The following is a 56,137-nucleotide window of genomic DNA, read 5'->3' as shown; positions in this document are numbered from 1 at the left end:
GACGGCCCGCCACTCGCTCGGTAGCCCGCTCCAGGCGTCCTCGGTGACCGCCGCCGTGATCGTTGTGTCCATGGTGAGGACGGTGCAGGAGGCGGCGGTACGGCCGTCGGTGAGCGCGTACAGCCGTGTCCGCCGGCGGCCCCGGGGCCGCTGCTCCCGCAGCGGCCCCCCGGGCTCCGGGGACCCGTCAGGCCCTTCCCGCCGCTCGGGCCCGTCGTCCTCGGCCGACCCTTCAGGCGCGGCCGAGGACGACGGCTCGCGTGGTGCCGCACCCGTCGCCGGGTCCGCCGCCGGGTCCGTCACGTCGTCCGGCATTACGAGGCCGGAGGCTGCGCCTGCGCGCGCTCCGGCGTGCCCAGCCACTCGCCGAGCGCCTGGGCGGTCCGTACGGCCTCGCCGCCCAGTTCGCCCAGGCGGGCCTTGCGGGAGGTCACGACGATGAGGGTGCTGCCCTCCCCGCACCCGACGATGCACAGGTAGCGGTCGTCCATCTCGACGAGCTGGCGGATCACCCGGCCCCCGTCGATCTCTCTGGAGATCGCCTTCATGGTGGAGGCGATCCCGGAGCAGGCGGCGGCTATGCGCTCCGCCTGGTCACGTTCGAGCAGGTAGGCGCTGAGCCCGATCCCGTCGTTGGACAGGAGCACGGCGCCCTGGATGCCGGCGATCCTGCTCAGGTTGTTGTCCAGGACGCTGTAGATCATGTCGTTCTGTGTCGTCGTCATGGCTGATCCTGTCGGAGCTCTTCTTCCACTTTCTGGGTTCCGTGTTCATAGTCCGCCCACGCGTCGGCCACCTCTTCGGGCGTGGCCGGGTCCGGGGCGACGACCGCCGTCTCGGGTGCCCGCGGCCCGCGCAGTCGTTCCGTCATATGGGTCTGCGGGACGCGCTCGGGGAGGGCGGGGCGTGCGTTCCGCTCGGGGAGGGCGGGGCGCGGAGCGCCGCCGCCGTCGCGGGTGGCCGGCGGTTCCGGCCGGCGGCGGCTCGGTAGCCCGGCGGAGGTCGGCAGCGGGGCCGGGTCGGCTGCCTGCGGACCGGTCGCGGATGCCGGTACGGCAGCCGGCACCGGTACGGGCGCGGGAGCCGGCGCGGGCTCCGCGGCCGTGGCGGGTACGAGGTCGGGGGCGCGGCCCGGTGCGGGTTCCGGGCGGGCGGGAGCGGGCACGCCGGGCGCGGAGGCGTCCGCCCGGGCCGGCTCCGCCGCGGGGGCGGCCGCCGGGACCAGGAGCTTCGCCGGCAGCACCACGACCGCCGAGGTGCCCCCGTACACCGAGCGCCGCAGCGTGACCGTGGCCCCGAGCTGGTCGGCGAGGTGCCCGACCACGAACAGGCCGAGCCGGTGCGCGTTCTCGGCGAGGACGGCGTACGGCGGGGCGGTGTGCAGGCGCTGGTTCATCTCCTCGTAGCGGGAGCCCGGCACGCGCGGCCCGCGGTCCTCGACCTCCACCGACACCCCGTCGGCGACCAGTTCGGCGCGGATCACCACCTTGGAGCGGGGCGGGGAGAACCGGGTGGCGTTGTCCAGCAGCTCCGCCAGCAGGTGGCTGATCTGGCTGATGAACTGCGGTTCCACACTGGCCTCGTCCAGCGCCTGCCGCTCGATCCGCCGGAAGTCCTCGACCTCCGCGGCGGCTTCGCGCAGCAGGTCCGCGATGCGCATCGGCTCCGTGTGCGGGTCGGGGATCTCGCCGTCCGACAGGATGAGCAGGTTCTCCACCTGGCGGCGCATCCCCACCGTCAGCTGGTCGGACCGCATCAGCTGGGCGAGCAGGGCCTCGTCGTGGCCGAAGGAGTCCTGGATGTCCTCGGTGAGGGCGAGCTGGCGGCTCACCAGGTTCCCGGTGCGCGAGGCGATGCCCGAGGCGAACGCGCCGAAGCCGTGGCGCTCGGCGGCGAGCTGACGGTGCCCGTCCACGGACACGGCGACGACCCGGGCGAACGCGTCGTTGATCCGCCCGACCTCGTCCCGGTGGCCGGTGACGCGGGGCAGCGCGGACTCGTCCACGGGACGGCCGCTGTCGAGCCGGGCCACGACGTCCGGCAGGATGCGCTCGGCGACCGCCACCGTACGCCGGTGCAGGCCGTCCAGCCGGCGCAGCACCGACCGGGTGGTGAACACGACGACGGTCACGACCAGCAGCAGGCCGGCACCGCTCCCGCCGACCAGCCAGGCGACCTCGGTCTGCAGGGCGTCGGCCTTGGCCGCGCCCAGGGCGATGACGTCCTTCGCACGGTCGGTGTTGAGCGTCGCCATCTGCACCGAGACGTTGCTGTGCGCCGCACTCCAGCCGTTGACCTCGGAGGGCAGCTTGATGCCGGTGTCGGTGTCCTTGTTCTCGTGGATGATCGCGTTCTCGATGCGGACCTTCGTCTGCCAGTCCGGGGAGGACACGATCCGCTCGTAGAACTGCCGGTCCCGCTGGGGCAGGTACGGCTCGACCCAGGTCTCGTACAGGTAGCGCTGGGCGCCGACGGAGCTGGTGAACTGGTCGAAGCTGGTGGAGCTGAGCTCCTTCGAGGGGCCCGCCAGGGCCAGCACCGCGTCCTCGCGCGCCACCATCTCGGAGGCCGAGAGCATGGACACCACCGGCCGGCTCACCTGGGTGAGTTCGCCGTCCTGGGTGTGGCTGAACTCGTGCTGGTACACGCCGATGATCTCGTTGATCGCCGCGGTGTAGGAGGCGAGCAGCCGGTCGGGCGTTCCGGTGCGGACGTCCGCGCGCTCCCGGTACCCGGCCAGGTCGCCGAGACGCCGGGTCACGTCCCCGAGGGAGGCGGTCGATCCGGCGGCCAGCCGGCGGAGATTGGCCGCGGCCCGGTCCGTGGCCATGCGCCGTTGCCGCAGCTCCTCCTCGGAGCCGGGGGTGCCAGCCCACCGGGCGGCGGTCGCCGTGCGCTCGGCCTGCAGGTCGACCAGGAGCGTGTACAGCGGGATGCCGATCTCCTCGCTGGCCGCCACGTCGGCGCGCAGGTGCGCGGACTGCTCCAGCAGCCGCTCGGCGTTCATGACGGTCTGGGTCCCCATGGCCACGGTGGGGGCCACCGCCAGCCAGATCAGCAGGGTCCGCAGCCGCACCGTCCGCCGCCGAGGCTGCCGCTGCCGGGGCGTCACGGGTGCTGCTGGGCCTTCGGGTTCTGTGGAAGACATCGTTCCTCGGGTCGGCCGGACAGGGGCGGAGACGGGGTACAGCCAGTCGGGAGCGCGCTGATCATAACCAGCCACGGGGCGCGAACGGATACGTTGAATCCGTTATCTACACGTGCTATGAGCTGGGCATTCGTTGCCAACCGGAGTCCTGATCGGAACCCAACCGCGATGTGCGGGTGCCCCGGTCAGGACAGCAGGCCCCGCTCCAGCGCCGTGATCACCGCCGCCGTACGGTCCGACACCGACAGCTTCTTGAACGAGCGCAGCAGGTGCGTCTTCACCGTCGCCTCGCTGATGAACAGCCGCCGCCCGATGTCCGCGTTGGTCAGGCCCTGTCGGACCAGTTGCAGCACCTCGCACTCCCGTTCGGACAGCACCGGCGCCTCCGGCACCCGCGCGGCCCGGAACAGCTTCGGGGCCAAGGACGGCGTCAGCACCGTCTCGCCGCGCGCCGCCGCCTTCACCGCGTGCACCAGCTCCTCGCGCGAACTGCCCTTCAGCAGATAGCCCGCCGCACCGGCCTCCACAGCACGCAGGATGTCCGCGTCGTCCTCGTACGTGGTCACGATGACCACCTTGGTCCGCGGCGACTCCCGCAGGATGTGCCCGGTCGCCGTCACCCCGTCCATCCCGCCCATCCGCAGGTCCAACAGGACGATGTCCGGCTGCAACCGGGCCGCCTGCGGCACCGCTTCCTCACCGGACCCGGCCTGCCCGAGGACCCGGATCCCCTCGTCCAGCTCCAGCATCGCGGACAGGCCCTCCCGGACCACCGGGTGGTCGTCGACGAGCAGCACCCCGATCGGCTCGCGCTCACTCACCGGCCGACTCCCGCACCACCGGGGCCAGAGGCACCGTCACCTCGACGACCGTGCCCGTGCCCGGGCTGCTGCTGACCTCTGCCATTCCGCCGATCTCCTCCACCCGGGCCCGCATCCCGCGCAGCCCGTAACCGTTCCGCCCGCCGTCCTGCCGGCCGTCGCGGCCGTCCTGCGGCCCGTCCGCCAGGACGGCGTCCGCCTCGAAGCCCGCGCCGTCGTCGCGGACCACGAGCCGTACCTCGTCCGGCGCGTACGCCACCAGCACCTCCACCCTACGGGCGTGCCGCGCGTGCTTGCGGACGTTGGCGAACGCCTCCTGCGCCGAGCGCAGCAGCACCACGCTGACGGCCGTCGGCAGCGGCTGCTCCGCACCCCGGGCCGTGCACCGCACCGTCAGCTCCGTCTCCTCCATCAGCAGGTCGGCCTGTCGGCGCACGGCCTGCACGAGGGAACTCCCGCGCAGCGCCGGCGGAGTGAGCGCGGAGACGAAGGTGCGCGCCTCCGCCAGGCTGTCCTGGGCCACCCGGCCGGCCAGCCCCAGCCGGGAGCGGGCCCGCTCCGGATTGGCCACCACCTCCGACTCGGCCGCCTGCACCAGGCTGATGATGCTGGTCAGGCTCTGCGCCAGGGTGTCGTGGATCTCCCGGGCCAGCCGCTCCCGCTCGGCCGAGATGCCGGCCTGGTGCGACAGCCGGGCCTCCCGCTCCCGGCTGAGCCGCAGCTCGTCGATGAGCACGGCCCGGTCCGCGCTCTGCTGCACCACCCGCGTGATCCACAGCCCGAGCAGCACCGACAGGGCGATGCCCAGCAGCGAGATGGGCAGCACCGACATGATGTGGGGGTCGAACTGCCCGCCCCGCAGCCACACCACGATCAGCGGCCACAGGTTGGCCAGGACGACCAGCACGATCGCGGACGGCATCGGCAGGCTCATCATCAGCATGGGCACCACCGCGAACAGCGCGAAGGAACCCCCGAGGTCGAGCGTGCTGGAGGAGGCGAACAGCAGGAACAGCCCGGCGCAGAAGACCATGTTCCGCCGGCTCTTGGTCCGTAGGATCATGGGTCGGCGGCCGACACCCGCGTACCAGGGCACGATCAGGGTCAGCGCACCGATCGCGAACGCCCGGTGGACCTGGTCCTCTTCGGACGTGAACAGCAGGGCGACGGTGACGAGGTAGGAGACGGCGAAGTAGCCGTCCCACAGCCCGAACCAGCGGCTCCCCGACTCGGGGCCGTACTGCGCGGTCGCCAGCGGGGACCGTGCGGGCCGTGGGGTCCGGGGGGACCGGGAGTCCTCCTCCTGAGTGTGTATGCGCACGTCACCAGTCCTACCACGCGTGCTGACGCTGTCCGTCGACCGGTTGACAGCCGGTCCCACCGATCGGTCGTCCCGGCGGCCCGCACCCCCCGCCTACCGTGGGAGCAGCGGAGGGAGAACCGCCGCACGGGATGCCGGGGGAGTACGGAAAGGGCGGGGCCGGTCAGGTGGGTCAGTTCACGACGGCAGTCATCATCTGCGGGACGATCCTGGCCGTCATCCTCGTGACCGATTCCGGCAACCGGCGGATCACCGCCGCGCGGATCGCCGGCCCCGCACTGGCGGCGGCCGTCGTCATCGGCGCCTGCCTGCGGTCCTTTCCGACCGAGGGCAACGACCCCTCGCTGCACCTCGCCGCCCTCGGCACGGGGGGCATCTGCGGGCTGGTCGCGGCCTCCCAGCTCACCGCCCACCGGGACCGTGCGGGGGACGTCCGCAGCACCGGGGGCTTCGGCCACGCGGTGGTCTGGGTCGTCCTGACGGGCCTCCAGATCCTCTTCGCCTACGGCTGCGAGCACTGGTACGGGGCACGCATGAGCCGGTTCACCGCCGACTTCCAGCTCAGCGGCAGCGAGGTGCTGGTGAGTGCCCTCGCCGTGATGTCGCTGTCGATGGTGGTGGCCAGGACCGCGGTCGTGGTGTCGCGGCTGCGCGCCGTACGGGCCGCGACCGCGCCGCTCGCGGACGGGGACGGGAGGGCGAACTGAGAGCAGTGCGATACGGGTCGAACGCCGACCCGACCGATGTCCGCCGAGGTTTTGAGATCGTTTCAGGAATTTGGGTGAAGCAGTGCTAGAAAACCATGAATTGAGGCTCCGGCCGCCCCGCAACCGGGTCGAGAGCCGTGCGATCGGCTGGTGGACCCTCCAGTCGTCGCTGTTCGCCCTGCCGCTTCCGCTCGTCTTCGGTGTGCTCTACCTCTGCATCCCGCCGGCGCGGACGGTGTTCGGCTGGCTCTTCCTCAGCACGCTCGTCCCCGGACTCCTGTACATGGCGGTCATGCCCGTCTGGCGCTACCGGGTGCACCGCTGGGAGATGACGGAGGACGCCGTCTACGCCGCCTCCGGTTGGCTGTGGCAGCGGTGGCGCGTGGTCCCGCTGTCCCGCGTGCAGACCGTCGACATGCTCCGCGGCCCGCTCCAGCAGATGTTCGGGCTGTCCGGGATCACCGTCACGAGCGCCTCCTCCGCGGGCGCCGTGAAGATCAACGGGCTGGACCACCAGGACGCCACCGGGCTCGTGGAACACCTGACCCGGTCCGTCCAGGTCGTGCCGGGAGACGCCACGTGACCCGGGACGCCTCGGTGCAGAGCCCGGCCGACACCACCGGGCAGGACGGCTGGGGCCGGCTCAACCCCCGCCTGGTCCTCGTCAACCTGAGCGTGATGGCCGCTCCGGTGGCCATGTTCGCGGCCACCTCCGTCCTCACCGGCGGCGAGCTGAACCTCCAGGCCCTGATCACGCTCGCCTCCTTCTTCATCACCTGCCTCGTCATCGCCGGCATCAGCATCATGCGGCTCATCACCACCCGGTACCGGGTCACCGAGGACCGGGTGGAGCTCCACAAGGGACTGCTCTTCCGCAGCCAGCGCTCGGTGCCCGTCGACCGCATCCGCAGCGTCGACCTGACCGCCAACCCCCTGCACCGGATCTTCGGCCTCACCTCCCTGAAGGTCGGCACCGGCGAGCAGGGCGGCTCCGAGACCGGCGGCCTTTCCCTGGACGGCCTCAGCGTCAGCGACGCGACGGCACTGAGCCGGCGCCTGACCGAACTGCGGCGTGCCCGCCGCGGCCACGCGTCCGCCGGGGCCGACGCCGACGCCGCCCTGGCCGAACTGGACTGGGCGTGGCTGCGGTACGCGCCGCTGACGGTCTGGGGCGTCGGCGGTGTCTTCATCGCGGTCGCGAGCACCTACCGCACGCTGCACGAGATGAAGATCGACCCGCTGGAACTCGGCATCGTCAAGGACCTCACGGACCGCTTCGGCTCGGTGCCCCTCTGGTTCGGCATCCTGGTGACCCTCGTCGTCATCGTCCTGATCGGCATCGTCGGATCGACGGTCACCTTCATCGAAGGGTGGGGCGGCTACCGGCTGGAGCGCGCCGAGGCGGGCATGCTCCGCGTCCGCCGCGGCCTGCTGATCACCCGCTCCGTCAGCATTGAGGAGCAGCGCCTGCGCGGTGCCGAGGTGGCCGAACCGCTGCTGCTGCGCTGGGCCGGCGGCGCCCGCCTGAAGGCCGTCGCCAGCGGCCTGGGCGACGAGGACGAGAACAGCAGCCGCAGCCGGCTCACCCCGGCCGTACCGCTGGCCCTGGCCCAGCGGATCGCGGCCGACGTCCTGGGCGAGGACACCTCCCCGACGGCCGAGGCGCTGCTCGTACCGCACCCCCGGGCCGCCCTGCGGCGCAGGTTCAACCGCGCCCTGATGTACGCGGCCCTGGTCGCCGCGGTCCTCATCGGCCCCGGGCTGTGGCTCACGCCGGTGCTCGTGCACACCGGCTGGATCACCGGCCTGGCCCTGCTGGCGGTCGGCGCGGCCTTCGCCCTCGACGCCTACCGGAGCCTCGGCCACGCCCTCCACGGCCACTACCTGGTCACCCGCGCGGGTACCTTCAACCGCCGCACCGTCGCCCTCCAGCGGGACGGCATCGTCGGCTGGTCCATCACCCGCTCGTTCTTCCAGCGCCGGGCGGGCCTGCTCACCCTCGGCGCGGCCACGGCCGCCGGCAGCGGCGTCTACAAGGTCCGTGACGTGTCGGTCCCGGAGGGCCTCGCCTTCGCCGAGGAGGCGGTCCCCGGCCTGCTCGCCCCCTTCCTCGAACAGCACCGCCGCCACGCCCCCGGCTCCCGCTGAACCGCCGGAGCCGGTACGGAGAACGGCACTGCACCCGACGGGCCCGTCGGGTGCAGTGCCGTTCTCGGGTGAGGCGCGGTCAGGAGGTCCGGTCCGTCAGCGGGCCGGGGAGGCCTCCGTGTTCTGCGGCTGGGACGGGGGGCGGCCCGGGCCGCCGCCAGGGGGGCCCTGGGGGACGAAGTCCTTGGCGCGGATGAGGGCGAAGGCCAGGACACCGCCGACGAGCGCCAGGATGCCGCTGACGAGCAGCAGGTCGTTCAGGGACGTGGCGAAGCCGGCGTGGGCCGCGGTCCGCACCTGCTCGTGGAACTCCGCGGGGGCCGCGGAGATCGCCCGCTCGGGGGCGCCCATGCGGATGGCGTCCGCGACCTGGTCGGTGCGCCCCTGGAGCGCGGGCACGCCCGAGAGGCCGTCCCGCAGGGAGTCGTGCAGCGACGAGGTGAAGATCGAGCCGTACAGGGCGATACCGACGGCGATGCCGACCTGGCGGAAGGTCTGGTTGACACCGGAGGCCATGCCGGCGCGCCACACCTGGACGACGCCGACCGCGGTCGAGGCCAGCGGCGGGTTGACCATGCCGGCGCCGATGCCCGTGACGATGAAGCCGGGGATGAGGTGGGTCCAGCCCGACTCGGCGGTCACGCCCCGCATGAGCAGCAGGCCGATGCCCACCACGACCAGGCCCGGGCCGATCAGCCACTTGGTCGGGACGCGGTTCATCACCCGGCCCGTCACCATGGCCGCGACGAGGGTGCAGCCGGAGCTGACCAGCAGCCGGATGCCGGTGCCCATCGCGCTGAAGCCGAGGCCGTTCTGCAGGTAGAGCACGATGTAGATGAACATCGCGAACAGGGAGGCGTTCATCGCGAACGCCGCGATCGAGCCGCCCAGGAACGTCGGTGTCTTCAGCAGCGACAGGTCGAACATCGGCTCGGAGACCCGCGACTCGATCACCGCGAACGCGACGAGGAACACCGCCGCCAGGCCGAAGCAGATCAGTACGCCCTGGTCGTCCCACGCCGTGTCACTGGCCCTGATCAGCGCGTACACCAGGCTGAACAGACCCACGGTGAGCGGCACGATGCCCAGCCAGTCGACCCGGGAGGCACGCGGCGGCCGGGACTCGTCCACCAGGCGCAGGGTGATGGCGATCGCGGCGATGCCGATGGGCAGGTTCACCAGGAAGATGCCGCGCCAGCTGATCCCGCTGGTGATCACACCGCCGAGCACCGGGCCGAGCGCGGTGGCGACACCCGCGACGGCACCCCAGATGCCGAAGGCCGCGCCGCGCTCCCGGCCCTGGAAGGCGCCGGCGAGCAGGGCGAGCGAGGTCGCGAACAGGATCGCGCCGCCGACCCCCTGCACGGCGCGCGACAGGACGAGCGTCAGCTGGTCCTGGGCGATGCCGCAGAGCAGTGATCCGGCGGTGAAGACCGTCAGGCCGATCAGGAACAGCCGCCGCCTGCCGTACAGGTCGGCGAGGGACCCGGAGGTGAGCAGGAGCGCCGCGAGACTTAACGCGTAGGCGTCCGTCGTCCATTGCAGGCCGCTGAAGCTCGCGTGCAGGGACTGCTGGATGTCCGGGAGTGCGACTGCGACGATCGTGACGTCGAGCAGCAGCATGAACGTGGCGGCGCACACCACGATCAGCGTCCACCATTGGCGTTTCATTGTTCGGAGCCCTCCTCGGCTCGTAACTCGCGTTCATACAAACGTGGTTCAAGGAATCGGCGCATGCTAGCATGCTAGCATGCGTGCAGAAGTCAAGCAGTTCAACGTCTACTTGCCGGTGGATCTGATCCGGCAGATAAAGCACCATGCGATTGAGAACGAGCAATCGCTCTCGGCACTGGTCACCGAGGCGTTGCGCACGTATCTCGCCGACCAAGAGCAGGAACACTCGAAGGGAAAGCAGGCATGACCACCGAAGGTATCGAAGGCGTCTACCTCGAGACCCACAACTGGGGCAAGGCGGCCAAGTTCCTCCAGGCGCTGGGCTACAACGTCGAGTTCTCGACCGAGGAGGGGTCGGGGATGCTCCGCAACGGCAACGGCGCGTACGTCCTGCTCGCCGAGGTCCCCGAGGACCAGAAGCCCGAGGCCCAGGTCGTGCTCCGGGTCGCGGACGCCGGCGAGTTCAGCGCCGACCCGTCCCTCGACGTGGTCCAGCCGTTCGAGGACACCCACTACGGCACCCAGGAGATGAAGGTGCGCGACCCCGACGGTCGCATCTGGAGCCTCCAGGCGCCCAAGAAGTGACGCCGCGGCAGCACTGAACGGCCGCGGCGGCCCCTGTCGCCGCGGCTGCGCGGGCGGTCCTCCCGCGACCCCGGTCGGTCGATCGACGCAGGCTGCCCTCATGCGCCCCATGCTCCGCCTCCCCGGCGCGCAGGCCGACGAGTTGACGGATGATCCGTCAACTCGTCGACTGCCCCGGCCGACCTGACACATGTGCGCCGCGGTTCTTTGGCCGGTTCGCAGCGGCTCTCCATGATTTCGGCTGATTCAGCCCATCGGCCGAACGAACACCCCCGTACCTCCGCCGTTCGGGGTGCGGGTCGACGCGGGTAGGCCACGTCACGGGAGATTGCGCATGTCCGATCAGAAGAACACGGCGGAATTGGTCGTCATCGGCAGCGGGGTGATCGCGGCCTCCGTCGCCTATCACTGCGCCGCGGCGGGTGCCGACGTCGTTCTGCTCGAGCGGGATCAGGCCGGCGCCACCGCGACCCAGACCGCCGGTGCATTCCGTACGTATTTTCCCGGACGGGTGTACGACTCGGAATTGGTCGTGCGGAGTCTGGCCGATTTCCGATCGTTCGGCAGCACCCTCGGGATCGATCTGGAGGTGGCCGAGACCGGAATGCTCGTGGTGGCGACGACACCCGAGCAGGCGGCCGAACTGGAGGCCGAGCTGCCCGCACAGCGCGAGGCGGGCGTCCGGCTGGAGCAGCTGACCGTCGCCCAGGCCGTCGAACGGAACCCATGGCTGGATCCGGCCGGCGTCGAGTTCGCGCTCTGGTGCCCGCAGATGATCCGCCTCAGGGCGGACGAGGTGCTCCGCGGCTATCTGGAGGGCGCCCGCAAGCACGGCGCGCGCGTGGTCCCCGGCGTCACCGTGACCGCGCTGGACGCGTCCACCGGCCGTGTCGCCACCTCGGCCGGCGACTTCGCCGCCGGAGCCGTCGTGATCGCGGACGCACAGGGCAGCGGGGAGGTCGCCGAGCTGGCCGGCCTCAAGCTGCCGGTGTGGGGCCAGTTCGCCGAGCTGTTCCGCACCGACCCGGTCGGCGAGGAGGCCGTCACGACACCGTTCACGTTCCACCCCGGGGCCGGGCTGAAGACGATGGGGATGGGGCCGTCCTTCCTGGTCGGGTTGGAGCGCTTCTCCACCGAGCCGGACATGCGGGACATCTGGCTGCGGGAGGCCGCCGACGAGGTGGGGCGTTGGTACCCGCGCCTGCGGGGCACCACCCTGCACAGTGCGTGGACCGGAACCCTCGACATCACGCCGTCAAGGTCGGGGATCGTCGGCCGGGCCGACGGCGGGCACGACCGCGTCCTCTTCGCCACCGGGTTCACCGGGCACGAGCTCAGCCAGGCGCCCGCCGTGGGAAAGATCGTCCGGGACCTGCACCTCGGCCGGCACCCCGGCGTCGACATCACGCCGTTCTCGCTGGCCGCCAACGAGGCGTGACCGCACGCGCTCCGGCCTGAACCGCCGGCTCGGCCGCAGGGCCGCCCACTGTTCACCGTGGGCGGCCCTGCGGCGTTTCCGAGCCGCTCCGGTGGGGGCGCCGCCCCGGGCGTGACCAGCAGACATGGGGAGTCCTTTACCTCCAGTTTCCCTGAACGAATAATTCCGGCAGCGTTGCGGCGGTGCCGGAATTTGGTATTCCCTGAATGGGGTCATGGCTTGAAGTGACACAGAAGCTCGGATTTGACAGAAAAACCAGGCCTGTCGATCGGGTGAACGGCCGCTATCCCTATATTCGATTCGCGACGGCATCGAGCCCGTTGTCGGTATCCAACTCCCTGGAACCTGTCATGCGCTCTCTCCTGGGCGACAGGGGCCGAATAGCAGGAGATAGGAGTACAATGCGACAAATTGAGATCGCCTGGGAGCCCATCGGCGCCAAGGTTCGTGTCACCCTCGACGAGGGGCGCAACTCCGACCTCGTCGAGCCGCTTTGGGCGTCATTGCCGTACAAGACCCTGCAGGGTCACGCCCTCGTGGCCGGCGACTGCTTCTACCACGTGCCGCCGGCCCACGATCTGCTCCACGCGGTCCCGGATTACAAGGTGAACCGGAAGATCCAGCCCAACGGCACGGTTTTCCTTTCCGCGGTGCAGCACCTGACCATCAAGTACGGCGAGCTCACCGAGCCCATGCCGACCTCGCCCATCGGACAGGTCGTGCCCGAGGACGTCGACCAGCTGCCCAAGATCGGGCAGATGATCTGGGAGTCCGTGTACGGAAACGGCGAGCCGATCATCGCCCACGTCCGGCGCGTGGACGGCCCGGCCGGCCACGGCGTGAAGCGGGTCGACGTCGGCAACGAGAAGCTCCGCGGGCTGATCGAGCGGATCGCCGCGGAGACCGAGCGGGTCCTGGTCGACCCGACCGACGAACTCCTCGACATCCACGAGGGCAAGTCCCGCGGCACCTCCGGGGCCGGCACGAAGAACTCGGTCCTCACGACCCTGGTCGCCGTGAACGGCGAGACCCGTCCGCTGGGATACGTGAACTACACGACCCTCGTACGGGCCGGCCGGAACATCGAGATGCCGCTCTCCTCGCTGATCGAGCTGGCGAAGATCCTGCTCGTGAAGCCGACCGAGTTCCTCGGCTACACCGGAATGAACACCCTTTGGGACATCACCAAGGAAGTGGTCGCCGCATTCGACGTCATCACCACGCGCGAGGACTTCGTCGCCCTCATGGCGCAGATGGCCACGTACGTGAATGCGCTCGGTGCCTGGAACCTGCAGCTGTTCCCGTGGGACATCGAAGGCGACAACTGGACCTACCGTCCGACCATTACGAGGGGTGCGAATGTCTGAGCAGAAGAACACGGCGGAAATGCTGGTCATCGGCGGAGGGGTGATCGGCACGTCCATCGCCTACCACGCCGCAAAGGCGGGCGTTGACGTCGTGCTCGTCGAGAAGAACCAGTTCGGGTCCCGGACCACCTCCCAGACCGCCCGTGCCTTCCGCACCTATTTCCCCCGGAAGCCGCACGACTCCGAGCTGGCGACGCGCAGCCTCGCGGACTTCCGGCAGTTCGCCGCGACCACGGGCGTCGACGTCGGCCTGGAGGACCTGGGCCTGCTGACGATCCTCACAAGCCCGCAGCAGGCGGCCGAGCTGGAGGCCGACCTGGCGGACCACCGCGAGGCCGGCGCCGCGGTGGAGATGCTCACGGCCGAGCAGGCCGTCGAGCTCAACCCGTGGCTGGACAAGGACACCATCGAGGCCGCGGTCTGGAACCCGGCGACTTACCGGATCAAGCCGGAGGCGATCGTCCAGGGGTACGCCGAGGCCGCGCGGCAGCACGGCGCCCGCCTGTACTCCCACGTCTCCGTCACCGGGATCGACAGCGACAGCGGCGTGGTCACCACGACGATGGGCGACTTCACCGCCGGCGCGGTCGTCATCGCGGCCGGTCCCTGGAGCGGCGACGTCGCCAAGCTCGCGGGCCTGGACCTGCCGGTGTGGGGGCAGTTCGCCGAGCTGCTGCACAGCGACCCGCTCCGCACCGACCGCGACATCCACAACCTGCCCTTCACCTTCCACCCCGTGTCCGGGCTGAAGACGATGGGCATGGGCAAGTCGATCCTCGTCGGCCTGGAGCGCATCTCCAAGCAGGACGGCCTGCGGGACATCTGGTACCAGGCCGCCGTCGACGAGCTGCCGAAGTGGTACCCGGAGCTCGACGGCCTCAAGCTGCACAGCGCCTGGACCGGCACCCTGGACGTCACGCCCACCAAGTCGGCCATCATCGGCAAGGGCAGCGGCCAGCACGACCGGATCTTCTTCGCCGGCGGCTTCACCGGCCACGGCCTGGCGCAGGCCCCCCTCGCCGGCCAGATCATCCGGGACCTCTACCTCGGCAAGGCGCCGGGCGTCGACCTCACCCCGTACTCCCTCGCCACCAACCTGGCCCGTCTCGAGGCCTTCTGAGCAGGTCATTTCACGCGGCGGGCGGTGCCTTTGCGGCCCGCCCGCCGCATTCCTGAGAGGTGTAGACGATTGTCGCCGGTACACGCTTTGACTGAACAGTGGCGGGGCCAGGCGCCCACACCGCTGAACCCCGACACCGCCTTCAACGGCTTCATCTGCGCCCACGTGCTCCACGCACTGGAGCGCCTCGGACTGTTCCAGAGACTCCAGGACGACGGCTCCGTGGAGATTGCCGCGTTCTGCCGGGAGAACGACCTCGATCCCGCCGTCGTCCGCTCCCTGGTGAGCGGAGCCGAATCCTTCGGATACGTCGACGTCCGCGGCGACCGCGTCGAAGCGACCCGCAGCGGCGAGGACGTCCGCCAGGCCATCGGCTTCTTCACCTGGGGCGTCGGCGGCTACCACGACATCTTCGCGAACGCCGCCTCCGTCGCCCGGGGGGACCGCCGCTTCGGCGTCGACCTGCACCGCGACGAGGGCATGGTGGCCCTCGGCTCGGCCCAGGCCGACAGCGCCCTCATGCGGCACCTCCTGGACCAGGAGATCGCCCGGCTCGACTTCACCACCCTCGTCGACCTCGGCGCGGGCGTCAGCGAGCGGGTCTCCCGGCTGGTCAAGGGGCGCCCCGGCAGCCGCGGGATCGGCATCGACATCAGCAAGTCCGCCACCGAACTCGGGGCGGAGACCGTCGAGCGGTACGGGCTGCGCGGCACCGTCGAGCCGGTGTGCGCGGACGTGCTGGACATCCTGTTCAACGACCACCGCGTCGAGGGCGCCGACCAGGCCGACGTCGTGATGAGCTTCATGTTCCTGCACGACCTGCTCGTCGACCCGCAGCGCCGCGACCAGGTGATACCCCGCCTGCGCGCCGCGTTCCCCAAGGCCAACACGTTCCTGCTGGGCGACACCACCGTCCGGCCGAGGAACGGCGACGGCACCCTGCCGATCTTCTCCAGCGGCTTCGAGCTGGCGCACGCCCTCATGGGCGTCCCGATCTACACCCGCGAGCAGTACGAGGAGCTCTTCGACAAGGGCGGCATGCGGCTGCGCAACGCGGTGCCCTTCGGCGCGCCGCACACGTACCTCTTCGTCCTGGAGGCAGCGTGACCACCCAGACCACCCAGACCACCCAGACCACCCCGACCACCGCAGAGATCGTGTCCGAGCTGCCGATCCCGCTCGCGGTCGCAGGACACCACCAGCCCGCCCCCTTCTACCTGACCGGCGACATGTTCGGCGGCATGCCGGTGCAGATCGCCGGCGGTGAGCTCAGCACGCTCGTCGACAAGCCCGTCGCCGCGCCGCACACCCACGACGTGGACGAGATCTACCTCCTCGTCTCGCCGCTTCCGGGCCAGGCCCGCATCGAGGTCCACCTCGACGGGGTGCTCCACGAGCTGACCTCCCCGGCGGTCATGCGCATCCCGGCCGGCAGTGTGCACCAGTTCGTCACCAAGGAAGCAGCGGTGGGCAGTTACTGCTTCGGCATCCTGTTGGGATCCGACCTGTGACTGCGCCCGCCCGGCCGGAGCCGAAGGTCTACAACACCAGCGTGCCCGACGCGGACTCGATGGTGCGCCTGCACCTGAGCGAGAGCCCGTACGGCGCGAGCCCCGCCGCGGTCGCCGCCGCGACCGGGGCACTGGAACGCGTCAGCCGCTACCCGTCGCCGCAGCGGGACACCCTCGTCACGGCGCTCGCCGCGCACTGGGGCGTCTCCGAGGACCGGATCGCCGTGGCCAACGGCAGCGACGAACTGGTGCTGGCGACCGCGTTGACCCTCGGTGACCTCGCGCGGCCCGGCCTGGTCACCGCGGGAACCTTCCCCGGCTACCAGGAGGCCCTCGAACGCATCGGCCGCGGAGCCGTCGCCCGTCCCCTGCGCGACGGGGTCATCGACATCGGGGACTTCGCGGACGCACTGCCCGAGCACGGCATCGGGTACGTGTGCAACCCGCACAACCCCTCGGGGACGGCCCTGGCGAAGGAGGACTTCGCCGCCCTGGTCGCCGCGGCGCGGGCGAGCGGCGTGCCGCTGGTCTTCGACGAGGCGTACCAGGAGTTCGGCGACCCGGGCCTGCCCCAGACCCGGGACTTCCTCGACGGGGACGCCCCGGTGCTGGCGCTGCGCACCTTCTCGAAGGCGTACGGGTTGGCGGCCCTGCGGATCGGCTACGCGGTCGGCCCCGCCGACCTCATCGCCGAGGTCCGCCGCACCCTGACCGTCCTTCCGTTCAGCGTCAACCGCGTCGCCCAGGCGGCCGCCCTGGCCGCGCTGGCGGACCAGCCGTTCCTGGACGGCATCCGCCGGGGCGCCGCGCAACGCCGGGAGTGGTTCTACGCGGAACTGGAGCGGCGCGGCTACCAGTACGTGCCGTCGGAGACCAACTTCGTCGCCGTCCGGGTCGACGCCTCCCGGGAGGCGCAGGACGCACTGGCGAAGGACCACGGGATCCTCGTCCGGGACACCGGCATGTTCGGCTACCCCGGCCACCTGCGGGTCTCGCTCGGCACCGAGGACGAACTGCGCACCTTCCTCGCGGCACTCGACCGGATCACCGCCGCGTAGCGCCCGACACCCGACACCCGACCCCACACCCGATTCCCTTACCCGAACAACCCAAGAGGTCAAGAATGGTCAAACCGATTCCGGACGGCTACGCGGAGCTGACGGCCTACCTGTCCGTGGACGGCGCGAGCGAGGCGATCGCCTTCTACGCCGAGGCCTTCGGGGCGCAGGAGCTGGCCCGCTCCACCGCACCCAACGGCAAGATCATGCACGCGCAGATCAGGATCGGCAGCACGATCGTCATGCTGTCCGACGAGCTGAAGGAGGCCGGTCTGCTCGGCCCCCACGCCATCGGCGGCTCCCCGGTCACCCTGTACCTGTTCGTCGAGGACGTCGACGCCACCTTCGCCCGGGCGGTGAAGGCCGGGGCGACGCCGCAGCGAGAGGTCCAGGACCACTTCTTCGGCGACCGGACCGGGCAGGTGCTCGACCCGTTCGGGCACCGGTGGACGATCGCCACCCACATCGAGGACGTGCCGCACGAGGAGTTCGAGCGGCGCGCCGCCGAGCACATGCGCAAGGCGGTCGGCGGCTGACACGGCCGGCCGGCCCTGCTGACGGCCCGGGCCCGGGCGCGGCGCGACACCGCCGCGCCCGGGCCCTCCGTGGCAGCGGACCCGCCCGGCCCGCCCGCGCCTCCAGTCGGCCGAACCCCTGCCGTTCGGGGCGGCCCGGGCATAGCCTCGTGGCATGACCGCGACCAAGGACACGACGTACGGCACGACGTACCGCCTCCGCACCGCCCGACCCGAGGACGCGGAGGCCATCGTGGCCCTCGACGGGTCGTTCACCACCTCCACCGTCTTCGAAGTGGCCGTCACCGACGGCGGGTTCGCGCTCCGCGAGGTGCCGGTGGACCCGCCGCTGGTCAAGGTCTTCCCCGACGCGTTCGATGACGACGACACGGACGGCGACGGCGACGGCGACGGCGACGACAGCGGAGCGGAGGGCGACAGCCGCACCTTCGTCGCGGTCGGTGAGGACGGGGCCGTCGCCGGCTTCGCCGCCGTCTCCTACGCGGCCTGGAACCGGCGGCTGACCATCGAGGACATCGAGGTCGCCCCGGCCCACCGCGGCCAGGGCATCGGCCGCGCGCTCATCGGGCACGCCGCCGACTTCGGCCGCGAGCGGGGCGCCGGGCACATCTGGCTGGAGGTGACCAGCGTCAACGCCCCGGCCATCCACGCCTACCGGCGGATGGGCTTCGCCTTCTGCGGCCTGGACACCAGCCTTTACCAGGGCACCGCGTCCGAGGGCGAGCAGGCGCTCTACATGAGCATGCCCTGCCCCTGACCCCCTTCCGCCGCCCGTCCCGCGGCACGCCTCCGGCGCCGCGTGTTCACGCGGGCGGCCCGGACACCGCCCGGAACCCGGCCGGGACCGCGGCGCCCGGGCCGGCGGACCGGTCGGGCACGTCGGGCGCGTCACCCCGGTCGCTCCGCTCGGACCTGGCCGGGTGCGGGGTGCGGGCGAGCGCGGCCTCCACCTCGTCCAGGGCCCGCCGGGCCTCCGCCAGCCGGGCCCGGAGCTCGGCGGACGTGGGGCCAGCGGGCTCGGGGCGGCTCTGCCGTCTGAGTTCGAGCCGGGCCTGCCGCTCCTGCTCCCGGGCTTCCTCCAGGGAGCCCAGCACCACCCCGATCAACACGTTGACCAGGACGAACGACGCCAGCAGCACGTACGAGGCGTAGTAGAGCAGCGTCAGTCGCGACAGCTCCAGCCCGGCCCGCACCGCGTCTGCGAAGCCGTCCATCGTGGTCAGCAGGAACAGGGTCAGGCAGGCCCGGCCCACCGACCCGAAGTGCACCGGGTCGGTGCCGGCGAAGCACATCCAGCCGACCATCGCGTACAGGTACACCACGAGCGCGCCCACGCACAGGAAGCTGAGCGTGCCCGGCACGGCCCGCCCCACCGCGATCAGCAGGACCCGCAGCTGCGGCAGGAACCGGGCGGTGCGCAGCACCCGGCTGAGCCGCAGCAGCCGCAGCACGCTCGTGTTCTCCCGGATCAGCGGCAGGAACGCGGCCAGGAGCACGGCCAGGTCGAAGAGGTTCCACGGGTCCCGGAGGAAAGCTTTCGGCCGGTCGGCGCAGGCGACGGCGCGCACCGCCAGCTCCACCGCGAACAGGCTCAGGAACAGGTTCTCGGCGCCCGCGAGCAGCTCCCGGTGCGTGTCGGCGAACCCGTGGTACGTCTCCGCGCCCAGCAGCACCGCGTTGCACAGGATCAGCGCGAGCACACCGGCCCCGAAGGCGGGGGAGTCGACGACGGCCCGGCAGCGCACGGCCAGACGGATGCGGGGCGGAGCGGAAGGGGCGATGACGGTCAAGGCCGGTCCTCGAACGATCGGGCAGCGAGGGGCTGCGGTGACGCGGAGCCGGCGGTGATCGTGACACCCCGCGCGGCCCCGCCCGCCTCGAGATCACCCGCATGAGTGGCGTATCCGCGCTTTCTCACGCCATCGGGTGACCGGCCGGTCGGCAGGTGCCGGAACGGGCGCCCCCGAGGGTTCGCTGCGTGCGGTCGCGCATCACCCGGCACAGGTGATCCGAAAGGTGTCCCGCCGACACCGGACGTACGATCATGCCGAAAGGGTTCCGCACGCGCGGCCGCCCCGTCCTTCCTGGTGATAGGCATGGGTGAGACAGCAGCCCCCCGCTCCACCCCCCGCACGGCGGCCCGGGAGCCCCGCGGCAGCCGGGCCTTCGGCGTTCCGGTCCTGCCCACCCGCTTCGCGGTCCCCTCCGTCCCGCACACCTTCGTCCGCAGGCCCCGCCTCACGCAGCGCCTCGCCGACGGCGTCGACCGCCCCCTGGTCCTGGTGAACGGCCCGGCCGGCGCCGGCAAGACCCTGCTGGTCGCCGACTGGCTCGCCCGGGACCCCCTCCCGTGGCCGGTCGCCTGGCTGACCACCGAGACCGACGACAACGCCCCGGGCATGTTCTGGGCGTACGTCCTGGAGGCGCTGCGCCACCACGGACTGCCCTTGCCCGACGACGTCGGCACCCCGGCCCGCGCCGAGGAGGTCGACCACGCACTGCTCGTCCGGTTCGCCGCCCACCTGAGCGGTCTGAGGGACCCGGTCCTGCTCGTCCTGGACGAGTTCGACCGCGTGTCCGCACCCGTGATCGCCGAGCAGCTCGCGTTCGTCCTCCAACACTCCCGCCCCGCCCTGCACCTGGTCCTCATCAGCCGTACGGAGCCCCTGCTGCCCCTCCACCGGTACCGGGCCGGCGACGAGATGGTCGACATCCGCAGCGCCGACCTGGCCTTCAACCAGGACGAAACGGCCGCCCTCCTGGACCGCCACGGCCTGGACGGGGGCCCCGAGGCGGCCCGGCTGCTGACCGAGCGGACCGAGGGCTGGGCCGCCGGCGTAAGGCTGTGCGCCCTCGCCATGCACGAGACCGACGACCCGGCCCGCTTCCTGAAGGAGTTCGAGGCGGGCCGCAGCACCGTCGCCGACTACCTGCTGGGCGAGGTCCTGGCCACGCAGCCCTTCGAGACCCAGGACCTGCTGCTGCGCACCAGCATCCTGGAGCAGACCCACCCCGACCTGGCCAACGCCCTGACCGGCCGCGAGGACGGCGCGACCATCCTGGCCTCGCTGGAACGGGCCAACGCCTTCGTCACGGCCGTCGGCCACTCCTGGTACCGCCACCATCCGCTGTTCGCCGAGATCCTCCGCGTCCACCTGCGGTCCGGGCAACCGGGTCTGGAGCGGGAACTGCACCGGACGGCGGCCCGCTGGCTCAGCGGGGCCGGGCAGCTCGTGAGCGCCCTGCCGCACGCCGCCGCAGCCGGCGACTGGGAGTACGCCGCCGCGCGGTTCGTCGGCGACCTCGCCGTCGGCGGCCTCTTCACCGGCCTCGACGCCGACCGGCTGGGCGAGGTCTTCGCCGCGATGGCCCCCGGCACCCCGGGCCCCGCCCCCGAACTGGTGCGGGCCGCCCTGGCCTTCGCCCGGTACGACGTCACCCGCGGCCTGGACCGGCTGCGCGCGGCCGAGGAGCCGCCGGCGCGCGACCCGCACGACCCGGAGAACGTGCCGGAGCTGCCCCCGGTGCGGCTGACCCGTGCGTTCCTGCGCGTGGTGGCGGGCAGGCTGGCCGGCTCGGCGGCCATGGCCGAGGCCGGAGCAGCCGACGCCGCGGCCGCGGCCCGACAGGTGCCGCCCGAGCACCTCGCCCGCCATCCGGAGCTGGACGCCCTGCTGCTGACCGGCCTCGGCGCCGCGCGGCTGTGGGCCGGGCACTTCGACGCCGCGGCGGAGGCACTTCGGACCGCCGCCGACTCCTGCGAGGGACCCGGGACGGCTTCGCCGCGGCACGAGGCCCTGGCCCGGCTCGCCCTGATCGACCTCCTGCAGGGGCGGCTCGGCCGGGCCGAGGCCCGGGCCCGGGAGGCGGGCGCTGAGGCCACCCGGAACGGCCTGCTGCCGGCCCACTGCAGTGGGGCGGCCGATCTCGTCCCGGCCGCCGTCGCCCTGGAACGGGACGACCTGGCGGCCGCGGGCGCCGCCCTGGACCGGGCCGCGGAGTCCGCCGGCGCCCACGACGACCCCGTCGTCGCCGCCGGCCTCGCCGTCCTGCGCGCCCGCCTGCTGCTGGCCGGGGGAGACCCGACGGGATCCCTCGCGCAGTCGGCAGCTGCCGTCGCCCACCCCCCGGCGGGAGAACCCTCCCCCTGGGCGGACGCCCACCTCGCCCTGGCTGCATCGGCCGCGCACCTGGCCCTAGGGGACCCGAAGGCCGCGCTGGCAGCCCTCGGGGCCCGGGCCGGGCTCCCTGCGGTGCCGACCGCCGACACCGCCGGGGCCACGGACGCCGACCCCGCCGACGCCGCCGCGCGACCCGAGGCCCCCTGGGCCGCGGAGTTCGCCGTCGCCGCCGCCCGTGCCTGGATCGCGGGCGGCGAGAGCGCCCGCGCCGTCGAGGCCCTGGACCCCCTCACCACCGGCGGCGCCGCCTGCCCCGCCGTGACCGTGCGGGCCCTGTTGGCGCGTGCCGAAGCGGCGGACGGCTCGGGCGACCCGGCGGCGGTGCGCCGCCTCGTCGTCCGCGCCCTCGCTCTGGCCCGCCCCGAGCGGCTGCGCCGCCCGTTCCTCGACGCCGGACCGTGGCTGCGCCGGGCCCTGCACGGCCGCCCGGTGCCCGGCCACGACTGGCTCACGCCCGGCCCCGCCGGAACCCGGGCCGGTGGCGGATCCCGAGCCGGCGCAGGATCGGGAGCGGGAGCCAGGCCCGGAGCCGCCCGGCCCGCGGATTCCGGCGGGGCGGGGGCGGTCCTCGTCGTCGAACCGCTCAGCGAACGCGAGCACGACGTCCTCGCCTGCGCGGCGCAGCTGCTGTCGACCGAGGAGATCGCCGCCGAGCTGAGCCTCTCCGTCAACACGGTCAAGACACACCTGAAGAGCATCTACCGCAAGCTCTGCGCCAACCGCCGCGGCGAGGCCGTCCGCCGGGCCCGGGAACTGGAGCTGCTCTGACCCGTTCGCGTCCTACGGCCCCCGGGGCAGGGCGCCGGCAGCACTCACCTCCACCGGGTGATGCCCGCGGGCGGCGAGGCGCCCAGCATGGAGGGAACGGGCCTTCCCGGCCGGGAGAAGAGTGTGCTCATGCGATACGAGATCCGCATCGACGGGCAGATGTCGGAGACGCTCAGCGGGGCTTTCCCCGAGCTGAAGAACTTCGTCATCACCGACGAGACGGTCCTGTTCGGCCCCGTCGTCGACGAGGCCCACCTGTACGGCCTGCTCGCCCGCTTCCAGGCCCTCGGCCTGCACGTGGTGGAGATGCGCCGGCTCCCGGAGTGACCGGGAGCCCGCCCTGCGCCGCCGCGCCACCCGGAGCGGGCGGGGCGGCGGCGTCGGCTCACCCGCCCTGCGGAGGCGGCGGCCCAGCCGGGCGCTCCGCACCGCCGCCCGCACCCGCACCCGCACCCGCACCCGCACCCGCGCCCGCCCCCGCGGTCACGCGGCCGCTCGCGGCGAGCAGCGCGATCAGGGCGAGCAGCACGAGCAGGATGAGCACCAGCAGCAGGATGGTCAGCACCGTCGGGTGGTTCCACAGGGCGAAGACCAGGACCACCACGAGCATGGCGCCCAGCGTGAGCCAGCGGCGGTTGGCCTCGACCCAGGTCCCGGCGCGGCCGGTGTGGATCCGGTGGTGGTCCGCCCAGACGGCGGCGGAGTCCGCGGTGCGGTCGGAGGCGCCGCGTACCGCCTTCGGCAGCCGGCCGGGGCCGATCAGGTAGGCGCCGAGGGCGACGACGATGCCCAGGGCGATCGCGGTGCGCAGGCTGATCCGCAGGAACCGCACCAATGCGTCGAAGATCGCCGCGGCCGCGGCCGGGGACTGCACCTGCGGGGGCAGGTGGTCGAGGTAGTAGCGCCGGCCGATGACCAGGCCGATGGCCACCACCAGGCAGGCGAACGCGGCGCCCAGCGCCGTCCGGGCGAGGGCGCGGCGCCGGTGCCGGGCCAGCAGCACCCCGCCAGCGCCCAGCAGCACGGTGATGACGGGCAGCCAGTTCCCGACGACGTCCAGCAGATGGGCGGCGTTGCGGATCTTCCCGAGCTCGTCGGAGTGGAAGAGCACCATCTGCTTGTCCACTTCCGGGATCTTGCTCGCCGGGGACAGCCCGGCCTTCACGAGGGCGTCCTTGATCTGGTCCACCAGCGTGCCGATGTTCAGGGTGACGGTGCCGTCGGTGACGCCGACCGCGCCCCGGCCCTGGCCGGTGAGCGCATGGACGACGGCCGTGTGCGCCACCCGGTTCGCGCCCGTCCAGACCCCGTCGAACTGTTCGCTCTCCACGACGCGGGTGGCGACCTTGGTGACGGCTCCGTCGATGGCGGAGTCCAGTTGGGGGGCCAGCCCGCGCACGGCGTTGGCGGCCCGGGGCGGCAGGCCCTGCGACTCCAGCCAGTCGGCCACGTCGTCGGTGACCACCCGGGCGTCGACGCGGGCGTCGACGGCCTCGGTGGCCCGGTGGACCGCGGCGGCCTGGACAGCCTCGTTCCGGGCGAGGGGGGCCATCGTGGCCACGTACCGGTCGGTGTCGAGCACGATGTCGTGCACCCACACCGTGAGCACCGAGACGGGCACCAGGATGCAGGTCAGGACCAGGATGACCGCCGAGACCGTGCTCTGTACGATGCGGCCCGCCGGCGATCCGCGTGCCGCGCCGTTCGCCTCGCGCGCCGGGCTCCCGGAGCGCGGCGGTTCCGGAGCGGACGGTTCGTTCGGAGAGGACATGGCAACTCCAGGGGATGGGTGCTCTGCCTCCATTGGCGCCCGTACGGGGGCGCGCGGCACCCCTGGTGGGTCCGTCCGGGGGAGGGCGCCGGCAGCCATGCCCGCTGCGTTGGGCCGCCCGCCCTCGGACCGGAACCCTGCCCGGACGGGTCAGTCGAGCCGGGTCACCCGCTGGCTGCTGAGCTCGTACCGGGCGCCGACCACGGCCAGGCGGCCCGCCGCGATCCGGGCCGCGAGGTCCGGTTCGGCGGCCAGACTCGCCCGCACCCGGCGAACGTTCGCCGTGACGGCCGCCTCCACCCGGGCGGGGCGGGGCAGGCCGGGGTCCACCGCGGGGCGGATCTGGTCGGCGAGGTAGCGGACGTGGGCCGGCAGCGGGTCGCCGGTCCCGTCCGCGTCCACCGCGGCCGCGACCGCCCCGCAGCCCTGGTGGCCCAGGACCACGACCAGCGGAACGCCCAGCTCCAGCACGCCGTACGCGACGCTGCCCAGGACCGCCTCGTCCAGCACCTGGCCTGCCGAACGCACCGTCAGCAGATCGCCCAGCCCCTGGTCGAACACCAGCTCCGGCGGCACCCGGGAGTCGACGCAGCCCAGCACCACGGCGAACGGGTGCTGCCCGGCCATCAGGACCCGCCGTACGGCCCGGCTCTCGTCCGGGTGGCGCTCGTGGAGCGTGCGCCAGCGCCGGTTGCCCGCCGCGAGCTCCCGCCAGGCCGGTTCGGGCCCTGCGGGCCGGGGCCCGCCCACCCCGGGCTCCGGGCGGCTCCCCGATGCCGCTGACGCGACGCAGAGCAGCCCGGTGCCCAGCAGGGCGGCGCCGCCCAGCCCGGCCCGCACCAGCCCGCGCCGGGCGAGCGGGGACGCCGGCCCGCCGTCGTTGTCGACACTCATGTGCGCTGAAGCTAGACGCCCCGGAGCGGCGGTCCGGGCAGCCACCGCGGAGGCGGCACCCCCTTGGGCGAGACAATCACCGCCCGTGCCGGCCGCCCGTGCCACCGGTCGCCCGCCGTCCCCCGCCCGCGCCCGGGCGGGCCCGCGGCGGTCAGTTCCCGCCGGGCTGCTCGGCGGCGCTGCCGACGCCCCCGTAGAGCCGGAACAGCCGCAGCCGCGCCGGGTCCTGCGCGTCCCCGGCCGCGAGCGCGTCCCAGCACCGGGCGGCGAGAGCCCGGGCCCGGGTGCCCGGCCAGGGCTGGGGGAGCAGCTCGGGCGGCAGCAGCGGGTCGGGTTCCATCGCGTCGGTGAAGGCCGCGGCCAGTTCGATGGCGAACGTCAGCCGCTCGATCCCGGTGGGCCGGTCCGGGCCCGACAGCAGGGCCAGCCGGGCCGCGGCGAGCGCGGCCAGCGCCTCGTGCCGCTCCGCGACCGCCGGGAGCGGCCAGAGCAGCGCCGCCAGCCGGGCCGGGTCGTCCTCCTCTCCGACCCGCAGGTCGCGGCTGGTGAGCCGGGTGAGGGAGGAGAGGACGCCGAGCCCGCGGGCGTGGGCCTCCACGATCTCCCCGATCGCGTTGGCGCTGACGTACAACCCGCCCTGGAGCGGGGCCGCGCCCAGGTGGAGCAGGGTGTCGCGCAGTGCGTCGCGGGCCTGCCGGGAGGACTCGGGGATGGCGAAGGCGAACAGGTGCCAGGTTCCGTCCCAGGGGGCGAGCCCGCGGTCCTGCCGGAAGGCGTGCCGGACGTACTCCACGTCGGGTGCGACGGATCCGGTCGCGTCGGCGGTGGCGTGCAGCCGGGCCTTGCGGCCCCGGCCCTCCTGGGTGAACCGGCCCTCGCCGACCAGCCGTTTGACGCACAGCCGGACCTGCTGGTCCGTCATGCCGAGGGCCTCGGCGACGGCGTACAGCTCGCCGGCGTCGACGGTGCCGTCCTCGCGGACGAGGGCGTGCACGAGGGTCCGGGTCCCGATCCCGGGCGCGGCCGGCCCCGCCGTGCTCCGCGCCGACGGCCTGCTCGTCATCGCTGCTGCTCCAAGGGGTTTCCGGGGCCCGCGCCGCCGGGGTGTCCCGGGACCGTCCGGTGCATCGTAGTCACTGCGCCGAAGCCCATCAGCGCCCGGAGGTACGGGGTCCGCTCCGTGCGCACCGCGGCGAAGCCGTGCCGCGCGTACAGGGCGCGGGCGCGCGGGTTGACGTCGACGACGTCCAGACGGATCCGGGAGCAGCCGTGTCCGGCCGCGACCGCCGCGATCTCCGTGAGCAGCAGGCTGCCGATGCCGGCGCCCCGGTGGGCCGGGTCGACGGCGATGCCGTCCATGACGAGCTCACCCCGTTCCGCGGTGCGTTCGAGCAGGGCCAGCGCGGCGAGCCGCGGCAGGCCGCGGAAGAGCCCGTACGCGCGGAGCACGTCCCGCACCCCGCCGCCGGTCAGGGCGCGCCCGCCCAGCTGGTAGCCGGCCACCCCGACGACCCGGTCCCCGCCCGGGGCGAGGGCGACGGCGGCGCGGTCGTGGTTCAGGTGCCGGGCGATGAACGCCCGGCCGCGCTCCGGCGGGTCGAGGGCGGCTCCGAGTTTGCGGCCGAAGGCCTCCCAGTACAGCTCGGCGACCCGCTCCTCGGCTCCGCGGGGTACGCCGCGCCGGATGACGACTGCCGTGTCCATGGTTCCTCCTTGCTCGCATTCCTCGTACGAAGATAGTACGGTCGATTTAGAAACGATCGTTTGGAAGACGATAGTTCCTTTGGGGGTTGGATGACATCCGCACGCACGACGCGCCGCCGCCGGGCGGTACGGGCCGTGCTCGCCACGCTGGCCGCACTGACGGTGCTGGCCGCCGGCCTGGGCGGCCTCGTGGTCTGGCAGAACACCTACGACCTGAGCGAAGAGGCGGTGACCGTACGTCACGGGGGCCGGACGCTGCAGGGCGTGCTGGCCCGGCCGAAGACGGGGAGGGGGCCGTTCCCGCTGGTGGTGTTCGTCCACGGCGACGGGCCCGTCGACGCCACCCACGACGGCTTCTACCGGCCGCTGTGGGAGTCCTTCGCCCGCGCCGGCCACGCCTCGCTGTCCTGGAACAAGCCGGGCGTGGGCGGCGCCCCCGGAGACTGGCTCGACCAGACCATGGACGACCGGGCCGCAGAGGCCGCCGACGCCATCGCCTGGGCCCGGCAGCGGCCGGACGTCGACGGGCGCCGGATCGGCCTGTGGGGCGCCAGCCAGGCCGGCTGGGTCCTCCCCAAGATCGCCGCCAAGGACCCGGGGGTGGCCTTCGCCATCGCCGTCTCACCCGCCGTCAACTGGCTCCGGCAGGGCCGCTACAACCTCCTCGCCGAGCTGCGCCGCGACGGCGCCTCCGACACCGAGGTCGCCGCCGCCCTGCGCCGCCGCGAGACCGGCCTGGACCTGCTGGCGCGGGGCGCCCCCTACGAGGAGTACGTACGGGCCGTCGGTGACGCGCAGGGCATGACCGCCGCCCGCTGGCGCTTCGTCTCCAGGAACCACACCGCCGACGCGAGCGCCGACCTGCCCGCACTGCGCAGGATGCCCGTCCTCCTGGTGCTCGCCGGCCACGACGTGAACGTGGACACCGCCGAGACCGAGGCCGCCTACCGGCGCCTCCTGCCCGGGCCCGCGCTGCGCGTCGCGCACTACCCCGACGCCACGCACGGCCTGGTCGACCACGCCGTCGAGAGCTCGTCGTCCCGCCTCATCCTGACCGCGCTGTGCGCGCCGCGGTCCCTGTTCGCCCGGGGCTTCCTGGCCGACCAGCGGGACTTCCTGGCCTCCGTGGCCGGCGCAGGAGCCCAGAGGTGACCGCCGGCCGACCACCCCCGAGGCCCCGGGAGTCAGCCGCACCCGCCGCAGCCTCAGCCCTAGCCCCCGGTGGTGCCGCCGGTGCCGCCCCGGCCGCCGCCTCCACCGTCGTCGGGGGCGCCGCTTCCGCGTCGGTCCGCTCCGACGGCGGCCACCCCGGTCACCGCGAGCACGCCGAGGAAGGCCGCCACCGCCAGCGGCCAGGGGCCGCCCGACGACCCCACCACCAGGGCCGCGATCGCGAGGATCCACCCCAGGCAGCCGGCCGCGGTCGCGAGGCGCTCCGGTTCCTCCGACCCCCCTGGCCGTCCGAAACCCGCCTTTCCCCGTTCCGCTCCGTCCTCGTCCATGCGGAATCCGCCCCCTCCGCTCGCGCCGTCCGGAGGGTTCTTCCCACCCGGCGCACGGGGACACCCCCGCCCGGAACCGCGGGCGGGGGTGTCCGAGGGCGATCCCGGCCGGCCGTCACATGCCGAGCGCCCGGCGGAGTCCGACCCGGTCGGTGCCCAGCTTGGTGAAGGCCGCGGACAGCAGCTCCGTCACCGTCGGGGCCTCGACGTGCAGCTCCTTGGCGATGGCCGCGTTGTCCAGGCCGAGGGCGGCGTGCCGGGCGGCCGCGTGCTCCGCGACCGTCAGCGTGTCCTGCTCCGAGGTGTGCAGCCGGCGCGGGCGCAGACCGGCCGAGGCGAGCTGCGAGCGGGCCCGGTCGGCGAGGGCGTCCGCACTGCAGGCGACCGCGGTCTCCATGCCCCGGTACAGCTGCTGCGCCGCCCGGTGCGGATCGCCGACGGTCTGCAGGGCCGTGCCGTGGTCGATCAGCGCGTGCGCGAACTCGTAGGCGGCGGGCGACTGTTCCAGGTGGGAGACCGCCTCCTGGAGCAGGACGGTCGCCTGCACCGGGTCCGTGGTCGCCGCCGCGACGCGCAGCGCCTGGCCGATCACACTGGGCGCGCCGAACGCGCGGGCCCGTGCCACGGCCTCGGCCGCCGTGGCCCGCGCCAGCTCCTGGTTGTACGTCGCCTGCGCGAGGGCCAGGTCGAGCTGCCACGGACTCCACGCGGGGTTCCGCGTACCGCGTAGGTCGAGGCGCCGTCCCGCCTCGCCCAGCTGCTGCTCCGCTTCCTCGATGCGGCCCTGGGCCAACAGCAGCCTGCCCCACACGGCCTGCGGATCGGGGTAGACGATGGCACGCGGGAACCCCTCCGACAGCCCGTAGTTGCGGGCGACCTCCTCGGCCTGCGTGAGGTCGCCGCGGGCGAGCAGCGTCTCGATGAGGGTGCCGATGGCGTACCACTGCGCCGGGATGTCGTGCCCGATGCGGTTGGCGATCTCCAGGCCGTTGCGCACGAAGTCCTCGGCCTCGGCGAGTCGCCCGCGCCGGTAGCGGACGTAACCGAGCAGGGTGTACACGAACGACAGGTGGGCGCCGCGCCATCCCTTCGACTCGAAGTCGAGGATGCCCTCGTTGAACAGTTCCTCGGCGCGGCCCGGCTGGTCGCAGTACATGAGGGTGACCGCGATGACGGCGGGCACCTCGAACCCGAAGTCCAGGTCGGTCCAGCTCATGCCGCCGTCGAGGGCCTGCTCCACGTAGCCGAGGGAGGTGGCGACGGGTTCCCCGCGCACGGCGGCGTCCCAGGCGCGCAGCCCGAGGATGTGCCGCTCGGCCAGACCGCGGCCGCTGAGCCGCTTGGCGAACTGGGCCAGGAGCCGTGACCTGGCGGGAGAGTCCTCCTCGTCGACCCGGACCGAGTTCCACTTGAACTGCTCGGCCTGCATGCGCAGCCGGGTCTGGGCACTCGTCGCACTGCGCGCTTCGTCGGCGAGCAGCCCGGCGGCCTTCTCCAGCTGGCCCGTGTGCGCCAGCGCCTGTGCGAGCCGGTACGTGATCGACTCCCGCAGGCCCTGGGCGATCTGCGGCTCCTCCAGCGCCGTCCTGAGCTGGTTGATGGTCGTCACCGGGTCGTGCAGCAGGTTCGCCGAACCGAGTTCGAACAGCACCTCGGCCCGGTCCTCGGCCTCGGGCGGTTCACGCAGCGCACGGGCCAGATAGCGACGGGCCGCGGCGGGTGCACCGGCGGAGAAGCTGTCGCGCGCCGCCTGCCGGAGCTGCTGCACCACCCACGGGTCGCCCTCAGGGTGCATTTCCAGTAAATGGCGGGCGGCGGCGGACGTCCCGTGCCCGTCGTCGATCAGTGCCTGGGCGGCCATGCCGTGCATCGCGACGCGCACGCCCGGCGGGATCGACCGGTAGACGGCGGTGGCGATCAGGGGGTGGAAGAACTCCACGACCTGCTTGCTCCGCAGGCTGGGCAGGACGGTCAGGATACGGGCGGCGTGCAGCTGCTCGATCGCGTCGGCGGCCTGCGCCTCGCCGAGCGCCGCGACACTGCCGACGATGCCGGTCGGGACCGCGGTGCCCAGCACCGCGGCGGCCCAGGCGAACCGCACGGTCGAGGTCCCGAGCTGCTCCAGGCGCTCGATGAGACCGCTGCCCTTGACCGCGGAGGCCAGGTCGCGGAGCTGCGCGATGTTGTCCTGGTGCGGTTTCAGCCCGCGGTCACGGCCCTTCATCGCCAACTCGACGACCTCGAAGGGGTTTCCACCGGTGATCGCCCAGCACTCGCGGCAGAACACGTCGTCGGCGCTCGACCCGAGGGCGTCGCGGACGATCTGCGCCACCGCGCCGGTGGTGAGCGGAGCCAGCTCGTGCGGCCGGGCCCCGCGCCGCCCCATCAGGTTGCGCAGCCCGGCGGCATCGGTGGGGATCTCGTCCGGACGGCAGGCCACCATGATCAGCATGGCCAGTTCCTCTGCGCGCGCCGCGAACCCGGTCAGCCACGCCAGGGACTCGGCGTCCGCCCAGTGCGCGTCGTCGAGGATGAGCACGACGGGCGCGGCGCGCACCGTCAGCTGGGTGACGACCCAGTCCAGGCCGTCGCGCACACCCTGCGGGTCCGGCACCGTCGGGCCCTTCCGGGCGGCGGTCAGGCCGAGCGCCGGTGCGACGATGGAGTGCCAGTTGCCGAGCGCGGCCCGCCGGTCGTCCTCGTTCATCGCGGCGAACGTCGGCTGGGTGAGCTGGCGCATCACGTGGAACGGCACCTGCCGCTCCTGTTCGCCACCGCGTGCGAACAACACCGTGCAGCCGCGGTCGGTGGCGTACCGGCGGGCCTCACCCAGCAGCGTGGTCTTGCCTATGCCGGCCGATCCCGCGAAGGTCAGCACGCCTCCGCGGCGGGTGGACGCGCCCGTAGCCTGATCGGATACGCCGCGCAGATCGTCCACCGCGCGTCGGATCGCCAGCAGTTCGGACTCCCGCTCGAGCAGGGGCTTCGGCGCCCCTCCTCTGGGTTCCATGGCATACGACATTCCTGCCCCCTCCTGCGCGTGCGGCCGAGTGTATGGCCCTGGGGACGAGACGTTGTCGAATCACGTTGCATTCTCCGTATCCCGCCACTCGTGCGAGTGCAATGCTGTACCCTCCGCGCACTTCCTCGTTGGGGATTGATCGAGAAATGGCGCGAAGCGACCGGCGGGAGAGTGGGGACGATCCGACCGCGCCGGGGATCCCGGCGCGGTCGGATGGGCCGGCCGGCCCGGATCAGCGGCGGGCGACCGGGATCATGGGGAGTGAGCTGGGCTGCGGTATCCCGGCGGGAACCTCACGGACGGCGACCCCCGGGGCCGGTTCGAGGCGCCACCGGGAGGCCACGCTCGCCACCGCGGTCAGGATCTCCGCCACCGCGAACGTGTCCCCGATGCACTTGTGCTGACCCGCCCCGAACGGGATGTACCGGTGGGCGCGCGGCCGGTCGCCCTCGTCCCGCCGCCAACGGTCCGGATCGAAGACCTCCGGATCGCGGAACAGCGCCGGGTCGCGGTGCAGGGAGTACGGGCTGTAGGCCAGCTCGGCCCCCTCCGGGATCGACACGCCCCCCAGGGTGAGCGGGACCAGGGCGCGCCGGGTGAAGAGCAGCGGCGAGTGCAGCCGCAGCGCCTCCTGGAAGACGCGATGCGCGTACGTCAGCCCGGACAGGTCCGAGGGGCGTACGGGCCGGTCGCCGACCACCGCGTCGACCTCGGCGTGCAGGCGCTCCTCGACCTCCGGGTGGCGGCCGATCTCGTGGAACGTCCAGGCCAGGGTGGTCGCCGAGGTCTCCGTACCGGCGAACATGATGGCGATCACCTCGTCCCGTACCTGCTCGGGGTCCATCTTCCGGCCCGTCTCCGGGTCGGTGCTCGACAGCAGGTGCGAGAGCAGGTCGTGGCGGCCCTCCGGGTCCCGGACCGGGTACTGGGAGATCACCTCGTCGATGACCCCGCGCAGCCGCTCGGCGGCGGTGTCGAACCGCCGGTTGAGCGGAAGGGGCAGCCGGTCCAGGGACTTGGGCATGACCGCGCGCAGCAGCATGCCCTCCAGGACGACCGGCAGGGAGCGGTGCACCTCGTCGACGGCAGGGCGGCTCAGCTCCCCCGAGAAGATCATCTCGGCGACCGAGGACATCGCGTAGCGGCGGGTCTCGGTGACGATGGAGACCTCCCGCCCGTCCGTCCACGAGGCGGCCATCGCCTCGGCCTGCCGGCACATCGCCTCGGCGTACCCGGTGACGTGGTTCCGCTGGAACGCCGGCTGCATCATCCGCCGCTGGCCGCGGTGGAAGTCCCCGTCGGTCGTCACGATGCCGTTGCCGAACACCGGGCGGAGTCGGTCGAAGATCCGTCCGCGTCCGAACCGCTCTGCCTGCTGTACCAGGACGGAGTGGACGTGCTCAGGGGTCGTCAGGACGTGCACCGGCCAGGTGCCGATGTCGATCCGGACGACCTCGCCGTGGTCCCGCAGCGACTCCAGGAAGGCGATCGGCTGCCGCCACAGCGGTAGGGCGTGGCCGAGGAGCGGTAACCGCCCCGGGGCCACGGGGGCGCCGACCGCGGGGGCCCCTCGTTCCACGTGTGCCACGGGCGGACCCCCTCGTCATGCCACCGATACCAGGTCCGGGCGGGTGTACGCAGACTCCAGCCCGGCCGCGAACCGTTCGTCGCGGTACCGCGTGCACTCGTAACGCTGCCACAGATCCGCGCCGATCATCCAGTCTTCATAACTGCGCACGCACCGGGCGACCTGTGTGCGCAGGGCCGGGTCGGTGCCCTCGCCGCCGTCCAGGGTCTGGAACAGCCGCTGCCTGCAGTCGAGGTAGTCCTCGATGCGCGCGTGGATCCGCTCCTCCACGGCCCGCAGTGCGTCGTCGAGTGAGCACCGCTCCCAGGTGGCGGTGAGGGAGACGAGGTTGTTGTTGTCCCCGCAGGAGTGCTCCTTCGGTAGCGAGAACACGTCGTTCTCCCACCCGATGACGTCCAGGGCGCTCGCGACGAGGTCGCGGAGCTCGGGCAGGTCGTGGATCCGCTGCGGCAGGTCGATGCCCAGGCCGGCCTCCACCATGTCCATCATGGGCAGCAGTTGGGCACTGTGCCGGCGCAGCAGGACGTACTCCTCGACCGTCGGGCGGCCGTCTGCCCGCCGGTTGCCCGCCTCCTGGTCCAACGAGCCCAGCACGAGCCGGAAATGGGCCCGGAAGCGTGCCGCCGCCGGCTCGGACAGCCCGGCGAGGATCCGGTCGCACAGCTCGGTGAACCCGCGCACGAGCGGGTTCCCGCGCGCCGGTGCATGGTCGATCCGGCCCGTACCCAGGTACTCGGTGATGGCGCCGACGACGGGCCGCCATGCGGCGAGTTGGCCGTTCCTGATGAGATGGTCGTGCTGGTCGTCCAGGACGAACGACCAGGCCATCCACTCGGCGAGCAGGACGACCGTCTCGTACGGCACGTCGCCGCTCACCCGGCCCGCGAGGTGGCCGAAACCGATCCCCGCGAACTGGTCCACGGCGTCGGTGACGAGTTCATGACGCACCGCCCAGGAGGTCGCCTCGGCATTGGCGAGCGCGGCATGCGGGTGCTTCGCGTTACCGAAAGGCAGATGGAAATCCGGAACGGTGAAATCAGCGAGCTCGGCCATTTGGTCCCCCCATGAGGAAGTCTCGTCCGTCAGTTGTCGTCCACCATGGAACATGGAGGCCGCGACCTGGAGCGTTCCCCTCTCCGCTACGGAATTTTCACGGGAATGTGTGATGTTTGTGGGGAGGAATCGGTCGCCTGTCGAAAGGATCCGGCCATCTGCAAAGCAATTAACCCCCAGGGGGGACTGCGCTGTCAATGTTGAGCGGCGGAAGATGGTGAATTGGTCCCGAAAACCCGTGCTGTCTATTCGTACAGAATATGTGGATGGCATAGTCGGCGACGGTCGTGGGTGCCGTCGCGTACGTCCGTGGCCCGTTGGCCGGGACGTTGCGGAGGAGCCGGCAAGTGCGCGAAGAACGCCTTGGGGACGGGGGGTTCTGCCTAGACTGCGGGTGGACATGGCCGTCCGGGAGGGGTGGGAACGTGGTCGAGAACCGTCCGGCTGAACCGGATGACGGCGACCCCGGGGCGGACGTCCTGGGCTCCTATCTGGAACGCGTGCGGGCCCGCCTGAGCGGGGAACGGTTCGAAGTGCTCATCCGTGCAGTCCAGACCACCTGCGACCTGCTGTGGGAGGGTCGCCCCCAGACCGTGCTCGAAGTGCCCGGCGGCGGCGAGCTCGCCCCTGACCTGCAGCGCGAGTACGTGTCCCTGCTCGCCGTGATGATCACCGGGCGGAGCGACCACCACCTGGTCGAACTCGCCGCACCGGATGGCGACAAGGGCTGGGCGGTCGTCGAGAACACGGGCCCCCGGCGCGTCGACGCCGAGCGGATGTGGATCCAAGCGGAACTCGAGGGCATCCTGCGCGCCGGCAACCCGGCGTCCCCCGGACCGCCCGCCTGACGTCGGGTCAGCCGATCTGCGTCACCGGGGCGTTGCCCGGCCAGGGTCCGCAACTGCCGTACGGTCGAACTCGGTGCCGTGTTGCCCGTGGCGTGCGGGACGGCGGGGCCGGGCCGTCTACCGTGGACCGGTGCGCCTCGCCCCCCTCGCCGTCGCCATGGTCGTCGTGCTCGGTGCCGCCGTCCCGTCCTGTACGCGCAGTGCCACGCTCCCGCCGCCCGGACTGCGCGTGGCGGACCGGACACGGGACCTGGCGGCCCGGGTGACGGAGGTCCCGGCGGTCGTGCTCGGTACCACGTACCGCCCCGGGTGCCCGGTCGGCCCGGACCGGCTGCGGCTGGTCCGGATGAACCACTGGGGCTTCGACGGCAAGGTCCACCGGGGGGAGCTCGTCGTCCACCAACGCGTGGTCCGGCCGCTGCTGTACGTCTTCGGCGAGGCGTTCCGGGCCGGGTTCCCCATCCGCCGGATGCGGCCCGTCTCGGCGTACGGCGGCGACGACGCCAAGTCGATGGCCGATGACAACACCTCCGCCTTCAACTGCCGCCGGGTCGCCGGGGACCACTCGCGGCTGTCCCGGCACGCGTACGGCGACGCCGTCGACATCAACACCGTGGAGAACCCGTACGTGGACCGCACCGGCGTCGTCCACCCGTCGGCCGCCCGGCCGTACCTCCGCCGCGACCGCACCGCGCCGGGCATGATCCGCCCCGGCGACGCCGTCCCCCGGGCCTTCGCGGAGGTCGGCTGGCGCTGGGGCGGGCGCTGGTCGAACCCGGACTACCAGCACTTCTCGGCGACCGGTGGCTGATCGGGCTGCCGGACCCGCCCGGGGTCAGGCGGCCTCCGCCCAGGCCCGGGCGTGGATGCGGGCGAGCCGGCGCAGTTCGACCAGATCGGCGTACGAGTGGGCGGCGTCGGTCCAGTACGGATGGGAGTACAGCAGGCGCAGCTCGAGGATCAGTGCGCGCCGCATCCTCGTGGTGCCCGCTCCGGGCTGCCGGGCGAGGGCGGCATAGGTCTGGATCACCCTGACCTGGGTCAGGAGGAGATCGTCGGGGAACTCGGTTCGCGCCATACAGGAATTAGCCCACTTGTTCGATTTATGGCGCAAGCGGAACCTGCCTGCCGAGGGTCTCGTACATGCGTGCGGTTGATCACCCGTGCCGGTGGTCCGCGGGGCGGGACTCCTCGGCCGCGCGGCGGTACGCTCCCGTCGCCTTCGCGGTCCCTCCGGGTTCGGCAGCGGCCGCCCCCGCGACACTCGGCGTTGGCGTGGACGCAACGCCCAGCCCCTAACTTCCTCAGCGCTCCCCCCGCTCTCCCCTTCTCCGAGGAGTGACCGTGGAACGTCGTACCTTCCTGCGCGGTGCTGTGGTCGGCACCTCCGCCGCCGCCTTCGGTGGCACGCTCATGCGCGGCGCCGCCTACGCCGCCCCCGCCCAGCCTGGCCCCGGCCCGTACGGGGCGCTACGCCCGGCCGACGCGAACGGGATCATGCTGCCCACCGGTTTCACCAGCCGCGTCATCGCCCGTTCGGGCCAGACCGTCCCCGGCACCGCGTACCAGTGGCACAACGCCCCCGACGGCGGTGCGTGCTACGCCGACGGCACGGGCTGGATCTACGTGTCCAACTCAGAGGTCAACCCCTCCGGCGGCGCCAGTGCGGTCCGCTTCGACTCCTCCGGCACCGTCACCTCCGCGTACCGGATCCTCTCCGGCACCCGCCAGAACTGCGCGGGCGGCAAGACGCCGTGGAACACCTGGCTCTCCTGCGAGGAGGTCAGCCTCGGCTACGTCTACGAGACCGACCCGTGGGGCGTGAACGCGGCCGTCCGGCGGCCCGCGATGGGCAGGTTCAAGCACGAGGCGGCCGCGGCCGACCCGGTTCGGCGGGCGGTCTACCTGACCGAGGACGAGCCGGACGGCTGCTTCTACCGCTTCCTCCCGGCCGCCTGGGGCAACCTCAACGACGGCACCCTCCAGGTGCTGGTTGCGGGCTCCGCCACCTCGGGCTCCTTCACCTGGCAGAACGTACCGGACCCGGACGGCTCGCCCACCACCACCCGCAACCAGGTCTCCGGCGCCAAGCGCTTCAACGGTGGCGAGGGCTGCCACTACGCCAACGACACGGTCTGGTTCACGACGAAGGGGGACAACCGCGTCTGGCAGCTCAACCTGGCCGACAGCACCTACGAGCTGGCCTACGACGACTCGCTCGTGGTCGGCGGCAGCGCCCCGCTCACCGGCGTCGACAACGTCACCGGATCCTCGTTCGGAGACCTGTACGTCGCCGAGGACGGCGGCAACATGGAGATCTGCGTGATCACCCCGGACGACGTCGTCGCGCCGTTCCTGCGGATCACGGGGCAGTCGTCCTCCGAGATCACCGGGCCCGCCTTCGCGCCCGCCGGCAGCCGGCTGTACTTCTCCAGCCAGCGCGGCACCAGCGGCAGCTCTTCCGCCGGCATCACGTACGAGGTGACGGGCCCCTTCCGCACCTGACGTCGCCCCCTGGCGGCAGCACCCGGCGGCCCCGCCGACCGCCCCGGGCGGGCTCGCCCGGCCGTGTGGAGCCACCGAAGAGGGGTAAATGACCCGTATGTCGCTTCCCTGGCCGGCTGAGGCATGCTCTCGGCCGGCCGGGCTGGACGCGGGCCGCAGCCCGGACGGGAGAGGTGAGACGTATGACCGCTGACCTGGCCGACCTCATCGGCTACAAGGTCGAGGCCGCCGACGGCGCCATCGGCAAGGTGGACCGGCACAGCGAGTACGTCGGACGGCAGTTCATGGTGGTGGACACCGGCCCGTGGATCTTCGGCAGGCACGTCCTGGTGCCGGCCTCGGTCGTCACCCGGGTGGACGAGGAGAACGAGACCGTCCACCTGTCCGCGACCCGGGCCGAGGTCAAGGACGCGCCCGAGTTCGAGCGCGGCCAGCACGGCGACGACATGGCGGCCATCCAGATCATCGAGCACTACTCCTCGAAGAACAGCCACACCTGAGCCGATGCCCGAGCCGATGCCCCGCGGCAGATGCCCGGCGCGGGCGGTCAGTGGCGCGCCGGGCGCTCCGCGGCGGATTTCAGGTACCGGCGCAGGGCGGCCCCGTCGTCCATCACATCGCGGTCGCCCTCCGCGACGGGTCGGCCGTTGACCTCCATCGACGGGGTTCCGCGGATCCAGGACGCGCTGAGGGCCCGGTCGGCGGCCTCGACGAACTCCCGGTGCCGGGCCGTGCGCACCGCGTCGTCGAAGTCGGCGTCGCGCAGCCCCCCGACCGTGGCGGCCAGGTCGAGCAGGCCGTTCGTGCTGAAGCCGCCGCGCTGCTTGGCCGAGGCCTGGCCGTCGTAGACCGCCTGGTGCAGGTCGACGAACCTGCCCTTGTCCAGTGCGGCCCGCAGGGCGTTGACGGCCCGCTTGGATCCGGGGCCGAGGAACGAGCCCAGGGCGAACCGGAGCTGTAGTTCGCCCGCCGCCGCCATCCGGAGCAGTCGGGGGCCGGTATCCGTGGTCTCGAACTCGGCGCAGGCCGGGCAGCTCGGGTCTTCGAAGAGCGTGACGGTGAGGCCCGCCGACGGGTCGCCGACCCTGACGCTGGTCCCGTCCGGTCCCAGCGTCTGCGCCACGGGCCCTATGGGCCCGCTCTCGCGGCCGCTGTCGTCCGGCCTTCCCAGCGGCAGGCAACCGGCGGTCGCCGGCGCCAGTGCGGCCGCCCCGATCGCCACGAGCAGCTGCCGTCTGGACCTGACCTGCATGTATGTCTCCTCCCCTGGTCCGGAGAGGTGAGCGTACGCACCCGCGCCCAGCCCCTCGACCCCGGGGCCGCCCCGTACCCGGTCGGACGGACGGGTGCGGGCCCGGCACCCGCGGCGCGCCCCGTCGCCGCGCCGCGGGTGCCGACGGCCCCGGTGGTCAACCGACGGCCGGCGCGGCGCCGACCGACGGGCCCGCGACCCGGACCGCCCAGTCCGCCAGGTCGGCGGCTCCGGCCGCGGAGGACGCGGCCCAGGCCGTGTACCCGTCGGGGCGGATCAGGAACAGGCCGCGGCCGTAGGTCTCGTAGGCACCTATTCGCGCCGTGCGCAGCTGGGGCAGCTGCGGCAGCTGTTCCGGCAGGTCGGTGTCGACGGCGAGCAGGGTGAAGTGCGGCCCCCGGAAGAGGTCGAAGAGCCGCAGCCCGTCGCGCCGGCCGTCGGGAGCGCGGTCGCCCGCGGCGAGGGTGCCGTCCGGCAGGCCGGACCGGGTCTCCCGGGAGAGCGACGAGTCCCGGAGGTGGATGCCGAGCTGCCGGGTGGCGGCCCCGCGGCGGGCCTCGCCGCGGTGGATCCGTGTGGACAGCCCCAGCACGGCGGCCGCCTGCGGCAGCCGCTCCTCCTCGTACGTGTCCAGCAGGGCCTCGGGCGCGCCGTCGCACAGTACGGCGGCGAGCTTCCAGCCCAGGTTGTAGGCGTCCTGGACGCTGGTGTTGAGGCCCTGTCCGCCGGCGGGGGAGTGGATGTGCGCGGCGTCGCCGGCGAGGAAGACCCGGCCTTCCCGGAACCGGTCGGCGAGTGCCGCGTTCACCGTGAAGTCCGATGCCCAGCGGACCTCCCGGACGTCCTCGGCCCGGACGTGGGTGAGCTCGGCCACCAGGGTGTGGATGTCGTCGGCGGAGAGCTCGGCGCGTATCTCGGGGCACTGGCCGACGAACTGGAACTCCTGCGTGTGGGGCAGCGGGCACAGGGCCGCGTAACCCCGGCTGCCGTCCTCGGCCGGCGGGAAGAGGTGCCAGTTGTCGCGGTCCAGGTGGTCGACGACCACGTCGGCCACGACCAGCGGGGTGGGGTCGACGCGTTCGCCGGACATCTTGATCCCGGTGAGCCGGCGGACCGTGGACCGGCCGCCGTCGGCGCCGACCAGGTACCGCGCGCGGACCGCGACGGCCGGGCCGCCGTCCGACGCGATGAGGGCCTCGACACCGTCGGCGTCCTGTGTGAGGGCGGTGAACTCCACGCCGAACCGGACGTCACCGCCCAGTTCCCGCAGTCGGGCCAGGAGGATCTCCTGCGTCCGCCACTGCGGCAGTATCCAGGGGCCCGTGTACGGATCCTGCTCGGTGGCCTCCGCGTCGTCGAACATGCGGTGCTCGCCGAGCCGCACGCCGTCCTTCCATGCCATGCCGACCGGCGCCGGCCCGCCCCAGCGCAGCACCTCGTCCAGCACTCCGAGGTCGTCGAAGACCTCCAGCGTCCGCGGCTGCAGCCCCTTGCCGCGCGAGCCCGGGAACAGCCCGCCCGCCCGCTCCACCACCAGCGGGCGCACACCCCGCCGCGCCAGGCAGCAGGCCAGCGCCAGGCCGGTCGGGCCCGCCCCCACCACCAGCACGTCCGCCCCGCTGCCGGACCCACCCGCGTACGCGTCCACGTCCACGTCCACCGCGTTCATCGTCATCCCCGTTCGTCCTGCGGCGGGCAGCGCGCCCGCCTCCACCGAGACCTCTCGGTCGACCTTTCCTTAACGCCGTTAAGGAGCTGATGCCACGAGGATGCCCTTAACGTTGTTAAGCTGTCAACCCCGATGATCCGGACGCCGCACCTCCGCGCGGCCCACAGGAGAGAGGCAGGCGATGACCCCCAAGCCCGAGCGCACGCCGCCCCGCGTCCCGCCGCTGAGCCGTGTGACCGTTGCCGAAGCCGCGCTGCGCCTGCTGAACGAGACGGGGCTGGAGAAGCTCACGCTCCGGGCCATCGCCGCCGAACTGGACGTGAAGGCGCCCGCGCTCTACTGGCACTTCAAGAACAAGCAAGAACTCATCGACGAGATGGCCACCGAGATGCACCGGCGCATGACCGCCGACCCGGCGGCGCTGCCGCAGGCGCACGGGGCCGGGGCGGACGGGCCCGCATGGCGCGCGCTGATGCTGGCCAGCAACCGCCACCTGCGGCGCACGCTGCTCTCGTACCGCGACGGCGCGCGCGTCTTCAGCGGATCCCGTTTCACCGGCTCCGAACACGGCGAGCAGGTGGAGGCGCACCTGCGGGCCCTGCAGGACGCCGGCCTCGGACTGCCGCAGGCCGTCCGCGCCCTCGCGACGACCTTCGTGTACACCCTGGGCTTCGTCACGGAGGAGCAGGGCGTCCACCCCGTGCCGGGTGAGCGGCGGGAGGGCTTCGACGTCGCCGAGCGCGGCGAGCGCCTCGCCGACTACCCGCTCGCCGCAGCCGCCGGAACGCACCTCTTCGAGGACTACGACGCCCAGTTCGAGGAAGGTCTCCAGCTCATCCTCGACGGCATCGCCGCCCGCTACGGCGCCAGCTGACCCCCGTACCGGCCTCACCCGGCACAGGAACGGGAGCCGGGGCCGCGCCCCGCCGGCACCGCTGCGCCCCCAGCGCACCGCCGCCGGCGGCGGGCGGCGGCGGGCGGCGGCGGGGGCCGGCGGCGGAAAGGAGCAGCACGTGGGAGGCTCAGTCGTCCTCCCCGTCGCCCGGCAGCTGCTGCTCCGACCAGATCACCTTCCCCTCCGGCGTGTACCGCGCCCCCCACCGCCGACTGAGCTGGGCCACCAGGAAGAGCCCGCGGCCCCCCTCGTCCGTGGTCGTCGCGTAGTGCAGGCGCGGTGAGCTGCTGCTGCCGTCGAAGACCTCGCACGTCAGCATCCGGTCGCGCAGGAGGCGTACGCGCACGGGCTCCGCGCCGTGCCGGATCGCGTTGGTGATGAGTTCGCTGAGCACCAGCTCGGTGCTGAAGGACAGCTCCGACAGCCCCCACTCCTCCAGCTTCTCCACGGCGACCGCGCGCAGCGTCGCGACCGCGCTCGGCTCGAACGGCACCTCCCACTCGGCGATCCGGTCGGCCGGCAGCACCGAGGTCCGGGCGACCAGCAGGGCCACGTCGTCGCGGGCGCGCACCGGCAGCAGTTCCTGGAGCACCGCCTGGACGGTGTCCTCCGGCTTGCGGTCGGCGTGGGCGAGGGCGGCGCGCAGCAGGTCGAGCCCGTCGTCGATGTCGCGGGCGCGGTCCTCGATCAGCCCGTCGGTGTACAGCACCAGCTGGCTGCCCTCGGCGAGATCCAGCTCGGCCGCCTCGAAGGGGAAGCCGCCCAGCCCCAGGGGTGCTCCGGCGGGCAGGTCGGGCGTCTCGACGCGGCCGTCCGGGTACACCACCGCCGGCGGTACGTGGCCGGCGCGCGCCACCGTGCACCGCTGGGCCACGGCGTCGTAGACGGCGTACAGGCAGGTGGCGCCGAGCAAGCCGCCCTCGGCTCCGCCGCCCTCCCCGTTCTGGTCGGTGTACTGCACGAGGTCGTCGAGGCGGGCCAACAGCTCGTCGGGCGGCAGGTCGAGGGAGGAGAAGTTCAGCACGGCGGTGCGCAGCCGGCCCATGGCCGCGGCCGCGTGCAGCCCGTGGCCGACGACGTCGCCGACGACGAGCGCGACCCGGCCGCCGGGCAGCGGGATCACGTCGAACCAGTCGCCCCCCACGCCGGACTGCGCGGGCAGGTAGTAGTGGGCGACCTCCACGGCGTTCTGCTCGGGCAGGTCGCGCGGCAGCAGGCTGTGCTGGAGGGCGACGGCGAGCGCGTGCTCGCGGGTGTAGCGGCGGGCGTTGTCGATGCTGACCCCGGCCCGGGCGACGAGCTCCTCGGCGAGCGAGAGGTCCTCCTCGTCGAACGGCTCCGGCTTCTCGGAGCGCCAGAAGTTGACCACGCCGAGGACGACGCCGCGGGCCTTGAGCGGGGCCGTGATCAGGGAGTGGACCCCGTAATCGATGATGGCCCGGGCGCGCGGCGGGTCCTGTGCGTGCCAGCCGGGGGCGTCGTTCAGGTCGGCGATCACCTCGGCCTTGCCGCTGCTGAGCCCGCGCGCCTGCGGGGTGGAGGGCAGGAAGTCGATCAGCCGGCCGCGGGGGTAGAGGGGCACGTCGTCGCGGATGCCGGCGACGCCGGTGCGCCGCAGGTCGACGGCGGCTGCGGTGGGCTCGTCGCCGAGCAGGACCGGTTCTGCGAGGTCGACGGTGACGAAGTCCGCGAAGCGGGGCACGGCGACGTCGGCGAGCTCCTGGGCGGTCCGTTCCACGTCGAGGGTGGTGCCGACGCCGACCCCGGCGTCGTACAGCAGCCTCAGCCGTCTGCGGGCGGCCTCGGCCCGGGTGGTGAGGACCTGCATCTCGGTGGAGTCCCGGATGGTGACGGCCATGCCCTCGGTCCGGCTGCCCGAGCGCCGGGTCGACCTCTGGTTGATGACCAGCAGCCGCTCGCCGGCCTCCATCACCTCGTCGGTGGCCTCCCGGCCGGAGAGCAGCAGGTCGGCCAGGTGTCCGTCGAGTTCGGGGAGGTCGCGGATGTGCCGGCCGTCGGCGTCGGGCGGCAGGCCGAGGAGTCGTTTCGCCTCGTCGTTCGCGAGGAGCAGTTGTCCGCCGCCGTCCGTGATCAGCACCCCTTCGCGCACGGAGTGCAGAACGGCGTCGTGGTGTTCGTACATCCGGGTCATCTCCAGCGGGCCGAGGCCGCGGGTCTGGCGGCGCAGGCGCCTGCTGATCAGCGCGGCGCCGGCGGTGCCGAGGGCCAGGCCGGCCGCGCTGGTGCCGAGGATGACGGGGAGCTGCTTGTCGACGACACCGGTCACGTTCTCCACGGTGAGCCCCGCCGACACCAGTGCCTGGACCTTGCCCTTGTCGCCCTCGGAGAAGACGGGCACCACCGCCTGGATCTCCTTGCCCAGCGGGCCGTCCACGCTCTCGGTGTACACGTGGCCCTTCAGCGAGGGCTCGATCGTTCCGACGAAGCGTTTGCCGATGCGGTCGGGCAGCGGATGGGAGTAGCGGATGCCGTTGGTGTCCATCGCGACGATGAAGTCGACCCCGGCGGCCTTCCGCGTCTGCTCCGCGAGTGGCTGGAGGGACTTGGACGGGTCCTGGGTCCGCAGTGCGTCGCGGATCGCGGGGGAGCGCGCGAAGGTCTCGGCGACGGCGACGGACCGGCTGAGGGCCTCCCGCTCGACGTCGTGGCGCGACTGCAGGACGAGGGCCAGTACCGAGCCGGCGGCGAGCAGCACCACGATCGCCACCTGGAGGACGAATACCTGTCTGGCGACGCTCCGCGGGCGCTTCCGGCTCAGTGACCGCACCGACGTCCCCGGCACGGGTTGCAAGGATGGGCCACGAGACCATTTGTAGCACTGTCTATGGCTGTCGGCCGGGAGTGCCGGAAGGTCACCGGCGGTGCCGGCCCCTCGGGGCCGCCGCGCCCGGGCCCGGGTCAGCCGGTGCGTCCCGCGCGCCAAGCCGCGAGGACCTCGTCGACGTCGAAGACGGCCAGGCGCAGCGGCGGCCCGGGCGGCGGCCTGCGCAGCGCGGCGCGGATCTTCTCGTTGATCTCCGTGAGCACCGCGCGGACCTGCCGCTCCGAGCGGGCCGAGCGCACCGCCTCCAGCGCGTCCTCCGCCTCCTTGCGCAGGGCGAGTGAGGGCGGTAGGGCGGCGAAGCCCTCGCGGTGCAGCTTCTCCTTGACCCACCACATCTCGTCGTACGGGGCGTCGGCGGAGGCCAGCGGTCTGCCCAGGCCCTCCAGCCGGTCGAAGGCGCCGCGCTCGGCGGCCTCCCGGATCTGCCGGTCCACCCAGGACTCGAAGCTGACGCCCGGCGGCTTGCGCTCGGTCACGGTTCCTCCCTCGGCTCCGGCTCCGGGGCCCGTGGCCCCAAGTCCCCCTGCCCTGAGGCCCGCCGCGGGCTCCGGGGCCAGCGTAACGCCGCGCTAAGTATCTTGACGTCGAGATTGATGTCCGGCAGGCTACCGCGAGATATCTCGATATCGAGATATCTTCACGGGGGACTCGGAGGCCCGGCATGAAGCGGCGGAGCGCGGAACGGCACACCGGCGGGGCGGAGGGCGGCGGAGGCGGCCTGATCGCGCAGTTGCGCCGGCCGCCCGGCGGCCGCGACGCCCGGATCATGCTGTTCGGCCAGCTGCTGGACCGGACCGGAACCGGGGTGTGGGCCGCCGCCTCGGTCCTGTTCTTCACCTTCGTCGTCGGGCTCGACGCCGGACAGCTGGGCCTCCTGCTCGGGGCCGGCGCGATCGCGGGCATCGCCGGCTCACCGCTCGCCGGGCACCTCGCCGACCGCTTCCCGCTGCGCCCGCTGCTGATCGCCTGCCACCTGGTGCGCCTCGCCGCCCTCTGCGCCCTGCTCGTGGTCACCCGCTTCGACGTGCTGCTGCTCGTGGTCGCCGTCACCCAGCTGGGCGACCGTGCCGCCAAGACCCTGGAGATGCTCTTCGCGACCCGGGTCGTCGGCGAGCGGCGCGCCACCTACCAGGCCCTGTCGCGCAGCGCGGCGAACGCCGGCTACGCCGTCGGCGCGGGCATCGCCGCCCTCGGCCTCGCCGTGGGGACCCGGGAGGCGTACGCGGCCCTCATCCTCGGCAACGCGCTGTCGTTCCTCGCGGCCGCGGTGCTGGTCGGGCGCACCCGGGAGCCGCACGGCCACGGCCGCCTGACCGCGCCGGCCCCGGCCGCGGGGAGCACGCCGGCTGGGAAGACGCCGGCGGGGAGTGCGCCGGCGGAGTGCGCCCCCGGGGCGAGCGCCCCCGGGAGCGACGGACGGAGCCCCTGGCGGGACCGCGGCTACCTCCGCTTCGTCCTGCTCGACATCCCGCTCAACCTCGACGACTCCGTCCTCAACGTCGGGCTGCCGCTCTGGCTCGTCCACCGCACCGACGCGCCCCACGCCCTCGTACCGGCCTTCCTCGCGATCAACACCGTGCTCGTCGTCGTCCTCCAGCTGACCGTGTCCGCCCGGGTCGAGGGACCGCGCCCCGCCGCGCGCGCCGCCGCCTGGTACGGGCTCCTGCTGTTCGCCTGCTGCGCCGTCCTCGCCCTCACCCCCGCCCACGGCGCCTGGGCCGCCTCACTGGCCCTGCTGGCCGCGGCGGTGCTGGCCACCGCGGCGGAGCTGGTGCGCTCGGTGAGCTCCTGGGAACTCGCCGTGTCGCTCGCGCCCCACCAGGCCAGGGCCTCGTACCTGGGGGTGGCCGGGATCTCCCCGTCGGTGCAGAAGGCCGCGGGCCCGCTGCTGCTGTCCGGCGCCGTCATGGCGGCCGGGCCCGCCGGCTGGATCGCGCTGGGCGCGGGGGTCGCGGGGCTGTCCCTCGTCCAGCGCGGCGCCGCCCTGCGCCGGCTGGACGCCGTCCGCCCCGAGCGGTCGGAGCGCACCGAGCAGGCCGCACGTACCGAGCCCGCCCGGCCGGGGCTCCCGGCGCGCGGGGGCGGCACGCCCGTAGGTTGAACGAGGTCCCCGGCGAATGTTCCCGGCCCGGCCGGGTAGGCGGATCTCGCCGGGTCGCTCGGCAAGGCCAAGTCGCTCGGCAAAGGAGGAACGGGGCACCATGCCATGAGCGAGGAGATCCGCAGGCTGGCACTCGGGGGTGGAACGGGTGGCGTCGTGGCCCGCTGCCGTCGGTTCACCCTGGACGCCCTCACCGCCTGGCAGTGGATCGTCCGACCGGCCGGCGGCGACCGGGCCCGGGCGGACGGGCACCGCGGCGGGGACCCGGACGGTGCCGACCCGGACCGGGCCGAGGCCGTCGAGGACGTCCTGCTGATGGTCTCCGAACTGGTGAGCAACGCCTGCGTGCACGCGGGCGGCCCCAGCGAACTGGTGCTGCGCCGCACCTCCGACCGGCTCCGGGTGGAGGTCGGCGACGGGAGCCCCGAGCACCCCCGCCGCCGAACGGCCGACGATCCCGCCCTCCCCGGCGGGCACGGCCTGCTGGTGGTGGACCGGCTCGCCCGCGACTGGGGCTGGGAGCCCCGCCCGGACGGGGCCGGCAAGACGGTCTGGGCAGAGGTCCCGTCACCGCAGCCCTGACGACCGCGGTCGCAGTGAGGCGCAGTTGGGCGACGACGACACCGGTGCGGAGGAACGGCCCGGCCGCGGCCGGGCGGAGGGCGGTCAGTCGTCCTCGAGCAGGCTCGCCCGCAGTGTGGCCAGGGTCCGGCTGAGCAGCCGCGAGACGTGCATCTGGGACAGACCCAGCCGCTCGCCTATCTCGGACTGGGTCAGCTCGTCCCCGAAGCGCAGGGACAGCAGGGTTCGCTCGCGAGGGGGCAGCGCGGCCAGCACCGGCTTGAGGGACTCCAGGCACTCGATGCGGTCGTAGGCCGTCTCCTCCTCGCCGAGCGAGGGCCGGTCGGATCCGGGCTGCCGGTCGCCGTCCTCGCGCGCGGGAGCGTCCAAGGAGCGCGCCGAGTACGCGTGCGCCGCCTTCTGCCCCTCCGCGAACTCCTCCTCGCTGACGTGCAGGTGCTCGGCGACCTCCCCGTCCGTGGGCTCGCGGCCCAGGTCCTGCTCCAGGGCGTCGTGCGCCTTGGCGGCGCCGATCCGCAGCTCCTGAAGCCTCCGGGGCACCCGGACGGCCCAGCTGGTGTCACGGAAGAACCTCTTCATCTCCCCGGTGATGGTCGGCAGGGCGAACGTGGTGAACTCCACGCCCCGCTCCGGGTCGAACCTGTTGATGGCCTTGATCAGGCCGATCGTCCCCACCTGGACGATGTCCTCCATGGGCTCGCTGCGCCCGCGGAAGCGACGCGCCGCGTACTTCACCAGGCTGAGGTTGAGTTCGACGAGGGTGTTGCGCACGTAGGAGTACTCGGCCGTGCCTTCCTCAAGGGCCCGCAGCCTGCGGAAAAGGGTCTCCGACAGGGCGCGGGCCTCGCCGGTGCTCACACTCAGCGTGTCCTGCGGGATTCCTTCGGTGACCTCTGAATACAGCATCTCGGCTCCTCCGACGGATGGTCGCGCCGCACTGCTGTACGACCCGGCCGTCTCGCGAGCTTTCCTGAGGGATATACCCCCGCCGGACCCCCGCGAAAGCAGCCCGCCCGATCGGGCCGGGATCAACCCCCGCCGGCCCGGTCCCGCAGGGCCAGCCGGACCGCCCACAGCACCGACACCAGGGGTACGGCCACCACCGCGCCCACCAGCCCCGCGCCGATGGTCCCCGCGGCCACCGACAGTGCGACCACGAGCGGGTGCAGCCGCACCGCCCAGCTCATCACCATCGGGTGCAGCACGTGCCCCTCGAGCTGCCCGATCAGCACGATCAGTGCGACCACGAGGGCGGCGATCAGAGGCCCCTTGGCCGCCAGCGCGACGACCACGGCGACCGCGAGGGCGATCGGCGACCCGATCAGCGGGATGAACGCGAGGAAGAACTCCAGCAGCGCCAGCGGCACCGCCAGCGGGACCCCCAGGGCGTACAGCGCGATCCCGACGAGCACGGCGTTGGTCGCGGCGACGAGCACGATCCCGTGGGTGTACCCGGTGAACGCCCGCCACGCCGCCCGGCCCGCGACCTGCGCCCGGTCCCGCCCGCCCGGCGGCAGCTGGCCGCACAGCCAGTCCCACTGCCGCTCGCCCGACGCGATGAAGAACACCGCGCAGAACAGGCCCAGCGCCCCGATGGTCAGCGCGTGCGCCAGTCGGCCCGCGCTGTCCAGCGCCGTGCTGAGCAGCGAGGTGCGATGCCTGGAGAGGTACTCGCCGATCCGCTCCCGCAGGTCGGACAGCGCGCCCGGGGCCAACCCGAACGGCGCCCGGTCCAGCCAGGTCTGGAGCCGGCCCAGGCCGACCCGGAACTCCCCGACCAGGGACTGCCACTGCATGGCCACCGTCTCGCCGATGCCCGCGAGCACGCCCAGCAGGAGCACCGTGCTCCCGATGACCGCGCAGGCCACCGCCAGCGGACGCGGCATCCACCGGTCCAGCAGGTCCGCCGCCGGACGCAGCAGTGCGGCCCCGACCAGGCCGAGGAAGACGGCCACCGCCACCTCGTGGAACCGGCCCAGCACCACGAAGACCGCGTACACGGCCGCGCCGACCACCAGCAGCCGCCAGGCGTAGGCCGCGGCCGTCCCCAGCAGCGGGGACGCCGCGCCCGGGCCCGTGTCCGCACCCGTGCGGCCGCCCTGACCGGGCGGCGGCCTGCGGCCGCGCGCACCGGCGCCGCCCCGGGGCCCGGCCCCGTACCGGGCGCGGGAACGGCGGGCCGCCACCCGGATGGAGGAGCGCGGGCCGTCCCCGCGCGGCTCTTCGGGGCGACGGTCCGGCCGCGCCGCGGATCGCCTGCTCATCTACGCGTGTACCGCCTCTGCCGGTGCCGAAGGGTCCGTCCCCGTACGAGGTGCCACGCACGGCCGGACGGCGCACGCGTCCCTGCGGACATTCGCCCGAAGGGGGCGGCCGGACGCCGGATGTCCGGAAGTCCGGAGTTCCGCACACGGGCATCCCTGCCATGCTTGAGGTGAGTCCTACCGGGCAGACGCGGAACCCACCTGGGGCGCCGGCCGCCCGGGCCCCGGACCGAAGGAAGTGAGCCTGGTGCGCATCGCCTTTCTGACCGCGCCCGCGGGCGTGGAGGAGATCGAGCTCATCGAGCCGTGGAAAGCCGTGCTCGACGCCGGCTGGGACCCGCGGCTCGTCTCCACGGAGCCGGGGGAGGTCCGCGCCTTCCGGCACCTGGAGAAGGCCGGCCGCCACCACGTCGACGACGTGCTGGGGGACGACCCGGCCGCGATCGCGGACGGCTTCGACGCGCTCGTCCTGCCGGGCGGCCTGGCCAACCCGGACGCCCTGCGCCTGCACGAGGGCGCCGTCCGGTTCGTCCGCTGCTTCTTCGACGCGGCCAGACCGGTCGCGGCCATCTGCCACGCGCCCTGGGTGCTGGTCGAGGCCGACGCCGTACGGGGCCGCACGCTGACCTCGTGGCCCAGCCTGGCCACGGACGTCCGCAATGCCGGCGGCACCTGGGTGGACGAGGAGGTCCACGTCTGCCGTGCCGCCCCCGCCACCCTGGTCACCAGCCGAAAACCGGCTGACCTGGACGCCTTCTGCGGGGCGCTCGTCAGTGAGTTCGACAGGGAGTTCGACACGAGGTTCGAGGCGGGGGCCAGGACGGGGTTCGAAGCGGCTACTTCGACGAGGAGTTCGGCGGGACATGACCACCACGGTCGGGGTTGAGGAAGAGTACGTACTGCTGGACCCCGTCACCCACCTCCCGGTGGCCTGCGCCGAGGAGGTTCGGGCCAGGGCGGGCATCGGGACCTGGGCGGACGAGGGCGAGGTCCAGCACGAGCTGCTCCAGGCACAGGTGGAAGTGGCCACCCCGGTCTGCACGGACCTGGAGGAGGTCGGCGGCCACCTGCTGAGGCTGCGGCACGCGGTGGCGGCCGCCGCCGAAGCGGAGGGGTGCGTGGTCGCCAAGACGGCCACGGTGCCGCTCCGCGACGGCGTACCGGTGCCCGTCACCCGGGAGACGCGCTACCTGAAGATGCGCGAGGAGGCCGGCCGGCTGGTCGACGAGCAGCTGATCAACGGGATGCACGTGCACGTCGCGATCCCGGACCGGGACACCGGCGTGGCCGCCATGAACCGGCTGCGGGTCTGGCTGCCGACCCTGCTCGCGATGTCCGCGAACTCGCCCATGTGGGACGGGAGGGACACCGGCTTCGCGAGCTGGCGCACCATCGTCTTCGGCCGCTGGCCGGTCAGCGGCCTGCCGCCGCACTTCGACTCGCTCGCCGACTACGAGCAGCGGGTCGACTCGCTCGTGGAGTCCGGGATGATCCCGGACCGGGGCCAGTTGTACTGGCAGGCGCGGCTGTCCGAGCGCTACCCCACGATCGAGGTCCGGTGCCTGGACGTACAACTGGAGGCCGACGACGCCGTCCTGCTCGCCGGCATCGCCCGGGGCCTGATCACCACCGCGGTCAACGAGGAGAAGGCGGGCGTCCCGCAACCCTTCTGCCCGCCCGAGCTGCTCCAGGCCTCCCTGTGGCACGCGGCCCGCTACGGCCTCAGCAGCACGCTCCTCGACCCGCACGGGCACCGGCAGAGCGCCGGCGACGTCCTGTACATGCTGGTCCAGCACATCACGCCCGCCCTGGAGGAGGCCGGCGACCTGCGGGAGGTCAGCGCGCTGCTGCACCGGCTGCTCCAACAGGGCACCCCCGCGGACCGGCAGCGCCGCGCCTTCACCGACGGCGGGATGCAGGCCCTGACCGACCTCATCACCACCAAGGACGCCGCGGACTGACCCGGCCTCCGCGGCGGTCCGACCGGGCCACATTGCGGCGCGCCGCCGCACCGCCGCGCCCCCGCAGCCTGTAGCAGAGGGGGTACCGGTACGGCGGCCGCCGGGCCGCGGTGCGGTGGCGAGGGCTCGGGAGGCCGGATGACGTCAGTGGACCCCTCACCCCACGGCCCCCCGCCCTCCGCACCCGAGGGGTCCGCCCGGCCGGCGGAGGCGGGGCAGCGCACCGAGCGGCGCGTCGGCCAGGGCGCGGCGGTGCTGCGCTGGCTGTCGACCACCGACCACAAGGTGATCGGCAACCTCTACCTCGTGACGGCCTTCGCCTTCTTCCTGTTCGCCGGGGTCCTGGCCCTGCTCATGCGGGCCGAACTGGCCCGCCCCGGCAACCAGCTCTTCTCGAACCAGCAGTACAACGAGCTCTTCACCGTGCACGGCACCGTGATGATGCTGCTGTTCGCCACCCCCACCTTCACCGGTTTCGCCAATGCGGTGATGCCCCTGCAGATCGGCGCGCCCGACGTCGCCTTCCCCCGGCTGAACGCGTTCACGTACTGGGTGTACCTGTTCGGCGGCCTGATGGTGGTGTCCGGGTTCCTCACCGAGCAGGGGGCGGCAGCCTTCGGCTGGTTCGCGTACGCCCCGCTCAACGGGGCCGTGTTCGCGCCCGGCCCCGGCTCCGACCTGTGGGTGATGGGGCTGGCGGTGTCCGGGCTGAGCACCATCCTCGGCGCCGTCAACTTCATCACCACCATCGTCTGCCTGCGCGCGCCCGGGATGACCCTGTTCCGCATGCCCATCTTCACCTGGAACGTGCTGTTCACGTCGATCCTGGCGCTGCTGGCCTTCCCCGTCCTGGCCGCGACCCTGCTGGCCCTCGAAGCGGACCGCAAGTTCGGCGCGCACGTCTTCGACGCGGCGAACGGGGGAGCCCTGCTGTGGCAGCACCTCTTCTGGTTCTTCGGCCACCCCGAGGTCTACATCGTGGCCCTTCCGTTCTTCGGGGTGGTCAGCGAGATCGTGCCCGTCTTCAGCCGCAAGCCCATGTTCGGCTACGCCTCCCTCATCGGCGCCACCATCGCCATCACCGGGCTGTCCGCCACGGTCTGGGCGCACCACATGTTCGCGACGGGCGCGGTACTGCTGCCGTTCTTCGCGCTCCTCTCCTTCCTGATCGCCGTACCGACGGGGGTGAAGTTCTTCAACTGGATCGGGACCATGTGGAGCGGTTCCCTGTCCTTCGAGACCCCGATGCTGTGGTCGGTGGGTTTCCTCGTCACCTTCCTCCTCGGCGGGCTGACGGGCGTCGTCGTGGCCTCCCCGCCGCTGGACTTCCACCTGACGGACAGCTACTTCGTCGTCGCCCACCTGCACTACGTCCTGTTCGGCACGATCGTCTTCGCGACCTTCGCCGGCTTCTACTTCTGGTGGCCCAAGCTCAGCGGCCGCATGCTGGACGAGCGGCTCGGCCGGATCCACTTCTGGACCCTCTTCACCGGCTTCCAGACCACCTTCCTCGTCCAGCACTGGCTCGGCGAGGCCGGCATGCCCCGCCGTTACGCCGACTACCTGGCCGGGGACGGGTTCACGGTCCTCAACTCGGTCTCCACCATCGGCGCCTTCCTGCTGGGGCTGTCCACCCTGCCGTTCCTCTACAACGTGTGGCGGACGCAGACCCGCGGTGCGCGGGTGACCGTCGACGACCCCTGGGGCTGGGGGCGGTCACTCGAATGGGCGACCAGCTGCCCGCCGCCCCGGCACAACTTCCACGCCCTGCCGCGGATCCGCTCCGAGTCCCCGGCCTTCGACCTGCACCACCCGGAGGTGACCCGTGAAGGGTGAGGCCTGGCTGTTCACCGGCACCGCCCTGTTCTTCGGGGCCACCATGGTCGTCTACGCCTGGTTCTCGGGGGAGCCGGCGGGCACCGCCGCCCTGGCCGTGTCGTTCCTCATGACGGCCCTGGTCGCCGCGTTCCTGTGGCGGCAGCACCTCCGCGGCGGCAGCCGGCCGGAGGACCGGGGCACCGCCGAGGTGCAGGAAGCGGGCGGGCGGCGCGAGTTCTTCCCGGGCCGCACCTACCTCCCGGTCGCGGCGGCCGCGGGCACCGCCCTGATCGGCCTGGGCGTGGTCCAGGGGCTGTGGCTGTGCCTGGTCGGGTTCGGCGTCCTGGCGCCGGCCGTGGTCGGCTTCGCCTTCCGCACCCTCGACCACCCGCAGTGACGGGACGGTACGGACCCGGGGGCGGACCGCGGGGATCCGGCTCAGTCCCCGTCCGCGGGCGGCCGCCGGTCCGGTCCGGCCAGGACGTCCTCGACCCGGCGGCGCTGCCCGGCGGTCACCGGGTAGCGCACCCGGTCGGCGTAGTACCAGGAGGAGAGCGCGGACCGGGCCCGCCGCGCCAGGGGCCGCAGCCGTTGCCGCAGCCGCCCGGCACCGGCCGCCCGTTCGGGGCCCGCCGCCGGCAGGGGCCGCGGTCGTTCCCGTACGAGCAGCCCGTACCGCTCGTCGGCCGACAGCGGCCGGTGCTGCGGGTGGAAACCGCCCTCCACCCCCTGCACCACCAGCCCCGACTCCGCGCCCCCGGCCAGCTCCGCGGCCTCCCGCGCCTGCAGCGCCAGGCACAGCCGCCGCGTCATCCAGAACACGGCCACCGGCACCGCGAAGAACGCCACCCGCAGCGTCCAGGTCACCCCGGCGACCGGCACGTCGAACACGAACGCCGCGATGTCCTGGCCGCCCGCGACGAGCAGCACGGCGTAGCAGGACAGCGCCCCCGCCGCCAGCCCGGTGCGCACCGGCCGGTCGCGCGGCCGGTCGCACAGGTGCCGCTCGCCCGGCCCGGGCGTGATCCAGCGCTCGAAGAAGGGGTACGCGTACAGCACCGCGAACAGCAGCCCCGGCAGCAGCACTGCGGTGACCAGCGGGTTCCAGCTCACGGTGTGGCCCGCGACGCGGGTCTCCACGGCCGGCATCAGCCGCAGCGCCCCCTCCAGGAACCCGATGTACCAGTCCGGCTGGGAACCCGTGGAGACCAGGTCCGGCCGGTAGGGGCCGTACACCCAGATGGGGTTGACCTGGGCGACGCCCCCCAGGACCGCGAGCACGCCGGCCGAGGCCAGGAGCAGCCCGCCGGACTTGGCCACGTAGTTCGGGAAGAAGGGAAGGCCGACGGCGTTGCGGGCGGTCCTGCCGCGGCCGGGCCACTGCGTGTGCTTCAGCACGAAGACCAGCAGCACGTGCGCGGTGACCAGGGCCACCAGTAGGCCCGGCACGAGCAGGATGTGCAGCGGGTACAGCCGCGGCACGATGTCGTCGCCGGGGAACTGGCCGCCGAAGACCAGCATGCCCAGGTACGTGCCGACGACCGGAACCGACAGCATGATCCCCTGGGCGATCCGCAGACCGGTGCCCGACAGCAGGTCGTCGGGGAGCGAGTAGCCGGCGAACCCCTCCAGCAGCGCCAGCATGAAGAGCGTGACCCCGATCGTCCAGTTGAGTTCGCGCGGCCGGCGGAAGGCGCCGGTGAGGAACACGCGCAGCATGTGCACGCCGATCGCGGCGACGAACACGATGGCGGCCCAGTGGTGCATCTGGCGGACCAGCAGCCCGCCCCGCACGTCGAAGCTGATCCGCAGGGTGGAGGCGTACGCGCGGGACATCGGCACGCCCTGCAGCGGCTCGTACGGCCCCCGGTAGACCTCCTCGGCCATCGACGGGTCGAAGAAGAAGGTCAGGTACACGCCGGTCAGTAGCAGCACCACGAAGGCGTACAGGGCGATCTCGCCCAGCAGGAACGACCAGTGGTCGGGGAAGGCCTTGCGCAGCACCGACCGGGTGAGCTCCGCCAACGGGAGCCGCGCGTCGAGCGCCTCCGCACCGCCCACCACCGCGCGCCCCGCCCTGGCCTTGCGTCCTGTCGTCCGCGTCGACGCCGGCACCCGGTGCACCTCCTGTCGGAGCCCTCGCCGTCGCAGGGAGGGGGAGGGAGGGCCGGGCGGCCGCCCGGAGTAGCCGCAACGCTACAGAAAAGGGCCAATGCGGATCAATTCAGACACGGTGCTCCCCGTCCGGGCGCATCATGGGGGTACCGCCACCGGATGGGCGCGCGGCCGGGTGGCTCCCGTGCCACCGCGCCCGACGTGCGGGCCACCGCCCCTGAGGTGAGGATGGGGCGGGACAAGGACGGAGCGTGAGTCGTCGTGGAGATTTCTACGAGAGAGGTCTTCGGCGCCCCGTGCTGGGTGAGCCTGATGGCCCGCGATCTGCAGCGGGCGCAGGAGTTCTACGGCGCGGTCCTCGGGTGGAAGTTCCGGCCCGCCCGCCTGAGCGACGCGTTCACCATCGCCGAGCTCGACGGGGTGGCCGTCGCCGGCATCGGGGCCCTGGCCGGGGACCTGACCGTCGCGCCGACCTGGACGCCCTACTTCGCCGTCGACGACGCCGACGTGGCCACGGACCGGATCCGCGAGCGCAGCGGCACGATCGCGGTCGGCCCCGTCACCTTCGCCGGCGGCGGCCGCGGCGCCGTCGCCGCCGACCGGGACGGCGCCGTCTTCGGCATCTGGGAGGGTCGGGTGTCCTCCGAATGGCGGGTCGGCCGCGGTCGGGCGCCAGCCTGGCTGGAACTGCGCACCCGCGACGCCTTCGAGGCCGCGTTGTTCTACGGCGAGGTGCTGGAGTGGGCCACCGGCCGACCCGGCTGCTGCGAGGTCTCGTACGAGGACGACCAGGTCGTGCTGCGCCAGGCCGGCGAGCCCGTCGCCCGGCTGAACGGCGGGCTCGGCCCCGACTCCGCCACGCACGCCCCCGAGTCACGGCCCCGCTGGCACGTCTACTTCGGCGTCGCCGACCTCGACGACGCCATCGACGCGGCCCTCGCGGCCGGCGGGACCACCCTGTCGACGATCGTCTCCAGCGCCACCGAGCGCTGGGTGACCGTCCGCGACCCCGAGGGGGCCATGCTCACCCTGACGGCCGCCCGGCCCCAGGGCGCCTGACGCGGATGGCCGGCGTGCCAGTGGAGCGACTGCGCTCCCTGCCCGGCCTCGCGTGGTGCATGGAACTCCCCCCGGCCGCGGGCGGCGCGGTGATGGCCCCCGGCATCCTCTCCGTCGGCCTGCACCTGATCGGCCGGGAGGTGCTCTCCCTGGCCGCGCTGGCCGTGTCCGGGCTCCTCTGGCTGCTCCTCGGTCTCGCCTTCGCCTGCCGGCTGGTCTGCGACCGGCCGCGGTTCCGGGCCGCGTCCTACAGCCCGGCGGCCCTGACCGCGGTCGCCGCCACCGGCGTGCTCGGCTCGCGGATCT

52 protein-coding genes (2 of these 52 running past the window's edge) are annotated in these 56,137 nt (G+C 73.1%); 29 read left to right on the top strand and 23 right to left on the bottom strand.

The annotated features are described in order from the left end of the window. The 5 genes from ACSHWO_RS04720 to ACSHWO_RS04700 all read right to left on the bottom strand — a co-directional run. Nucleotides 1–315, bottom strand: the 5' portion of a protein-coding gene (locus tag ACSHWO_RS04720; protein WP_438310156.1) for a DUF742 domain-containing protein. 201 nt of this gene lie to the left of the window's left edge; 315 of the gene's 516 nt are visible here — the first part of the coding sequence; it begins with the start codon at nt 313–315; the stop codon falls past the left edge of the window. Beyond that, the gene (locus tag ACSHWO_RS04715; protein ID WP_361085880.1) at nt 315–725 is read right to left on the bottom strand and encodes a roadblock/LC7 domain-containing protein; all 411 of its coding nucleotides are present in this window, start codon (nt 723–725) and stop codon (nt 315–317) included. The genes ACSHWO_RS04720 and ACSHWO_RS04715 overlap by 1 nt, the downstream gene beginning before the upstream one ends. Then, the gene (locus ACSHWO_RS04710) at nt 722–3,148 is read right to left on the bottom strand and encodes a nitrate- and nitrite sensing domain-containing protein (RefSeq protein ID WP_438310155.1); all 2,427 of its coding nucleotides are present in this window, start codon (nt 3,146–3,148) and stop codon (nt 722–724) included. Before ACSHWO_RS04710 ends, ACSHWO_RS04715 begins: the two co-directional genes overlap by 4 nt. A 185-nt stretch (nt 3,149–3,333) precedes the next feature. Then, nucleotides 3,334–3,969: a response regulator transcription factor gene (locus ACSHWO_RS04705; protein WP_361085875.1), complete on the bottom strand. Its 636-nt coding sequence runs from the start codon at nt 3,967–3,969 to the stop codon at nt 3,334–3,336. Continuing rightward, on the bottom strand, nt 3,962–5,290 hold the full coding sequence (locus tag ACSHWO_RS04700) for a sensor histidine kinase (RefSeq protein WP_438310154.1): 1,329 nt from the start codon (nt 5,288–5,290) through the stop codon (nt 3,962–3,964). The genes ACSHWO_RS04705 and ACSHWO_RS04700 overlap by 8 nt, the downstream gene beginning before the upstream one ends. A gap of 167 nt (nt 5,291–5,457) precedes the next feature. Here ACSHWO_RS04700 and ACSHWO_RS04695 point away from each other — a divergent pair, with 167 nt between their 5' ends. The 3 genes from ACSHWO_RS04695 to ACSHWO_RS04685 all read left to right on the top strand — a co-directional run bounded on the left by ACSHWO_RS04695 (nt 5,458) and on the right by ACSHWO_RS04685 (nt 8,145). Further along, nucleotides 5,458–5,997 carry a hypothetical protein gene (locus ACSHWO_RS04695; protein WP_438310153.1) on the top strand — a complete coding sequence of 180 codons (540 nt, stop codon included), beginning with the start codon at nt 5,458–5,460 and terminating at the stop codon, nt 5,995–5,997. Between the two features lie 100 nt (nt 5,998–6,097). Beyond that, nucleotides 6,098–6,580, top strand: coding sequence for a PH domain-containing protein (locus ACSHWO_RS04690; protein ID WP_438310152.1), 483 nt, complete (start codon nt 6,098–6,100; stop codon nt 6,578–6,580). Next, nucleotides 6,577–8,145, top strand: a complete 1,569-nt coding sequence (locus ACSHWO_RS04685; RefSeq protein WP_438310151.1) for a PH domain-containing protein — start codon at nt 6,577–6,579, stop codon at nt 8,143–8,145. Before ACSHWO_RS04690 ends, ACSHWO_RS04685 begins: the two co-directional genes overlap by 4 nt. A gap of 96 nt (nt 8,146–8,241) precedes the next feature. On the opposite strand, the gene ACSHWO_RS04680 is transcribed toward ACSHWO_RS04685, so the two are convergent. Further along, nucleotides 8,242–9,816: an MFS transporter gene (locus ACSHWO_RS04680; protein ID WP_438310150.1), complete on the bottom strand. Its 1,575-nt coding sequence runs from the start codon at nt 9,814–9,816 to the stop codon at nt 8,242–8,244. A gap of 79 nt (nt 9,817–9,895) precedes the next feature. On the opposite strand from ACSHWO_RS04680, the gene ACSHWO_RS04675 reads away from it, so the two are divergent. From ACSHWO_RS04675 to ACSHWO_RS04630, 10 genes are all read left to right on the top strand, one after another. Next, complete coding sequence (locus ACSHWO_RS04675) at nt 9,896–10,066, top strand: CopG family transcriptional regulator (protein ID WP_385804543.1); 171 nt, start codon at nt 9,896–9,898, stop codon at nt 10,064–10,066. Then, on the top strand, nt 10,063–10,404 hold the full coding sequence (locus ACSHWO_RS04670) for a VOC family protein (RefSeq protein WP_385804541.1): 342 nt from the start codon (nt 10,063–10,065) through the stop codon (nt 10,402–10,404). Before ACSHWO_RS04675 ends, ACSHWO_RS04670 begins: the two co-directional genes overlap by 4 nt. A gap of 334 nt (nt 10,405–10,738) precedes the next feature. Further along, entirely contained in the window at nt 10,739–11,842 is a 1,104-nt protein-coding gene (locus ACSHWO_RS04665) for an NAD(P)/FAD-dependent oxidoreductase (RefSeq protein WP_438310149.1), read from the top strand. 401 nt (nt 11,843–12,243) lie between these two features. After that, nucleotides 12,244–13,209, top strand: a complete 966-nt coding sequence (locus ACSHWO_RS04660) for a hypothetical protein (protein WP_361085848.1) — start codon at nt 12,244–12,246, stop codon at nt 13,207–13,209. Next, nucleotides 13,202–14,329, top strand: coding sequence for an NAD(P)/FAD-dependent oxidoreductase (locus ACSHWO_RS04655; RefSeq protein ID WP_361085845.1), 1,128 nt, complete (start codon nt 13,202–13,204; stop codon nt 14,327–14,329). The genes ACSHWO_RS04660 and ACSHWO_RS04655 overlap by 8 nt, the downstream gene beginning before the upstream one ends. 87 nt (nt 14,330–14,416) lie before the next feature. Beyond that, nucleotides 14,417–15,436: a class I SAM-dependent methyltransferase gene (locus ACSHWO_RS04650; RefSeq protein WP_361085842.1), complete on the top strand. Its 1,020-nt coding sequence runs from the start codon at nt 14,417–14,419 to the stop codon at nt 15,434–15,436. Continuing rightward, entirely contained in the window at nt 15,433–15,840 is a 408-nt protein-coding gene (locus ACSHWO_RS04645) for a cupin domain-containing protein (protein ID WP_438310148.1), read from the top strand. Before ACSHWO_RS04650 ends, ACSHWO_RS04645 begins: the two co-directional genes overlap by 4 nt. Next, on the top strand, nt 15,837–16,898 hold the full coding sequence (locus tag ACSHWO_RS04640) for a pyridoxal phosphate-dependent aminotransferase (RefSeq protein ID WP_361085836.1): 1,062 nt from the start codon (nt 15,837–15,839) through the stop codon (nt 16,896–16,898). Before ACSHWO_RS04645 ends, ACSHWO_RS04640 begins: the two co-directional genes overlap by 4 nt. Nucleotides 16,899–16,963: 65 nt before the next feature. Continuing rightward, the gene (locus tag ACSHWO_RS04635; protein ID WP_361085833.1) at nt 16,964–17,434 is read left to right on the top strand and encodes a VOC family protein; all 471 of its coding nucleotides are present in this window, start codon (nt 16,964–16,966) and stop codon (nt 17,432–17,434) included. A gap of 154 nt (nt 17,435–17,588) precedes the next feature. Continuing rightward, on the top strand, nt 17,589–18,191 hold the full coding sequence (locus ACSHWO_RS04630) for a GNAT family N-acetyltransferase (protein WP_438310147.1): 603 nt from the start codon (nt 17,589–17,591) through the stop codon (nt 18,189–18,191). 46 nt (nt 18,192–18,237) lie between these two features. On the opposite strand, the gene ACSHWO_RS04625 is transcribed toward ACSHWO_RS04630, so the two are convergent. Continuing rightward, nucleotides 18,238–19,224 carry an ion transporter gene (locus ACSHWO_RS04625; protein ID WP_361085827.1) on the bottom strand — a complete coding sequence of 329 codons (987 nt, stop codon included), beginning with the start codon at nt 19,222–19,224 and terminating at the stop codon, nt 18,238–18,240. A gap of 306 nt (nt 19,225–19,530) precedes the next feature. On the opposite strand from ACSHWO_RS04625, the gene ACSHWO_RS04620 reads away from it, so the two are divergent. Beyond that, the gene (locus tag ACSHWO_RS04620; RefSeq protein ID WP_438310146.1) at nt 19,531–22,383 is read left to right on the top strand and encodes a LuxR C-terminal-related transcriptional regulator; all 2,853 of its coding nucleotides are present in this window, start codon (nt 19,531–19,533) and stop codon (nt 22,381–22,383) included. A gap of 129 nt (nt 22,384–22,512) precedes the next feature. After that, on the top strand, nt 22,513–22,710 hold the full coding sequence (locus ACSHWO_RS04615) for a hypothetical protein (protein WP_361085821.1): 198 nt from the start codon (nt 22,513–22,515) through the stop codon (nt 22,708–22,710). A 58-nt stretch (nt 22,711–22,768) separates the two neighbouring features. On the opposite strand, the gene ACSHWO_RS04610 is transcribed toward ACSHWO_RS04615, so the two are convergent. The 4 genes from ACSHWO_RS04610 to ACSHWO_RS04595 all read right to left on the bottom strand — a co-directional run bounded on the left by ACSHWO_RS04610 (nt 22,769) and on the right by ACSHWO_RS04595 (nt 26,752). Next, nucleotides 22,769–24,154 carry a hypothetical protein gene (locus ACSHWO_RS04610; protein WP_438310145.1) on the bottom strand — a complete coding sequence of 462 codons (1,386 nt, stop codon included), beginning with the start codon at nt 24,152–24,154 and terminating at the stop codon, nt 22,769–22,771. Nucleotides 24,155–24,304: 150 nt separating this feature from the next. Continuing rightward, nucleotides 24,305–25,048, bottom strand: a complete 744-nt coding sequence (locus ACSHWO_RS04605; RefSeq protein ID WP_438310144.1) for a carbonic anhydrase — start codon at nt 25,046–25,048, stop codon at nt 24,305–24,307. Between the two features lie 151 nt (nt 25,049–25,199). Beyond that, nucleotides 25,200–26,111, bottom strand: coding sequence for a PaaX family transcriptional regulator C-terminal domain-containing protein (locus ACSHWO_RS04600; RefSeq protein ID WP_438310143.1), 912 nt, complete (start codon nt 26,109–26,111; stop codon nt 25,200–25,202). Further along, nucleotides 26,108–26,752 carry a GNAT family N-acetyltransferase gene (locus ACSHWO_RS04595; RefSeq protein ID WP_438310142.1) on the bottom strand — a complete coding sequence of 215 codons (645 nt, stop codon included), beginning with the start codon at nt 26,750–26,752 and terminating at the stop codon, nt 26,108–26,110. The genes ACSHWO_RS04600 and ACSHWO_RS04595 overlap by 4 nt, the downstream gene beginning before the upstream one ends. A 90-nt stretch (nt 26,753–26,842) precedes the next feature. Here ACSHWO_RS04595 and ACSHWO_RS04590 point away from each other — a divergent pair, with 90 nt between their 5' ends. Beyond that, nucleotides 26,843–27,904 carry an alpha/beta hydrolase family protein gene (locus tag ACSHWO_RS04590; RefSeq protein ID WP_438310141.1) on the top strand — a complete coding sequence of 354 codons (1,062 nt, stop codon included), beginning with the start codon at nt 26,843–26,845 and terminating at the stop codon, nt 27,902–27,904. Between the two features lie 59 nt (nt 27,905–27,963). Here ACSHWO_RS04590 and ACSHWO_RS04585 read toward each other — a convergent pair whose 3' ends face one another. From ACSHWO_RS04585 to ACSHWO_RS04570, 4 genes are all read right to left on the bottom strand, one after another. Then, complete coding sequence (locus ACSHWO_RS04585; protein ID WP_438310140.1) at nt 27,964–28,254, bottom strand: hypothetical protein; 291 nt, start codon at nt 28,252–28,254, stop codon at nt 27,964–27,966. 115 nt (nt 28,255–28,369) lie between these two features. Further along, nucleotides 28,370–31,264 (bottom strand): ATP-binding protein, encoded by a 2,895-nt coding sequence (locus ACSHWO_RS04580; RefSeq protein WP_438310139.1) that lies wholly within the window; start codon nt 31,262–31,264, stop codon nt 28,370–28,372. 244 nt (nt 31,265–31,508) lie between these two features. Continuing rightward, nucleotides 31,509–32,864, bottom strand: a complete 1,356-nt coding sequence (locus tag ACSHWO_RS04575) for a cytochrome P450 (RefSeq protein WP_438310138.1) — start codon at nt 32,862–32,864, stop codon at nt 31,509–31,511. Between the two features lie 15 nt (nt 32,865–32,879). Next, on the bottom strand, nt 32,880–33,812 hold the full coding sequence (locus ACSHWO_RS04570; protein WP_438310137.1) for a terpene synthase family protein: 933 nt from the start codon (nt 33,810–33,812) through the stop codon (nt 32,880–32,882). Nucleotides 33,813–34,342: 530 nt separating this feature from the next. Between ACSHWO_RS04570 and ACSHWO_RS04565 the strand changes: the two genes are divergently transcribed. After that, on the top strand, nt 34,343–34,765 hold the full coding sequence (locus ACSHWO_RS04565; RefSeq protein ID WP_438310136.1) for a hypothetical protein: 423 nt from the start codon (nt 34,343–34,345) through the stop codon (nt 34,763–34,765). Between the two features lie 130 nt (nt 34,766–34,895). Beyond that, complete coding sequence (locus ACSHWO_RS04560; protein ID WP_438310135.1) at nt 34,896–35,576, top strand: M15 family metallopeptidase; 681 nt, start codon at nt 34,896–34,898, stop codon at nt 35,574–35,576. 24 nt (nt 35,577–35,600) lie between these two features. Here the strand turns inward: ACSHWO_RS04560 and ACSHWO_RS04555 are convergent, their stop codons facing one another. Continuing rightward, a complete protein-coding gene (locus ACSHWO_RS04555) occupies nt 35,601–35,843 on the bottom strand; it encodes a hypothetical protein (RefSeq protein WP_361085780.1) in 243 nt (80 codons plus the stop codon). Between the two features lie 266 nt (nt 35,844–36,109). Between ACSHWO_RS04555 and ACSHWO_RS04550 the strand changes: the two genes are divergently transcribed. Further along, on the top strand, nt 36,110–37,270 hold the full coding sequence (locus tag ACSHWO_RS04550; RefSeq protein ID WP_438310134.1) for an alkaline phosphatase PhoX: 1,161 nt from the start codon (nt 36,110–36,112) through the stop codon (nt 37,268–37,270). A gap of 182 nt (nt 37,271–37,452) precedes the next feature. Beyond that, on the top strand, nt 37,453–37,770 hold the full coding sequence (locus ACSHWO_RS04545; RefSeq protein ID WP_361085774.1) for a PRC-barrel domain containing protein: 318 nt from the start codon (nt 37,453–37,455) through the stop codon (nt 37,768–37,770). A 47-nt stretch (nt 37,771–37,817) separates the two neighbouring features. Here the strand turns inward: ACSHWO_RS04545 and ACSHWO_RS04540 are convergent, their stop codons facing one another. Both ACSHWO_RS04540 and ACSHWO_RS04535 read right to left on the bottom strand, forming a co-directional pair. Then, nucleotides 37,818–38,522, bottom strand: a complete 705-nt coding sequence (locus tag ACSHWO_RS04540) for a DsbA family protein (RefSeq protein WP_438310133.1) — start codon at nt 38,520–38,522, stop codon at nt 37,818–37,820. Nucleotides 38,523–38,679: 157 nt separating this feature from the next. Then, nucleotides 38,680–40,191, bottom strand: a complete 1,512-nt coding sequence (locus ACSHWO_RS04535; RefSeq protein ID WP_438318924.1) for an FAD-dependent monooxygenase — start codon at nt 40,189–40,191, stop codon at nt 38,680–38,682. Nucleotides 40,192–40,372: 181 nt separating this feature from the next. On the opposite strand from ACSHWO_RS04535, the gene ACSHWO_RS04530 reads away from it, so the two are divergent. Then, nucleotides 40,373–41,065, top strand: coding sequence for a TetR/AcrR family transcriptional regulator (locus ACSHWO_RS04530; RefSeq protein WP_438310132.1), 693 nt, complete (start codon nt 40,373–40,375; stop codon nt 41,063–41,065). Nucleotides 41,066–41,213: 148 nt separating this feature from the next. On the opposite strand, the gene ACSHWO_RS04525 is transcribed toward ACSHWO_RS04530, so the two are convergent. Next, nucleotides 41,214–43,874 (bottom strand): SpoIIE family protein phosphatase, encoded by a 2,661-nt coding sequence (locus ACSHWO_RS04525; protein ID WP_438318921.1) that lies wholly within the window; start codon nt 43,872–43,874, stop codon nt 41,214–41,216. Between the two features lie 131 nt (nt 43,875–44,005). Continuing rightward, nucleotides 44,006–44,407 carry a DUF1992 domain-containing protein gene (locus tag ACSHWO_RS04520; protein WP_385804498.1) on the bottom strand — a complete coding sequence of 134 codons (402 nt, stop codon included), beginning with the start codon at nt 44,405–44,407 and terminating at the stop codon, nt 44,006–44,008. A gap of 185 nt (nt 44,408–44,592) precedes the next feature. On the opposite strand from ACSHWO_RS04520, the gene ACSHWO_RS04515 reads away from it, so the two are divergent. Both ACSHWO_RS04515 and ACSHWO_RS04510 read left to right on the top strand, forming a co-directional pair. Continuing rightward, complete coding sequence (locus tag ACSHWO_RS04515) at nt 44,593–46,032, top strand: MFS transporter (RefSeq protein ID WP_438310131.1); 1,440 nt, start codon at nt 44,593–44,595, stop codon at nt 46,030–46,032. 105 nt (nt 46,033–46,137) lie between these two features. Further along, on the top strand, nt 46,138–46,614 hold the full coding sequence (locus ACSHWO_RS04510; RefSeq protein WP_438310130.1) for an ATP-binding protein: 477 nt from the start codon (nt 46,138–46,140) through the stop codon (nt 46,612–46,614). Nucleotides 46,615–46,698: 84 nt separating this feature from the next. On the opposite strand, the gene ACSHWO_RS04505 is transcribed toward ACSHWO_RS04510, so the two are convergent. Both ACSHWO_RS04505 and ACSHWO_RS04500 read right to left on the bottom strand, forming a co-directional pair. Then, nucleotides 46,699–47,520 carry a SigB/SigF/SigG family RNA polymerase sigma factor gene (locus tag ACSHWO_RS04505; protein ID WP_438310129.1) on the bottom strand — a complete coding sequence of 274 codons (822 nt, stop codon included), beginning with the start codon at nt 47,518–47,520 and terminating at the stop codon, nt 46,699–46,701. A gap of 122 nt (nt 47,521–47,642) precedes the next feature. Next, nucleotides 47,643–48,878 (bottom strand): AI-2E family transporter, encoded by a 1,236-nt coding sequence (locus ACSHWO_RS04500; protein WP_438310128.1) that lies wholly within the window; start codon nt 48,876–48,878, stop codon nt 47,643–47,645. 247 nt (nt 48,879–49,125) lie between these two features. Between ACSHWO_RS04500 and ACSHWO_RS04495 the strand changes: the two genes are divergently transcribed. From ACSHWO_RS04495 to ctaF, 4 genes are all read left to right on the top strand, one after another. Beyond that, nucleotides 49,126–49,764, top strand: a complete 639-nt coding sequence (locus ACSHWO_RS04495) for a type 1 glutamine amidotransferase domain-containing protein (protein ID WP_361085747.1) — start codon at nt 49,126–49,128, stop codon at nt 49,762–49,764. Next, nucleotides 49,742–50,839: a carboxylate-amine ligase gene (locus ACSHWO_RS04490; protein WP_385804490.1), complete on the top strand. Its 1,098-nt coding sequence runs from the start codon at nt 49,742–49,744 to the stop codon at nt 50,837–50,839. The genes ACSHWO_RS04495 and ACSHWO_RS04490 overlap by 23 nt, the downstream gene beginning before the upstream one ends. 138 nt (nt 50,840–50,977) lie before the next feature. After that, on the top strand, nt 50,978–52,675 hold the full coding sequence (gene ctaD / locus ACSHWO_RS04485; RefSeq protein ID WP_438310127.1) for an aa3-type cytochrome oxidase subunit I: 1,698 nt from the start codon (nt 50,978–50,980) through the stop codon (nt 52,673–52,675). Continuing rightward, the gene (gene ctaF / locus ACSHWO_RS04480; RefSeq protein ID WP_361085737.1) at nt 52,665–53,054 is read left to right on the top strand and encodes an aa3-type cytochrome oxidase subunit IV; all 390 of its coding nucleotides are present in this window, start codon (nt 52,665–52,667) and stop codon (nt 53,052–53,054) included. Before ctaD ends, ctaF begins: the two co-directional genes overlap by 11 nt. A 41-nt stretch (nt 53,055–53,095) precedes the next feature. On the opposite strand, the gene qcrB is transcribed toward ctaF, so the two are convergent. Further along, complete coding sequence (qcrB, locus tag ACSHWO_RS04475; RefSeq protein WP_438310126.1) at nt 53,096–54,772, bottom strand: cytochrome bc1 complex cytochrome b subunit; 1,677 nt, start codon at nt 54,770–54,772, stop codon at nt 53,096–53,098. A gap of 312 nt (nt 54,773–55,084) precedes the next feature. On the opposite strand from qcrB, the gene ACSHWO_RS04470 reads away from it, so the two are divergent. Next, the gene (locus ACSHWO_RS04470) at nt 55,085–55,831 is read left to right on the top strand and encodes a VOC family protein (protein WP_385804714.1); all 747 of its coding nucleotides are present in this window, start codon (nt 55,085–55,087) and stop codon (nt 55,829–55,831) included. Nucleotides 55,832–55,845: 14 nt separating this feature from the next. Then, nucleotides 55,846–56,137 carry the 5' end (the start) of a tellurite resistance/C4-dicarboxylate transporter family protein gene (locus ACSHWO_RS04465; RefSeq protein ID WP_438310125.1) on the top strand. It continues 671 nt past the right edge of the window, so only the first 292 of its 963 coding nucleotides appear in the window; the start codon lies at nt 55,846–55,848; the stop codon falls past the right edge of the window.

The sequence above is a fragment of the Streptomyces pallidus (ex Mingjun et al. 2026) genome (assembly GCF_051550185.1).
Taxonomy (GTDB): domain Bacteria; phylum Actinomycetota; class Actinomycetes; order Streptomycetales; family Streptomycetaceae; genus Streptomyces.
Note: the sequence above shows the minus strand (reverse complement) of the source record. Positions and strands in the feature narration are given on the sequence as shown.

What these genes read in the sequence shown, in the direction of transcription:
- ACSHWO_RS04620 (WP_438310146.1), top strand. Translation starts at nt 19,531, where the DNA reads ATGGGTGAGACAGCAGCCCCCCGCTCCACCCCCCGCACGGCGGCCCGG.
- ACSHWO_RS04470 (WP_385804714.1), top strand. Translation starts at nt 55,085, where the DNA reads ATGGCCCGCGATCTGCAGCGGGCGCAGGAGTTCTACGGCGCGGTCCTC.
- ACSHWO_RS04630 (WP_438310147.1), top strand. Translation starts at nt 17,589, where the DNA reads ATGACCGCGACCAAGGACACGACGTACGGCACGACGTACCGCCTCCGC.
- ACSHWO_RS04530 (WP_438310132.1), top strand. Translation starts at nt 40,373, where the DNA reads ATGACCCCCAAGCCCGAGCGCACGCCGCCCCGCGTCCCGCCGCTGAGC.
- ACSHWO_RS04540 (WP_438310133.1), bottom strand. Translation starts at nt 38,522, where the DNA reads ATGCAGGTCAGGTCCAGACGGCAGCTGCTCGTGGCGATCGGGGCGGCC.
- ACSHWO_RS04635 (WP_361085833.1), top strand. Translation starts at nt 16,964, where the DNA reads ATGGTCAAACCGATTCCGGACGGCTACGCGGAGCTGACGGCCTACCTG.
- ACSHWO_RS04615 (WP_361085821.1), top strand. Translation starts at nt 22,513, where the DNA reads ATGCGATACGAGATCCGCATCGACGGGCAGATGTCGGAGACGCTCAGC.
- ACSHWO_RS04500 (WP_438310128.1), bottom strand. Translation starts at nt 48,878, where the DNA reads ATGAGCAGGCGATCCGCGGCGCGGCCGGACCGTCGCCCCGAAGAGCCG.
- ACSHWO_RS04660 (WP_361085848.1), top strand. Translation starts at nt 12,244, where the DNA reads ATGCGACAAATTGAGATCGCCTGGGAGCCCATCGGCGCCAAGGTTCGT.
- ACSHWO_RS04710 (WP_438310155.1), bottom strand. Translation starts at nt 3,148, where the DNA reads ATGTCTTCCACAGAACCCGAAGGCCCAGCAGCACCCGTGACGCCCCGG.
- ACSHWO_RS04505 (WP_438310129.1), bottom strand. Translation starts at nt 47,520, where the DNA reads ATGCTGTATTCAGAGGTCACCGAAGGAATCCCGCAGGACACGCTGAGT.
- ACSHWO_RS04715 (WP_361085880.1), bottom strand. Translation starts at nt 725, where the DNA reads ATGACGACGACACAGAACGACATGATCTACAGCGTCCTGGACAACAAC.
- ACSHWO_RS04510 (WP_438310130.1), top strand. Translation starts at nt 46,138, where the DNA reads ATGAGCGAGGAGATCCGCAGGCTGGCACTCGGGGGTGGAACGGGTGGC.
- ACSHWO_RS04580 (WP_438310139.1), bottom strand. Translation starts at nt 31,264, where the DNA reads ATGGAACCCAGAGGAGGGGCGCCGAAGCCCCTGCTCGAGCGGGAGTCC.
- ACSHWO_RS04490 (WP_385804490.1), top strand. Translation starts at nt 49,742, where the DNA reads ATGACCACCACGGTCGGGGTTGAGGAAGAGTACGTACTGCTGGACCCC.
- ACSHWO_RS04665 (WP_438310149.1), top strand. Translation starts at nt 10,739, where the DNA reads ATGTCCGATCAGAAGAACACGGCGGAATTGGTCGTCATCGGCAGCGGG.
- ctaD (WP_438310127.1), top strand. Translation starts at nt 50,978, where the DNA reads ATGACGTCAGTGGACCCCTCACCCCACGGCCCCCCGCCCTCCGCACCC.
- ACSHWO_RS04535 (WP_438318924.1), bottom strand. Translation starts at nt 40,191, where the DNA reads ATGAACGCGGTGGACGTGGACGTGGACGCGTACGCGGGTGGGTCCGGC.
- ACSHWO_RS04655 (WP_361085845.1), top strand. Translation starts at nt 13,202, where the DNA reads ATGTCTGAGCAGAAGAACACGGCGGAAATGCTGGTCATCGGCGGAGGG.
- ACSHWO_RS04670 (WP_385804541.1), top strand. Translation starts at nt 10,063, where the DNA reads ATGACCACCGAAGGTATCGAAGGCGTCTACCTCGAGACCCACAACTGG.
- ACSHWO_RS04590 (WP_438310141.1), top strand. Translation starts at nt 26,843, where the DNA reads ATGACATCCGCACGCACGACGCGCCGCCGCCGGGCGGTACGGGCCGTG.
- ACSHWO_RS04680 (WP_438310150.1), bottom strand. Translation starts at nt 9,816, where the DNA reads ATGAAACGCCAATGGTGGACGCTGATCGTGGTGTGCGCCGCCACGTTC.
- ACSHWO_RS04605 (WP_438310144.1), bottom strand. Translation starts at nt 25,048, where the DNA reads ATGAGTGTCGACAACGACGGCGGGCCGGCGTCCCCGCTCGCCCGGCGC.
- ACSHWO_RS04515 (WP_438310131.1), top strand. Translation starts at nt 44,593, where the DNA reads ATGAAGCGGCGGAGCGCGGAACGGCACACCGGCGGGGCGGAGGGCGGC.
- ACSHWO_RS04555 (WP_361085780.1), bottom strand. Translation starts at nt 35,843, where the DNA reads ATGGCGCGAACCGAGTTCCCCGACGATCTCCTCCTGACCCAGGTCAGG.
- ACSHWO_RS04610 (WP_438310145.1), bottom strand. Translation starts at nt 24,154, where the DNA reads ATGTCCTCTCCGAACGAACCGTCCGCTCCGGAACCGCCGCGCTCCGGG.
- ACSHWO_RS04585 (WP_438310140.1), bottom strand. Translation starts at nt 28,254, where the DNA reads ATGGACGAGGACGGAGCGGAACGGGGAAAGGCGGGTTTCGGACGGCCA.
- ACSHWO_RS04600 (WP_438310143.1), bottom strand. Translation starts at nt 26,111, where the DNA reads ATGACGAGCAGGCCGTCGGCGCGGAGCACGGCGGGGCCGGCCGCGCCC.
- ACSHWO_RS04595 (WP_438310142.1), bottom strand. Translation starts at nt 26,752, where the DNA reads ATGGACACGGCAGTCGTCATCCGGCGCGGCGTACCCCGCGGAGCCGAG.
- ACSHWO_RS04545 (WP_361085774.1), top strand. Translation starts at nt 37,453, where the DNA reads ATGACCGCTGACCTGGCCGACCTCATCGGCTACAAGGTCGAGGCCGCC.
- ACSHWO_RS04675 (WP_385804543.1), top strand. Translation starts at nt 9,896, where the DNA reads ATGCGTGCAGAAGTCAAGCAGTTCAACGTCTACTTGCCGGTGGATCTG.